The organism is Niabella sp. CPT15-335-S11 (assembly GCF_058792415.1).
The window spans coordinates 57,672-114,383 of record NZ_JBYTEI010000008.1 but is presented as its reverse complement, the minus strand read 5'-3'; the positions used below and the strand labels follow the sequence as shown (position 1 = coordinate 114,383).

The 56,712-nt window shown below is 46.0% G+C and carries 63 protein-coding genes and 1 tRNA gene (2 of these 64 running past the window's edge); 42 read left to right on the top strand and 22 right to left on the bottom strand.

Annotated features, from left to right (window positions below; translation table 11 throughout):
* The 4 genes from AC3WS5_RS15795 to AC3WS5_RS15780 form a co-directional block, all read left to right on the top strand.
* On the top strand, window positions 1–866 hold the 3' portion of the coding sequence (locus AC3WS5_RS15795; protein WP_492468380.1) for an ATP-binding protein. It extends 586 nt beyond the left edge of the window; the window shows 866 of its 1,452 coding nt (coding positions 587–1,452); the start codon falls outside the window, past its left edge; the stop codon is at window positions 864–866.
* Window positions 867–874: 8 nt separating this feature from the next.
* Window positions 875–1,204, top strand: a complete 330-nt coding sequence (locus tag AC3WS5_RS15790) for a virulence RhuM family protein (protein WP_492468379.1) — start codon at window positions 875–877, stop codon at window positions 1,202–1,204.
* Between the two features lie 394 nt (window positions 1,205–1,598).
* Window positions 1,599–4,643: a SusC/RagA family TonB-linked outer membrane protein gene (locus AC3WS5_RS15785; RefSeq protein ID WP_492468378.1), complete on the top strand. Its 3,045-nt coding sequence runs from the start codon at window positions 1,599–1,601 to the stop codon at window positions 4,641–4,643.
* A 41-nt stretch (window positions 4,644–4,684) separates the two neighbouring features.
* A complete protein-coding gene (locus AC3WS5_RS15780) occupies window positions 4,685–6,430 on the top strand; it encodes a RagB/SusD family nutrient uptake outer membrane protein (protein ID WP_492468377.1) in 1,746 nt (581 codons plus the stop codon).
* A gap of 113 nt (window positions 6,431–6,543) precedes the next feature.
* Here AC3WS5_RS15780 and AC3WS5_RS15775 read toward each other — a convergent pair whose 3' ends face one another.
* The 8 genes from AC3WS5_RS15775 to AC3WS5_RS15740 all read right to left on the bottom strand — a co-directional run bounded on the left by AC3WS5_RS15775 (window position 6,544) and on the right by AC3WS5_RS15740 (window position 18,560).
* Window positions 6,544–7,812, bottom strand: a complete 1,269-nt coding sequence (locus AC3WS5_RS15775) for a zinc-binding dehydrogenase (protein ID WP_492468376.1) — start codon at window positions 7,810–7,812, stop codon at window positions 6,544–6,546.
* A 124-nt stretch (window positions 7,813–7,936) separates the two neighbouring features.
* Entirely contained in the window at window positions 7,937–9,901 is a 1,965-nt protein-coding gene (locus AC3WS5_RS15770) for an SDR family NAD(P)-dependent oxidoreductase (RefSeq protein WP_492468374.1), read from the bottom strand.
* On the bottom strand, window positions 9,898–11,061 hold the full coding sequence (locus AC3WS5_RS15765) for a hypothetical protein (protein WP_492468373.1): 1,164 nt from the start codon (window positions 11,059–11,061) through the stop codon (window positions 9,898–9,900). Before AC3WS5_RS15765 ends, AC3WS5_RS15770 begins: the two co-directional genes overlap by 4 nt.
* Window positions 11,062–11,078: 17 nt before the next feature.
* The gene (locus AC3WS5_RS15760) at window positions 11,079–11,744 is read right to left on the bottom strand and encodes a transaldolase family protein (RefSeq protein WP_492468372.1); all 666 of its coding nucleotides are present in this window, start codon (window positions 11,742–11,744) and stop codon (window positions 11,079–11,081) included.
* Between the two features lie 47 nt (window positions 11,745–11,791).
* The gene (locus AC3WS5_RS15755; protein ID WP_492468370.1) at window positions 11,792–14,251 is read right to left on the bottom strand and encodes an alpha-ketoacid dehydrogenase subunit alpha/beta; all 2,460 of its coding nucleotides are present in this window, start codon (window positions 14,249–14,251) and stop codon (window positions 11,792–11,794) included.
* Window positions 14,252–14,370: 119 nt separating this feature from the next.
* Complete coding sequence (lpdA, locus tag AC3WS5_RS15750; protein WP_492468368.1) at window positions 14,371–15,765, bottom strand: dihydrolipoyl dehydrogenase; 1,395 nt, start codon at window positions 15,763–15,765, stop codon at window positions 14,371–14,373.
* Complete coding sequence (locus tag AC3WS5_RS15745; RefSeq protein ID WP_492468366.1) at window positions 15,731–17,083, bottom strand: dihydrolipoamide acetyltransferase family protein; 1,353 nt, start codon at window positions 17,081–17,083, stop codon at window positions 15,731–15,733. Before AC3WS5_RS15745 ends, lpdA begins: the two co-directional genes overlap by 35 nt.
* 424 nt (window positions 17,084–17,507) lie before the next feature.
* Complete coding sequence (locus tag AC3WS5_RS15740; RefSeq protein ID WP_492468364.1) at window positions 17,508–18,560, bottom strand: DUF6807 domain-containing protein; 1,053 nt, start codon at window positions 18,558–18,560, stop codon at window positions 17,508–17,510.
* Window positions 18,561–18,610: 50 nt separating this feature from the next.
* Between AC3WS5_RS15740 and AC3WS5_RS15735 the strand changes: the two genes are divergently transcribed.
* The 25 genes from AC3WS5_RS15735 to AC3WS5_RS15615 all read left to right on the top strand — a co-directional run bounded on the left by AC3WS5_RS15735 (window position 18,611) and on the right by AC3WS5_RS15615 (window position 33,553).
* Window positions 18,611–19,003: a family 43 glycosylhydrolase gene (locus tag AC3WS5_RS15735; RefSeq protein WP_492468383.1), complete on the top strand. Its 393-nt coding sequence runs from the start codon at window positions 18,611–18,613 to the stop codon at window positions 19,001–19,003.
* A 133-nt stretch (window positions 19,004–19,136) separates the two neighbouring features.
* Window positions 19,137–19,442, top strand: coding sequence for a 30S ribosomal protein S10 (gene rpsJ / locus AC3WS5_RS15730; RefSeq protein ID WP_008584585.1), 306 nt, complete (start codon window positions 19,137–19,139; stop codon window positions 19,440–19,442).
* Between the two features lie 295 nt (window positions 19,443–19,737).
* Window positions 19,738–20,355, top strand: coding sequence for a 50S ribosomal protein L3 (gene rplC, locus AC3WS5_RS15725; RefSeq protein ID WP_492468361.1), 618 nt, complete (start codon window positions 19,738–19,740; stop codon window positions 20,353–20,355).
* A gap of 36 nt (window positions 20,356–20,391) precedes the next feature.
* Complete coding sequence (rplD, locus tag AC3WS5_RS15720) at window positions 20,392–21,030, top strand: 50S ribosomal protein L4 (protein ID WP_492468359.1); 639 nt, start codon at window positions 20,392–20,394, stop codon at window positions 21,028–21,030.
* A 41-nt stretch (window positions 21,031–21,071) separates the two neighbouring features.
* Window positions 21,072–21,371 (top strand): 50S ribosomal protein L23, encoded by a 300-nt coding sequence (gene rplW / locus AC3WS5_RS15715; RefSeq protein ID WP_492468357.1) that lies wholly within the window; start codon window positions 21,072–21,074, stop codon window positions 21,369–21,371.
* Between the two features lie 72 nt (window positions 21,372–21,443).
* Window positions 21,444–22,283 (top strand): 50S ribosomal protein L2, encoded by an 840-nt coding sequence (gene rplB, locus AC3WS5_RS15710; protein WP_492468355.1) that lies wholly within the window; start codon window positions 21,444–21,446, stop codon window positions 22,281–22,283.
* 42 nt (window positions 22,284–22,325) lie between these two features.
* Entirely contained in the window at window positions 22,326–22,592 is a 267-nt protein-coding gene (rpsS, locus tag AC3WS5_RS15705; RefSeq protein ID WP_492468353.1) for a 30S ribosomal protein S19, read from the top strand.
* Between the two features lie 42 nt (window positions 22,593–22,634).
* The gene (gene rplV, locus AC3WS5_RS15700; RefSeq protein ID WP_492468351.1) at window positions 22,635–22,970 is read left to right on the top strand and encodes a 50S ribosomal protein L22; all 336 of its coding nucleotides are present in this window, start codon (window positions 22,635–22,637) and stop codon (window positions 22,968–22,970) included.
* A gap of 105 nt (window positions 22,971–23,075) precedes the next feature.
* Window positions 23,076–23,831 (top strand): 30S ribosomal protein S3, encoded by a 756-nt coding sequence (rpsC, locus tag AC3WS5_RS15695; protein ID WP_492468350.1) that lies wholly within the window; start codon window positions 23,076–23,078, stop codon window positions 23,829–23,831.
* A gap of 90 nt (window positions 23,832–23,921) precedes the next feature.
* Complete coding sequence (gene rplP, locus AC3WS5_RS15690; protein WP_492468349.1) at window positions 23,922–24,344, top strand: 50S ribosomal protein L16; 423 nt, start codon at window positions 23,922–23,924, stop codon at window positions 24,342–24,344.
* A gap of 11 nt (window positions 24,345–24,355) precedes the next feature.
* Window positions 24,356–24,571: a 50S ribosomal protein L29 gene (gene rpmC, locus AC3WS5_RS15685; RefSeq protein ID WP_492468348.1), complete on the top strand. Its 216-nt coding sequence runs from the start codon at window positions 24,356–24,358 to the stop codon at window positions 24,569–24,571.
* A 30-nt stretch (window positions 24,572–24,601) separates the two neighbouring features.
* Window positions 24,602–24,859, top strand: coding sequence for a 30S ribosomal protein S17 (gene rpsQ / locus AC3WS5_RS15680; RefSeq protein ID WP_492468347.1), 258 nt, complete (start codon window positions 24,602–24,604; stop codon window positions 24,857–24,859).
* Window positions 24,860–24,930: 71 nt separating this feature from the next.
* Window positions 24,931–25,299: a 50S ribosomal protein L14 gene (gene rplN, locus AC3WS5_RS15675; protein WP_492468346.1), complete on the top strand. Its 369-nt coding sequence runs from the start codon at window positions 24,931–24,933 to the stop codon at window positions 25,297–25,299.
* Between the two features lie 105 nt (window positions 25,300–25,404).
* Entirely contained in the window at window positions 25,405–25,740 is a 336-nt protein-coding gene (gene rplX, locus AC3WS5_RS15670; protein WP_492468345.1) for a 50S ribosomal protein L24, read from the top strand.
* 27 nt (window positions 25,741–25,767) lie between these two features.
* A complete protein-coding gene (gene rplE, locus AC3WS5_RS15665) occupies window positions 25,768–26,334 on the top strand; it encodes a 50S ribosomal protein L5 (RefSeq protein WP_492468344.1) in 567 nt (188 codons plus the stop codon).
* 35 nt (window positions 26,335–26,369) lie between these two features.
* Entirely contained in the window at window positions 26,370–26,639 is a 270-nt protein-coding gene (rpsN, locus tag AC3WS5_RS15660) for a 30S ribosomal protein S14 (RefSeq protein WP_492468343.1), read from the top strand.
* An 87-nt stretch (window positions 26,640–26,726) separates the two neighbouring features.
* Window positions 26,727–27,125, top strand: a complete 399-nt coding sequence (rpsH, locus tag AC3WS5_RS15655) for a 30S ribosomal protein S8 (protein WP_492468342.1) — start codon at window positions 26,727–26,729, stop codon at window positions 27,123–27,125.
* Window positions 27,126–27,286: 161 nt separating this feature from the next.
* The gene (gene rplF / locus AC3WS5_RS15650; RefSeq protein WP_492468341.1) at window positions 27,287–27,841 is read left to right on the top strand and encodes a 50S ribosomal protein L6; all 555 of its coding nucleotides are present in this window, start codon (window positions 27,287–27,289) and stop codon (window positions 27,839–27,841) included.
* Window positions 27,842–27,942: 101 nt separating this feature from the next.
* Window positions 27,943–28,299: a 50S ribosomal protein L18 gene (gene rplR, locus AC3WS5_RS15645; RefSeq protein WP_492468340.1), complete on the top strand. Its 357-nt coding sequence runs from the start codon at window positions 27,943–27,945 to the stop codon at window positions 28,297–28,299.
* A gap of 25 nt (window positions 28,300–28,324) precedes the next feature.
* On the top strand, window positions 28,325–28,843 hold the full coding sequence (gene rpsE, locus AC3WS5_RS15640) for a 30S ribosomal protein S5 (RefSeq protein ID WP_492468339.1): 519 nt from the start codon (window positions 28,325–28,327) through the stop codon (window positions 28,841–28,843).
* Between the two features lie 208 nt (window positions 28,844–29,051).
* Complete coding sequence (rpmD, locus tag AC3WS5_RS15635) at window positions 29,052–29,231, top strand: 50S ribosomal protein L30 (RefSeq protein ID WP_492468338.1); 180 nt, start codon at window positions 29,052–29,054, stop codon at window positions 29,229–29,231.
* Between the two features lie 126 nt (window positions 29,232–29,357).
* Window positions 29,358–29,807: a 50S ribosomal protein L15 gene (gene rplO / locus AC3WS5_RS15630; RefSeq protein ID WP_492468337.1), complete on the top strand. Its 450-nt coding sequence runs from the start codon at window positions 29,358–29,360 to the stop codon at window positions 29,805–29,807.
* A gap of 65 nt (window positions 29,808–29,872) precedes the next feature.
* Complete coding sequence (secY, locus tag AC3WS5_RS15625; RefSeq protein ID WP_492468336.1) at window positions 29,873–31,213, top strand: preprotein translocase subunit SecY; 1,341 nt, start codon at window positions 29,873–29,875, stop codon at window positions 31,211–31,213.
* A 69-nt stretch (window positions 31,214–31,282) separates the two neighbouring features.
* Complete coding sequence (gene map / locus AC3WS5_RS15620) at window positions 31,283–32,095, top strand: type I methionyl aminopeptidase (protein WP_492468335.1); 813 nt, start codon at window positions 31,283–31,285, stop codon at window positions 32,093–32,095.
* 189 nt (window positions 32,096–32,284) lie between these two features.
* The gene (locus AC3WS5_RS15615; protein WP_492468334.1) at window positions 32,285–33,553 is read left to right on the top strand and encodes a BaiN/RdsA family NAD(P)/FAD-dependent oxidoreductase; all 1,269 of its coding nucleotides are present in this window, start codon (window positions 32,285–32,287) and stop codon (window positions 33,551–33,553) included.
* Window positions 33,554–33,649: 96 nt separating this feature from the next.
* Here the strand turns inward: AC3WS5_RS15615 and AC3WS5_RS15610 are convergent, their stop codons facing one another.
* From AC3WS5_RS15610 to AC3WS5_RS15600, 3 genes are read right to left on the bottom strand one after another with little or no spacing between them, the layout of a single operon-like run.
* Complete coding sequence (locus AC3WS5_RS15610) at window positions 33,650–34,096, bottom strand: NUDIX hydrolase (protein WP_492468333.1); 447 nt, start codon at window positions 34,094–34,096, stop codon at window positions 33,650–33,652.
* A gap of 1 nt (window position 34,097) precedes the next feature.
* A complete protein-coding gene (gene dapF / locus AC3WS5_RS15605) occupies window positions 34,098–34,880 on the bottom strand; it encodes a diaminopimelate epimerase (protein ID WP_492468332.1) in 783 nt (260 codons plus the stop codon).
* A 12-nt stretch (window positions 34,881–34,892) separates the two neighbouring features.
* A complete protein-coding gene (locus AC3WS5_RS15600; RefSeq protein ID WP_492468330.1) occupies window positions 34,893–35,771 on the bottom strand; it encodes a nucleoside phosphorylase in 879 nt (292 codons plus the stop codon).
* A 164-nt stretch (window positions 35,772–35,935) separates the two neighbouring features.
* Between AC3WS5_RS15600 and AC3WS5_RS15595 the strand changes: the two genes are divergently transcribed.
* From AC3WS5_RS15595 to AC3WS5_RS15575, 5 genes are all read left to right on the top strand, one after another.
* Window positions 35,936–36,006, top strand: a tRNA-Cys gene (locus tag AC3WS5_RS15595).
* Window positions 36,007–36,088: 82 nt separating this feature from the next.
* Window positions 36,089–36,544 (top strand): FKBP-type peptidyl-prolyl cis-trans isomerase, encoded by a 456-nt coding sequence (locus tag AC3WS5_RS15590; protein WP_492468329.1) that lies wholly within the window; start codon window positions 36,089–36,091, stop codon window positions 36,542–36,544.
* Between the two features lie 258 nt (window positions 36,545–36,802).
* Window positions 36,803–37,180: a hypothetical protein gene (locus tag AC3WS5_RS15585; protein ID WP_492468328.1), complete on the top strand. Its 378-nt coding sequence runs from the start codon at window positions 36,803–36,805 to the stop codon at window positions 37,178–37,180.
* A 111-nt stretch (window positions 37,181–37,291) separates the two neighbouring features.
* On the top strand, window positions 37,292–38,542 hold the full coding sequence (gene pepT / locus AC3WS5_RS15580) for a peptidase T (protein WP_492468327.1): 1,251 nt from the start codon (window positions 37,292–37,294) through the stop codon (window positions 38,540–38,542).
* 87 nt (window positions 38,543–38,629) lie between these two features.
* A complete protein-coding gene (locus AC3WS5_RS15575; RefSeq protein WP_492468326.1) occupies window positions 38,630–39,562 on the top strand; it encodes an SPFH domain-containing protein in 933 nt (310 codons plus the stop codon).
* 19 nt (window positions 39,563–39,581) lie between these two features.
* Here the strand turns inward: AC3WS5_RS15575 and prmC are convergent, their stop codons facing one another.
* Entirely contained in the window at window positions 39,582–40,439 is an 858-nt protein-coding gene (gene prmC, locus AC3WS5_RS15570; RefSeq protein ID WP_492468325.1) for a peptide chain release factor N(5)-glutamine methyltransferase, read from the bottom strand.
* Window positions 40,440–40,513: 74 nt separating this feature from the next.
* On the opposite strand from prmC, the gene ribD reads away from it, so the two are divergent.
* Together ribD and AC3WS5_RS15560 are read left to right on the top strand one after the other, a co-directional pair.
* Window positions 40,514–41,575 carry a bifunctional diaminohydroxyphosphoribosylaminopyrimidine deaminase/5-amino-6-(5-phosphoribosylamino)uracil reductase RibD gene (gene ribD, locus AC3WS5_RS15565; protein WP_492468324.1) on the top strand — a complete coding sequence of 354 codons (1,062 nt, stop codon included), beginning with the start codon at window positions 40,514–40,516 and terminating at the stop codon, window positions 41,573–41,575.
* Window positions 41,576–41,581: 6 nt separating this feature from the next.
* The gene (locus AC3WS5_RS15560) at window positions 41,582–42,199 is read left to right on the top strand and encodes an IMPACT family protein (RefSeq protein WP_492468323.1); all 618 of its coding nucleotides are present in this window, start codon (window positions 41,582–41,584) and stop codon (window positions 42,197–42,199) included.
* 41 nt (window positions 42,200–42,240) lie between these two features.
* Here the strand turns inward: AC3WS5_RS15560 and AC3WS5_RS15555 are convergent, their stop codons facing one another.
* The 10 genes from AC3WS5_RS15555 to purU form a co-directional block, all read right to left on the bottom strand.
* Complete coding sequence (locus AC3WS5_RS15555) at window positions 42,241–42,651, bottom strand: group III truncated hemoglobin (protein ID WP_492468322.1); 411 nt, start codon at window positions 42,649–42,651, stop codon at window positions 42,241–42,243.
* Between the two features lie 57 nt (window positions 42,652–42,708).
* Window positions 42,709–43,476 (bottom strand): ABC transporter permease, encoded by a 768-nt coding sequence (locus AC3WS5_RS15550; RefSeq protein ID WP_492468321.1) that lies wholly within the window; start codon window positions 43,474–43,476, stop codon window positions 42,709–42,711.
* Window positions 43,473–44,183, bottom strand: coding sequence for an ABC transporter ATP-binding protein (locus AC3WS5_RS15545; protein ID WP_492468320.1), 711 nt, complete (start codon window positions 44,181–44,183; stop codon window positions 43,473–43,475). The genes AC3WS5_RS15550 and AC3WS5_RS15545 overlap by 4 nt, the downstream gene beginning before the upstream one ends.
* Complete coding sequence (locus AC3WS5_RS15540) at window positions 44,180–45,412, bottom strand: nitrous oxide reductase family maturation protein NosD (protein WP_492468319.1); 1,233 nt, start codon at window positions 45,410–45,412, stop codon at window positions 44,180–44,182. Before AC3WS5_RS15540 ends, AC3WS5_RS15545 begins: the two co-directional genes overlap by 4 nt.
* An 8-nt stretch (window positions 45,413–45,420) precedes the next feature.
* Window positions 45,421–45,852, bottom strand: coding sequence for a nitrous oxide reductase accessory protein NosL (locus AC3WS5_RS15535; RefSeq protein WP_492468318.1), 432 nt, complete (start codon window positions 45,850–45,852; stop codon window positions 45,421–45,423).
* Window positions 45,849–46,445 carry a hypothetical protein gene (locus tag AC3WS5_RS15530; RefSeq protein WP_492468317.1) on the bottom strand — a complete coding sequence of 199 codons (597 nt, stop codon included), beginning with the start codon at window positions 46,443–46,445 and terminating at the stop codon, window positions 45,849–45,851. The genes AC3WS5_RS15535 and AC3WS5_RS15530 overlap by 4 nt, the downstream gene beginning before the upstream one ends.
* 252 nt (window positions 46,446–46,697) lie before the next feature.
* Window positions 46,698–48,728: a Sec-dependent nitrous-oxide reductase gene (nosZ, locus tag AC3WS5_RS15525; RefSeq protein WP_492468316.1), complete on the bottom strand. Its 2,031-nt coding sequence runs from the start codon at window positions 48,726–48,728 to the stop codon at window positions 46,698–46,700.
* 24 nt (window positions 48,729–48,752) lie between these two features.
* Window positions 48,753–49,247 (bottom strand): c-type cytochrome, encoded by a 495-nt coding sequence (locus AC3WS5_RS15520; RefSeq protein ID WP_492468315.1) that lies wholly within the window; start codon window positions 49,245–49,247, stop codon window positions 48,753–48,755.
* A 229-nt stretch (window positions 49,248–49,476) separates the two neighbouring features.
* Window positions 49,477–49,950 carry a c-type cytochrome gene (locus AC3WS5_RS15515; protein ID WP_492468314.1) on the bottom strand — a complete coding sequence of 158 codons (474 nt, stop codon included), beginning with the start codon at window positions 49,948–49,950 and terminating at the stop codon, window positions 49,477–49,479.
* Window positions 49,951–50,015: 65 nt separating this feature from the next.
* Window positions 50,016–50,846 (bottom strand): formyltetrahydrofolate deformylase, encoded by an 831-nt coding sequence (gene purU, locus AC3WS5_RS15510; protein WP_492468313.1) that lies wholly within the window; start codon window positions 50,844–50,846, stop codon window positions 50,016–50,018.
* 150 nt (window positions 50,847–50,996) lie between these two features.
* Here purU and rpmI point away from each other — a divergent pair, with 150 nt between their 5' ends.
* The 6 genes from rpmI to AC3WS5_RS15480 all read left to right on the top strand — a co-directional run.
* Complete coding sequence (gene rpmI / locus AC3WS5_RS15505) at window positions 50,997–51,194, top strand: 50S ribosomal protein L35 (RefSeq protein ID WP_492468312.1); 198 nt, start codon at window positions 50,997–50,999, stop codon at window positions 51,192–51,194.
* Between the two features lie 46 nt (window positions 51,195–51,240).
* Window positions 51,241–51,585 (top strand): 50S ribosomal protein L20, encoded by a 345-nt coding sequence (gene rplT, locus AC3WS5_RS15500; protein ID WP_492468311.1) that lies wholly within the window; start codon window positions 51,241–51,243, stop codon window positions 51,583–51,585.
* A gap of 130 nt (window positions 51,586–51,715) precedes the next feature.
* Window positions 51,716–53,188, top strand: a complete 1,473-nt coding sequence (locus AC3WS5_RS15495) for a type III PLP-dependent enzyme domain-containing protein (protein ID WP_492468310.1) — start codon at window positions 51,716–51,718, stop codon at window positions 53,186–53,188.
* A 187-nt stretch (window positions 53,189–53,375) separates the two neighbouring features.
* A complete protein-coding gene (gene fusA / locus AC3WS5_RS15490; protein WP_492468309.1) occupies window positions 53,376–55,523 on the top strand; it encodes an elongation factor G in 2,148 nt (715 codons plus the stop codon).
* Between the two features lie 163 nt (window positions 55,524–55,686).
* Window positions 55,687–56,286 carry an OmpH/Skp family outer membrane protein gene (locus AC3WS5_RS15485; protein ID WP_492468308.1) on the top strand — a complete coding sequence of 200 codons (600 nt, stop codon included), beginning with the start codon at window positions 55,687–55,689 and terminating at the stop codon, window positions 56,284–56,286.
* A gap of 95 nt (window positions 56,287–56,381) precedes the next feature.
* Window positions 56,382–56,712, top strand: partial view of an APC family permease gene (locus AC3WS5_RS15480; RefSeq protein ID WP_492468307.1) — the beginning only. Its footprint extends 1,175 nt past the window's final position; the window shows 331 of its 1,506 coding nt (coding positions 1–331); its start codon is at window positions 56,382–56,384; the stop codon falls past the right edge of the window.

Below are 56,712 nucleotides of genomic sequence, written 5' to 3'. Positions count from 1 at the left end.
TGCAGCATAGTGAAATTGAATATGCCGGCAGAAAGATTCCGTACTGCATTACCCATAATATTGATGAGCTGAATCAGGAATTTCTGCAGTATCTGAACTTTGGAGGATATCCGGAAGTGGTACTATCCGAAAAAATCCAGAAAGATATGGGCAGATATGTGAAGAACGACATTGTAGATAAAGTGCTTTTGCGCGATTTGCCAAGTCTGTACGGCGTAAAAGATGTGCAGGAACTCAACCGTTTTTTCACGTACCTGGCTTACCATTCGGGAAATGAATTTTCCTATGAAAAAATGGCAAAGGAAAGTGGCATCAATAAAGAAACACTGAAAAAGTATCTTGAATATCTGGAAGCCGCCTTCCTGATCAAAGTGCTGAACAAAGTGGATGCAAATGCAAAGCGTTTCAAGAGAATTACGAGTTTCAAAGTGTATCTCACCAATCCATCTTTGAGGACTGCACTTTTTTCACCCATCAGAGAATGCGATCAGGAAATGGGAAATATGGTAGAAACCGCCATCTTATCTCAGTGGATGCACCGTGAACAGTTGGATCTCACATACGCCCGCTGGAAAGAAGGCAGATTTGAGGGGGAAGTGGATCTGGTGTTGTTGGACGATAAGAAGTTCAAACCGGTCTGGGGCGTTGAGATCAAATGGAGTAACAGATATTTTGAAAAGCCACAGGATTTAAAGAGTTTAATAAAATTCTGTATCTTCAATGGCCTGAAAAGCGCATTAGTGACCACCAAAAACGTTTCCGGGACGAAGAAAATTGACGATCTGAGTTTTACGTTTGTGCCCTCGTCGCTGTACGCTTATAATATTGGTGAGCTTACGTTGAGGAAGAAGACGGGTAATGATTGATCCATTGAATGAACAGCGAAATAATTATATACCAGAAGCCCGAAGGCAACATCAAAATAGATGTTCGGCTGGAAGAAGAAACCGTTTGGCTGACCCAGGAGCAAATGGCAACGTTGTTTGGCAAAGGCAGAAGTACAGTGGCGGAGCACATTGCCAATGTGTTTGAAGAGGGAGAATTGGAACAAAATCGAACCTGTCGGAAATTCCGACAAGTTCGGATGGAGGGCAATCGGGAAGTGGAGCGGGAAATAGACCACTACAATCTGGACGTTATCATTTCAGTAGGCTATCGAGTAAAATCGCTTCAAGGTACTCAGTTCCGTATCTGGGCAACCTGAGACAGCAAGAATTTCCTCGTAAGTGAAGATAGAATGATCAAGCTTGCGGTATAAAATCACCAGTCAGAGAATATTAAAAAAGATCCCGGAATTTATTCCGGGATCTTTTTAATTGAAGTCATGAATATAAACCGGCAGCGATGCTGCATCGCCCCGGGAAAAGAGAGTTTTGCTCGCTGCTTCTTCCCCAAAAAACCGTTATAAAACTTGAAGTTGAAAAAACTTCTCAGGGTAGCCTCCTTTTATCATCGAACTCCGGTTAATAGAAAGATAATATTCCCATAACCTTCTAGCCCAATTAGCCCGATAATTTCGCCACCAGTTAAAATCTGTCTTTTCAGGTTCTATTCTATTAAATGTAATTGATAACATTCTCAACCAATCAACATTCTCTATGAGTTTAAAAAAACTACTATTTGTAATTGCATGTTTCTCAACATCGTTGATCTATTCGACCGCAATGGGCGCTCCACGCCCGGATAGTGCTTTGCAAGCAAGCGCGACTGCGCTACAACAGATTGTATCTGGTACCGTAACAGATGAAACAGGAAAGCCGTTGTCTGGTGCGACAATTCTTGAAAAAGGAACAAGGAATGCCGTGACGTCGGATGCCAATGGAAAATTCCTCATTGACGTTGCACCCAATGCTATTCTTCAAATCTCGTTCACCGGATATGCAACAAGAGAAATTTCCGTGAATAGTCAATCGAAAATAGCCGTTCAATTGACTCCTGCTGTTTCACAACTGGACGATATTGTGGTAGTGGGGTACGGCACCTTGAAAAGATCAGACATTACAGGTTCCATTGCATCACTAAAGAGTGAAAATTTCAACAAAGGCGTAGTCATGAACCCTGGAGATCTTTTACAAGGTAAAATGGCAGGCGTAAATATAACCTCCAACAGCGGTGAGCCTGGTGCTTCGCAGCATGTAATTATCAGAGGTATCGGAAGTTTACGATCCGGCACGCAGCCCCTGTATGTTGTAGATGGTTTCCTGATAGACAACGCATCCATTGGAGTTGCCTCCAATCCGCTTAATTTTCTTAATCCGGATGACATTGCCAGTATCGATGTTTTAAAAGACGCGAGTGCCACAGCAGTATATGGTTCCAGGGCATCAAACGGGGTGGTGGTTATTACCACAAAAAAAGGACGGAACGGAAAAACAGAAATGAACCTTTCGCTCTCCACAGCAGTGTCGTCTATGGCGAGGAAAATAAATGTTTTTGACGCCGCTACTTTTCGCAAGCAGGTACCTGCTTCAGGAGGATCTCTTGATGATTATGGGGGGAATACCAACTGGCAGGATGAATTATCTCAAAAAGGGATTTCTAAAAACCTGAATTTTTCAATGAGCGGGGCAACAAATCAGAAGTTTTCATACTTCACATCTGCGGGCTACCAAAATCAGGAAGGCATTTTAAAAAATAGTGGATTAGAGCGGTATTCCGCTAAGTTGAATATGAACCAGAAAGCATTTAATGGCAGGGTTAACATTGACTATAATATTACAGCGTCACATCTTGAGAACCTTCGTCCGAATATCAACGCTACCATCAGTGATATGCTCGGTTTAAATCCAACAGTACCTGCGTATACAAACGGAAGTCCCACACCACTTAAAACCAACGACCTAAACCCTATTACCAGATATAATATATATAGCGACAAGGCTGTTAATAACCGGTTGCTGGCAATCATTTCTCCTTCTATTGAAATTGTAAAAGGCCTTACCTATAAATTGAATTTTGGTATAGACTATTCTGCCACCAACCGCGACCGGCAATATAAACCCTACACTAAGGTTGTAAATGAAAGCAATATCTCTAACGGCGATGTAGTAACCGATATAAGTACTAATTCGAATCAACTTACAGAGAACACCCTCACCTACAACTGGACCAAACCTGCACACAATTTAACAGCAATGATTGGTCATTCGTACCAAAAATTCACTGATATAAACCGGCAGTTTGCCTACAGAGGTTTTGCAAATAACAACATAGATCCGATATACCAGGATCAAACGAGTACAGATAAATATCCAACCTCTGCACACTCATCTGCCATTAAGAATGAACTGCAGTCTTTCTTTGCCAGGGCAAACTATTCTTTCGACGAAAGATTTCTGGTTACCGCTACCGTCCGTGCCGACGGCTCTTCTAAATTTGGTGAAAACAGGAAATATGGTTATTTCCCCTCGTTTGCTTTAGGTTGGAACATCACCAAAGAAGCGTTCATGAAAAATTCCATATTCAATAACCTGAAGCTGCGCACAGGATGGGGACAAACCGGTAACCAGGAAATTCCATCCAAGATTACGCGAGCAAGCTATTCTGAAACCCGGTTGATTTCTGGCGGGGGAAGTTCTAACACGTACCCAATCAATACCAAATCCAATTCTATCGACGGTTATCCATACGGCATTGTTTACACCCGTTTGGCAAATCCCAATTTGCAATGGGAAGTTTCAACACAAATCGACGCGGGACTCGATTTTGCATTACTTGACCATCGCCTGTCGGGTACTGTTGATTATTTCAACAAAAAATCATCTAACATATTGCTGGAGGTGGTTCCCATGGATCCTGTTCAGCCAACATCAACCTATTGGGCCAACATTGAAAACATGAAGATACAGAACAATGGTCTGGAATTGGCGCTGAATTATACTAGCGATGTCACCCGTCCCTTCTCATATGGTATCGGCGGGAACGTAACTTATATAATGAACAAGGTTAAAAATTCGCCGTATTCTGTATTAACTACAGGTGCTGCACAGGGCGCTGGCCAAACTGGTGCTACCATTAACGGATATTTGAACAATGAACCCATCGGTGCGTTCTATCTTTTTCGATTCGATGGTATTGGTGCTGATGGACTAAATAAGTTTTGGGATGCGAATGGTGATGGAGCCATATTGGATAACGACCGACGGGTGCTGGGCAGTGCGATACCCAAGCTTATTTACGGTTTTAATGTTAATCTTAAATACAATGCGTTTGACTTTGGACTGAACTTCAATGGCATTTCTGGAAATAAAATTTACAACCATACAAAGATGTCACTCTTTACCAAGGCACAGCTTTCCAGGTCGAATAATACAACCGATTTTGCAATACAATATCCAAACGAATCTATCGCCAATTCCAATACGGTATCTACCCGGTTTTTAGAGAACGGTTCATTCCTGCGATTGAACAATGCCACATTGGCTTATAGATTAAATCCCGAAAAAATAGGATTAGGTCACGCATTTCAGGATATCCGTTTTTCGCTTACCGGCCAAAACCTTTTCATTATAACAAAATATTCGGGGTTCGATCCTGAATTGAACACGGGCATTGTGTCTGGTGGTATCCAAACTTTTGGGATAGATTATTTTACATACCCCAAGGCCAGGACTTTCATGCTTGGCGTTAACCTAACCTTTTAATCAGAACCGTCTCTTAAATAAGTATCAAAATAGAAAGAAAGATGAAAAATAAAAATATATATCAGGCAATTGCCTTGGTTGCATTCATATTTACGATGATTGGTTGTACCAAATTGAACGAAGAAATACTGGATGAGTCGTTAACCGGTACCGGTCAGGCAGATGTGGTTACCGGATCAATTGCACCGGTATATGGCAACCTTCGTAACGTTTGGTTGCATACGGTAAATTTTGGATTGCAGGAAATTGCTTCGGATGAAGCCATTCTTCCCTATCGGGGTGGTAAGGATTGGTACGATGGCGGTAAATTCATTGCGGTGCATCAACATTTGATGACGCCCAGTAATAGCCTGGTGGGCGATGCCTGGAAAATGATTACCCAAACATTATCGAAAACAGTAATAGCCATTGAAAGACTGGAGCCTGAAGCCAAAAAGGGAAATGAAGAAGCCCGTAAAGCTTTGTTGGAAATGGTGGCGATGAGAGGCTATCTGAATATGCTTGCATTGGACAACTGGGGACTGGTGTTTAAAAAAGCTAATTCGTCAGAAACTTCAGAAATTTTAAGACAGCAGGAAGCCATAACTTATATTGAAAAGGATCTGTTATCGGTAGTGGATGCTATTACCAGTGATGCCTATCCCGGAAGACTGAACAAGTTTTCTGTTGAGGCGCTGCTGGCGCGTTTATATTTGAACGCTGCAGTATATCGCAATCCCTATGGTACGCCAGACTTCAAAAAAGAGGATATGGACAAGGTAATTAAATATACAAGCGATATCATCTCCGGTCCCTATAAGTTATCTGCAGAGTATTTTGATTTGTTCAGCGATAATAACTCCACAAATTCTGAATTGATTTTTGCGCTGGATCAAAGAGGTGTGCTTCAAACAGAACACCAACGGTGGGCCTACTGGTCTATTTCAGGAGACCTGGTGCCAAGACCTGAGTTTCCCAGCACACGCGGAACCGACGCTGCTGCACTTACCCCTGATTTTTACCAAACTTGGGTTGACGCATACGGCAAGGTCGATCCTGCCGACGCTGACGCCCGTTTCTTTAAGAAGAATACAATAGTGCCCGATAATCTCAAAGATCTTACAGGCATTAATCCATCCAACGATGCTAATCACTACTATTGTGTGAAAGCAGAAAATTTCGAAATAGACAGAGGCATACTTCGTGGAATTATCTGGGGCCCACGAAAAGATGGGAGCGGTAAGATCATGAAATGCGACGATGGCGGTGTGAGGATATACCCTGTAATCAATGCCAGAACCAGTGGTGCAAACCGCACGTATGTAGACCATACGCTCAATATTGATTTTACGGCAAACGGCAGTCTGCACAATACCGGATACCGCTTTTCAAAATACCAGTTTAGCCATAAAGCGCCAGATTGCTGTTCGTACAGTGCCGTTGATTTGGTGTTGATTCGGCTGGGAGAAATTTATCTTATGCGGGCAGAAGCTAAGCTGAGAAATAATAATGTTGCAGGGGCTCTCGCAGACATTAATACCTTACGTACATCCAGGAACGCCCGCCCCGCCCAAACTCCGGCTGCGTGGAGCACCATAAATCTGGATAATCTTTATCGTGAATCAGGTTTTGAATTATACTGGGAAGGATTTCGCAGAAACTACCAAATACGGTTTGGAAAATATGAAGGCGGCTGGACAGAAAAAACAAATAAAGATGTGAAAAAGAGGCTGTTTCCGATTCCACAACAAGCAGTGGATGGAGCCTCCAGCAAACCGGGTTTCTTAGTACAAAACGAAGGGTACTAAAAAATATAAAGTCACCAACCAGAGAATATTAAAAAAGATCCCGGAATTTATTCCGGGATCTTTTCATTGAAGTCATGAATATAAACGGGCAGCGATGTTTGCTGCCGTGAACGCTACTTGAAATTTTTCAGTAAATAATCTTCAGCCTCCACGCTCCACAGTCCGTTATGCCTTGCGCAGATCTTAGCTAACCCACCGAATACGGGATTGGATTCTCCGGCTTTTTCCAGCTCGGAAATGGGCGTGAGCGGGAATTCCAGGTGGGTATAAATTAGTTTTTTCCCGCCAGGTATATGAGGCAGGTTCAACGTCGCTTCGGGCACGGCATTCAGTCCGCCGATATGCGTAACCAGACCTGCCGGGTCAAGCCCCTTTGACATTAGCTCCAGGGCTTCTACCATATCCTCGTTGTTACCACCACTGGTCCCCACCACATGCGTAAACCCGTAATGGACATTATAGAAATTAAACATTGCGCTGAAATTGGGATCACTGGGGCCGGCAAAGAAATTCAGGCAACCGTCAAACGACAGGATAGCATCAGCCTGCTCAACCACGGGTTTGACAGGTGCAAATACGAATACGTCATTAAACCCTTCGCCTCCTGATATTGCCCGTAGGGTTTCTACCGGGTTTTCCAGTTCTTTGGTATTGATATATTTCAAATCGATACCAAACTTTGCTGCTTCCTCCACCGTATAAAGGCTCGCTGCGCGGTCAAGCCTGGCCTGATCCATATCCGTCACAACTAGCAAAGAGGGTCGGCGGTCCGGTCTGTGGATGGCGTAATTGATCGCTGCGAGTCCCATGGGACCTACACCCGCAAGGATAGCCATTTTGCCTTTGTCCACGATCTCCATCTGGTGGACATAACTGCCCGGACGGGTATGGTAATTCGCATGCATCGCACCGATTACGCAGGAAAGCGGCTCTGAAAGGGAAGCCGGGAAAAATCCCTCACCTTCGTAAGACAACAGGCAGTTCTGCTCCATTACCTCGTTCGGCATGATCACGTAAGTGGCATCGCCACCCACGAAACGGTAACTGTAACCGGGTGCACTCAGGATTCCAACCGGTCCGTTTTCAAAATTCAGCGCGGGCTGAATCGAAAACTTTTGGCCAACTTTGAACCTGGAGGCCCATTTAGGTCCTACCTCCACGATCTCTCCGGCAAACTCATGACCGATGATTACTGGATATTCAGCCACGTCATCGGGAATTCGCTTATGATCAGTTCCCTGGGTAGCTGCTTTGTACGACGACATACACAGGCTGTCTGTAACTACCTTTGCCAGGATTTCGTCTTCCCCGATTGGAGGCAAATCAAATTCCTCCAGCCTGAGGTCTTTTTTACCATAAAGTCTAACTGCCTTTGTGCGCATAACAGATAATTTATTTTTTAAATAGAACAGTTTTGTTGATTAAAAGTTATAAAGCGATCCGCTTGGTATTCAAGGGATCCCCATTTCCCGAAAATTAAACCACACAAACATTTGCTTGTCTGTGTCAGGATAGCATCACCTGCCCGCCTGTAACCGGCAGGGCCTGACCTGTCTCGCCCGTCTGATCCATCAGGTAGATCACACCCTTTCCGACATCTTCGGGCGTACAACCTTTGTGCATCGGCACCTGTGCCAGGTAGAAATTCTTCACGTCTTCCACTGTCTTAGCTCCCGGAACTTTTCCGGCATTCAGGTATTGTACAAAAAGCCCATTTTCCGGATCGCTCCAAAGTGGTCCCTCATAATAGTTGCCCGGGCAAACGGCGTTTACCTTGATCCGATGGGGAGCCAGTTCCAGCGCGAATGATTGCATCAGCCCAATGCCTCCGAATTTACCACCGGCGTAAGCGAAATTTGCTTTGCTGCCCCGCAGTCCCGATTTCGAATTGATCTGGATAATATCGGCGAAATAACCTGGATTCGCAAACTTCGTTTGCAGTTTCATAATACGACTGACCGCCCGGGTGCAATAGAAAAACGCGTTGTAATTGATCCGGGTCACAAAATCGAAAGTTTCGGGTGTCATTTCCTCCAACCCTCCGGCCCGAAGTACGCCGGCATTGCTGATGAAGCAATCCACGCCGCCGAACTCCAGGATGGTTCGTTGCATCAAGAGGTCGAGGCTCGCCGGATCGCTCACATCTGTTTTTACAAACAGTGATTTTGCCGCCGGATGAGCCTTGTCCAGAAGCCCGGCTGTTCGCGCGCCTGTAGCTTCATTCAGGTCGGCCACGACGATATTGGCGCCTTCCGAGATCAGGTATTTTGCAATACCTTCGCCGAAACCCTGGGCCGCACCGGTTACAATGATCACGCGGCTCCTAAGCCTGCCGTTGGCAGCCCGGGAAACAACCGTCCTCCGATAGTTCTCAACTTCCCAGGTATCGATAAAACGGATCTGTGCATCATTCAGCGGGCTGGGTCCGCCAAAAGATTCCGACAATTGCGCAATTTTAATAGCATCCTCAAAAACATCCAGGATCAGTTCACACTGGCGGGCATCATCACCAACGGCCAGGATGCCGATATTTTTTAGTGCAAGAACTTTCGGTGTATAGCCAAACTGCTCAATGAATTGGGTGATTTCCTGTTTGGCAACTTCCAAAATTTCAGCTGATTTATCCTGCGGAAAATAAAGGTAATTGGCCTTGCAATAAACGATGGCATCCGGAATAAAAGGCACCGAGACGTTGGCAAAGGATGCTGCTGAGGCGCAGTATCGGCTGATCAGCTCATTATTCCTGACTTTGACGACCTTCAGTTCATCAGAAGATAATAACATCCGCAACGCAGGCACAACAGATACGTCCGTCGGCGCTGTTTCAGTCTCATCAGGTAGCGGCTCCCTGAGGCTGGCTTCAAGAGTGCCCAGGACCTTTTCATAAATAGCCTGAATCTCTTCTACCGATTCGCCACAAACAAAAATGCCGTGATTTTGCAACCAGATCGTGTGTGGTTCCGACGTGAATTTTTCACGGTGCTCCCGCAGTGACTCAGAAACTCTTTTGAACAGGATATATCCAGGATCCGTGTAAGGGACGTAAACCCATTCTTCTTTTGCCGGGAAAAGGCGATCCAGTTCCTGTTCAGCATCCCTCGCGCACATCAGCCCGTTGACGAGGGTCGGGTGCAGGTGCACCACATAACTAAAGTTAATAATGTTATGAAGCGGGGTTTCCACAGAAGGACGTTTGCCTGGAGAAAGTAGCGCGAGTTCCAGGTCCATTTTTACTTGTCTCTCTCTTTCATCTGTGTCCTGACTGTAGAGGGCAGTGGATAGTTTTTTCAGTTTTTGCCTGTCCAATACGGCAAAGTCCTCTTGAGAGGTGTTGGCCAGTGCGCTGCCGCTGGCCTTGATCCAGATCTTTTCCTTGTTTTTGAAAGATGTATTACCCCCTCCGGCTATCACATATTCTTTCCGGTTGCCGTAGTAGTTGGATACTTCTGCTAAATTTCTTAATTCTTTCATTGAACGACAGCGTTTATAATTTGGTCTCCCAGCGCAATAAATTCAGCTTTCTTATTCCGGTCGGCCTTCCCATTTTTATCCAGATAGCCTTCCAGCCCCTTCCTGATGCGCTCCTGGTGTGCGGCGATCACACAAACCCCCTCATAACTGATCCGTTTGAGGTTTTCTGAAAGCGCCACTCCATGTCTGGCGAACGGTTCGATGGGTTCCATCGCAGGGGTGTTATGTTCGGTACCCAGGGTAACTATAAATCCTTTTTTGCTGAGGTAGTCTGCATATTTTTCAAGCAGGATGAGGTCGTTCCGGGTTGATATAAATTCTACAGATGCAAATCCCCTTTTTGAAAGTTCTTTCTCCACCTTTTCAAGATCGCCTTCAAAATCTGTGTAATGACCTTTTGCATCATCTGCAAGGAAAGGATAGGTTGGAATGCCCCCTGCGGTAACGATTAGGTCACAAACTGTTTGCATGGGCAGGAAAGCCCTGGGATCCTCGGGAACAAATGCCGCACCGCCCGCTTTGAGCAGATTGGCCCTGATTTCATTTTCAACGCCTGCAAAATCCGTGATGGCCGATTTCAATTCCTTTCCGTCAAACAACCCGTTGAATTGTTCGCGCACGCAAGTTTCATTTCCGTTGCATCTATCGTAAACCCTGATCCGGAGCGCCTTGGCCAGATGCCTCTCACGCAGCAGCCCTTTTGTGTAGGAGGAGATGATATCGTTTACGTCGAGTTGAAATCCGGCTTCTTTAAGGATCAGCCATTCGTTCAGTTTCACGCACATCTTTTTTACCTGGTCGTTGGCTTCCTTTACTACTTCACTAAGCCTGGACGCGTGAGGTTCAGGCAAATGAAACGGAAAGGAAAGCCCTTTGCCGCTGATATAGATACGGCCGGGATTACCGGGGTCGTTGATCCTGATTCCGGCTTTCTGGTCGTCCTGGTTCAAACCAATAAATTCGATATTGAACAAGGGGTATAATGACCTTTTTTTACAGCCTGCGTCCCAGTCGGAATAACCTTCTGTAGTAAAGAAATCATTGATGCCCACGACGGACACGTTTTCAGCAGCAGCCATATCCAGCGCCTGATCAATGCTGTCAAAAGCACTGAAAGAATAGGGGCTGTGCATGTGTGCGTTTACAATTTTTACAGTCATATAAGTTTTACTTTCCTTTAAAAAGGTATATCGTAAAGGTGGGCGCCGTCTTTTTCAAAATCCATAACGCCGCGATCCGTCATCGGGTGCATCGTGAGTGCTTTCAGCACTTCATAGGAAGCGGTAACGGAATGACAGCCCACCATACTCACCCGGTAAATCTGGTCCACATTTTTGAAGCTGGCACCAAGCACCTTGCAGGACAGGCTGAATAGAGAAAAAGATTTCACAATATCGGCCACCACATCAATCCCATGCGAGGATATATTATCCAGGCGGTTTACGTAGGGTGCCACAAAATCGGCTCCCGCTTTGGCAGCGAGGATGGCCTGCTGTTGGGTAAAGATGGCTGTTGCCGTTACTTTCATACCGGCTTCCTTCACCATCCGGATAGCCCGGAACCCTTCTGTGGTTACAGGGATCTTGACGTAATAGTTATCACCCAATTGAAAATGTTCCTTATATTTTTTCCCCTCCCGGAGAATATCTTCTGCTTTCTCGCTGATTGTCTGCATATGCATCATCGTGTCACCGATGCTTTCAAGAATTTCAGGAATGATCACCGATAATGGTTTGTTTGCATGAGACAGGATGGTCGGGTTGGTTGTCACGCCTTCCATGGGAAGGAAATGAAACAGGTCCCTGATTTCTTCGATGTTAGCGGTGTCAGCTAAATATATCATGGATTTTAATTGATTTTATATTGATAAATTCTCAGATATTAAGATTATTAAATACCCAATCCCGACCGCCTCATGAATTCAGCATCTGTAAAATTCTCACCGGAAGTATGACCTTTCAGAGGCTGTATTCTTTCATGTATAAGGTCCAGGAACCAACCTGGTTGCGGGAAAAAGGCCTTTTCAAGTTCATGCGCGGGGGTAATCCAGTTCCTCGAACCCAGCACGCTTACCGGCGCATCCAGGTAATCGAAGCAGAGGCTGCTGATATTGGTTGCCAGGTCATTCAGGTAGGATCCGCGCGCGCAGGCATCGCTGGCAACGATGATCTTACCGGTCTTCTTCACCGATTCCACCACTTTTGCATAGTTGAAAGGCACCAGGGTGCGCGCATCGATCACTTCCGCGCTCATGCCGTATTTTTCTTCCAGTATCTTCGCTGCTTCCAGAGCCGGGTACAATGTATATCCGATGGTCAGGAAAGTAATATCCTTTCCTTCTTTTTTCACATCCGGAACACCCAGCGGCACTTCATAATAACCCGTAGGCACGCCTTCTTTATGAAACTGTTCGCCGATATCATAGATCCGCTGGCTCTCAAAATAGACAACCGGGTCGGTACCCTGAAGGGCACTATTCATTAGGCCTTTGGCGTCATAAGGGGTTGCAGGAAAACACACTTTAATTCCCGGAACATGTGCCACCAGGGAAGTCCAGTCCTGCGAGTGCTGCGCGCCATATTTTGATCCTACCGACACGCGTACCACGACCGGCATTTTTATCACATTACCACTCATGGCCTGCCATTTGGGCAATTGGTTAAAAATTTCATCTCCACAGCGCCCCAGGAAGTCGGCATACATAATCTCGGGGATTACACGTCCGCCACACATGCCGTAACCGATAGCTGTGCCAATGATAGCGCCCTCAGAAATAGGAGAATTAAATAATCTGTGATAGGGCAGGGCCTCGGTTAGTCCGTTGTAAACCGCGAAGGCGCCACCCCAGTCCCGGTTTTCCTCACCATAAGCCACCAGGCTGGCATCTTTATAAAAACGGTCGATAATCGCTTCGAAAATACCGTCGCGTAATTGGAACTGTTTCATCTTGCTGAATGGTTTTCCATCAGCATCAAAAGCGAAACGCTCTTTAGCGGCAATTTTTTTCACCCTCGGGTTTTCTTCAATGGGTATCAGTACATCCGGTTTTGCATCCGAGAATGAATCCACAGACCCATTGGAGAACATCATATCTCCAATAACATCGGGATTTTTCATCCGGGGCGACACGGTTTCATCAATTGCTTTCAGGAACATATCAAATATTACTTTATCGATATCCTTCCTGATCGCATCCAGGTCTTCCTGTTTGACCACACCTGCTTCAATCATTTGTCCGCCAAACTCACTGATGCAGTCAACGGATTCCCAGGCTTCAATTTCTTCGCGCGTCCGGTAGGAAGAAGCGTCTGAGGGGCTATGGCCGCTGTAACGGTAGGTGAGCACATCGAGCAGCACCGGTCCTTTTTTTTCCTCGATGATCTTTCTTTTTCTTTTGTAGGCATCAATAACGGCCAGGGGGTTATAACCGTCAACCCGCTCGGCATGCATCTGGTCGGCATTTACACCCGCCCCAATGCGCGCTGCCATACCGTAACCCATGGTCTCGCCGGCCGTCTGTCCGCCCATCCCATACATATTGTTCATAATATTGACAATAAAAGGCAATCCGCCCTGCATGTCGCCTTCCCAGAGGTTATTGAACTGATCCATCGTGGCAAAGGAAATACCTTCCCACACCGGGCCGCAGGCCATCGATGCATCGCCAATATTTGCCACCACAATTCCTTTCTTACGATTGACCTTTTTGTATAAAGCTGCACCGGCAGCGATATCGCAGGAGCCGCCTACAATCGCGTTGTTGGGATACACGCCGAAGGGTGTAAAGAATGCGTGCATCGAACCGCCAAGTCCTTTGTTGAAGCCTGTTTCACGGGCAAAAATCTCAGCCAGGGTACCATAAACCAGGAACCGCCTTGCCAGGTCCTTTACGCTGCCTTCAAATCCTTCTTTCACAATTTTCAGGGTGGCGCCGTCAAAATAACTTTCCATAACGCCGATCAGGTAGGCATCTTCGGACTGGTGGATAGCGCTCATTCCTTTGGCCAGGATTTCTCCATGGCTGCGATGACTTCCGAAGATGAAATCGTCCACCGTCAATGTGAAGGCCATGCCCACGGCTGCTGATTCCTGTCCGATCGAAAGATGCGCAGGGCCGGGGTGGTTGTAGGCAACGCCTTTGTATTCGCCTTTTGTTTTGATCAGGTTGAGCATCGTTTCAAATTCACGAATCAGTGCCATATCGTGATAAATCGCCCTGAATTGCTCCACTGAATAATTTTTCTTTTCGTCTTTTACCCTTTTCTGGTAGACATTCACAGGAATCGGACTGAACGTTATTTCTCCTGCTTTCCTCGCCGTTGCCGGATCAATAAACTGACTTTTGGGCATAATTAAATTTGTTAATATTTAAATGTTTTTGTATCTTTATAAATCGTCCGCTTTAATCACGCTTTCATCAGAAAGCTGCTCATATATTAAAGTTACTGCCGTCCGTATCCATCGGGCTGTCAAATGCTGAACAGCGCTTCCTTAAAAATTTCACTGACCGTGGGGTGGGGGAATACGACTTCCTTTAATTCCTTCAGGGTCATCTCCTGTTCCATTGCGATGCAGGCGCCATAAATAATTTCGCTGGATGGGTTACCCAGCATATGGACACCCAGTACTTCGCCGTATTTTTTTCCGATCAACACCTTGCACAGTCCGTTCTCTCCTTCATTCTCCGCCATAAACCGACCGGAATAGGTCATGGGCAGACTAGCTATTTGGTATTCAACACCTTTGGCTTTGGCCATTTCCTCGGTTAGCCCCACACCCGCTACTTCGGGATTTGTGTAAACAACCCCCGGGATGGCTTCGTAACGCATCCGGTCTTTCCCGCCTGATAGATTATTTACAACTACTTCGCCCTCGCGGCTTGCAGTATGCGCCAGTAAAGAGAAACCCGTGACGTCACCGGCAGCAAAAACACCAGGAACGTTGGTACGCATGTATTCATCTACTTTGATTCCCTGGCGGGTAGTTTCCACGCCAAGATTTTCCAGGCCGAAACCTTCCGTTACTGCACGCCGGCCCACACTGACCAGGATCTTTTCTCCTGAAATGGACTGCGTTTTTCCTGCGTTCTCAAAGTACACGGTATTGCCTTCAATTTTTACCACCTTCGATTCCAGGTAAAAGCTAACTCCTCGTTTCGCGTAGATGCTTCGTAGCATGGCGCTGAGCTCTTTGTCTGTGGTCCCCAGGATCTCAGGCAGCATTTCTATCACCGTCACTGTGGACCCCAGGCTGTTGTAAATGCTGGCAAACTCCATCCCGATGACACCACCGCCAATAATGGCCAGGGATCCGGGTTGTTTTTTCAGGTTCAGCAGTTCACGGTTGGTAACAATAATATCGCCGGCTTCTTTCAACCCTGGGATCGGCGGTACGGCTGCTTCCGAACCCGTACAGATCAGCAGGTTTTTCCCGAGGTAATTCTCACCATTGCAGGTGAGGCTGATACCTGATTCACTTCGGCCTTCTATAAAAGCCTGACCATTTACGACGGTCACGTGGTGCAGTTTCATTTTTGCCGACACACCGGCAACGAGCTTCTTTACAATTTTCTCCTTCCTGGTGAAAATTTTACCGTAATCGGCCCGGATATTTTCACTGGTTATGCCATATTTCTCGCCATGACGTGCGTGATCATACAGTTTTGCACTGTATAGCATGGTCTTGGTAGGAATGCAGCCTTCATTCAGGCAGACACCGCCAATATGTTTTTTTTCAAACAAGGCCACTCCGAGTCCGTTCTGCCCGGCCCTTTCCGCGGCAACATAACCTGCCGGACCACCTCCGATAATCAGTAAATCGTACATATTATCAAATAATATCCGTTGAGAAGTTTTCAATTTCATCAGCCACCTGCTTTAAGAACCGGGTTGCTTCTCCACCGTCGAGTGCACGGTGGTCATAAGTGAGGCTCAGCCCCACATGGGGGACAAATGCATAAATACCGTCTTCCAGTTCTTTCGGCCTCGGGAGAATTGTATTTACGCCCAGGATGGCCGACTGCGGCAGGTTGATAACCGGCGTGAACATTTCAACCCCGTAATTTCCCAGGTTGGAGACCGTGAATGTCGCTGCCTCGGGTGAAAGCAGGTCGGGAGAAATATTCCCTTTCCGGCAAGCGACTGCTACTCTTTTAAGTTGGTTTGTCAGACCTTTCAGCGAAAGATCATCGGCATCCCTCACCACGGGGACCATCAGTCCGCGGTCGGTATCCACCGCCAGGCCCAGGTGCACTTTCTTGAAGACCCGCATAGAATCGCCGAGAAAATGAGCATTGACATTTGGGTAGGTTTTCAGCGCCCGGATGACTGCGAAGCAGATCATATCGTTCAGCGTAATATTGGTATCGATTGTGCCGGCTTCGACGGCGGCCTTGACTTTTTTGCGCAGTGCAAGGATTGCCCGGGCGTCGGCGCCAAGGTGATGGGTGAGCTGTGCCGAATTCTGGAGGGACGCGTGCATCGATTTGGCGATCAGCTTACGCATATTGGACAGTTTGGTGTCCACGTACTCGGTATCCATAGGGGTTGATAGGGAAGGTTTGAGGTCGGCGGATCGAATGGCGCCTGCCAGCCCGCTGCCTTCTGTTTCAGGCGTCATCCCTTCCGATTGGATCATCTTCTTTGCAAGTTCTGTTTTCTTCGGATATTTTTCTATTTCCGTCCGGACATCTTTTTCTATCACCCTGCCTCGCGGGCCGCTGCCAGACAACCTATCGGTGTCGATGGCTTCTTTTTCGGCAAGTTTCCTTGCCCTGGGGGATGTAAAAGTTTTTGCTTTAGGTGTTGATTCCGCAAGGGAGGCGGTGGGTTCGGTCGTTTCTTCTTGAGTCTGGGTTGCTAGGGACTCTTCCCCCACTTCGGGCTCTGTGGTAACCTTCGCTGCTTCGGCGGATGACTCGCCCAGCAAGGATGCATAGTCTTCACCTGGTTGGCCGATGATCATCATATTACTCAGGACGGGTACCTCATCACCTTCTTTGAAAAAGGATTCGAGTACCACGCCATCAGCGGGCGATTCCTCTTCAAAACTGGCTTTGTCTGTTTCATAAATGAATAAAGTTTCGCCTTTTTTTACCGTTTCGCCTTTTTTCTTTGTGATTTCACTGATGATGCAACTTTCTACCGACTGGCCCTGCTTGGGCATGATCACAACTATTGCCATATTAAAATCTATTTATATTAAAAACGCCCCCGTTTCGGTTGCTGGGCTGAAATTCTCCTGCGTCTGATTCCCGATTTATTTCGGTGTATCTTTCTGTTTTGGCGGGCTTCATGTTCAACACCGCGTTTTTCTGAAAAACAATCAATACGCCCCGAAAGTAGATGTAATTATTTACAAAACTGTCATGTACTGTGATGCATATGAGCTTTCCGGATTGGGAAAGCGGGGGATAAAATACGGATGGGTCGCGTATATTTTTAGGTTTCCGAAAGTGTTTGATAGGAGGTCTGGCCGTCAGAATTCCCATCCCTCGGGCGTCAGGTCCCGCATAGACGGGTATGGGTCTAATTTTGACAACGCGATGCGCTACTAATCTGCTGCGCCGATTATCCTGGTGCTGCAGCGTGAAACTGATCCTTACGCATTATTTTACTTCTTTAGCAAAGGCATCGGCCAGCCGGTTGAGGTCGCCATCTGAAACGCCCTTGCCGGAATGTACCAGGACCCTGTATCGGAAAGTAACGGAGGCGCCTGGATCCAGCGTAAGGTTGAGTTCCTCTTTACCGTTGCTGAACACTTTCCTGCCCAGGGGATTCAGGGCAAAAAGTCCGTAGCCCCGGGCATGCCAGTAAGTGGGGTAGCCCGGATTGGCGGGGTGGTCGAACATGGCGATCGTGATGGTGCTGCCGTCTTTTACGCCTTTAAGTTGTGCCCAGCGCGACTGGCTGCTCCAGACTGCATCGCCTTTAACGCCGTCACTATTATAGTACATTCCGTTAGAAACCTGGTCGGTTGATGGCGTGACTTTGGTCTGGTTACCGTGCGCGTCTATGAAAACCGCTGGTTCCCTGGATGGCATTTCCAGCTCTCTGGCCACCCTGATGGCAAAGAACCCATCTTTTACGTCTTTAAACACCACTTTTTCTTTTTGGGCGGTCAGTTTCGATGTGCGTGTGATCAGGAATTTGTCACCCTGCACAGAAAAATCGTAGGTCGTTAATTCTTTCATCAGCAGCTTCCCGTCCTGTGTAAACCAGTCGGCACCTGCCGTTAGTGAAGCCTTGTTCCCGGAAGCTTTTCGTCCCAGGAATTTTGTATGGAGGATATGCCCGTATAAAGGTTTCCGCGCTGCCGGAATAGCGGTCGAATTATTCCAGAAATCCAGACCGTTCACGGATTCATAATTCATCCAGATACCAACATGGTGTGGATGATCGGTTCTTTCGCCGGCTACAGGCGCCAGGGGATAGCCGCGGGTAATGGTGATGCCATCCAACGTGTTTACCGGCCATAACACGGGTTTGAATACAGAATCGTAATAGCAGTAGGCGGTGAGTTTTTTTCCGTTAAAAACCAGATCAACCTGTTTTTTCGCCGGTTGGTCAACAAACCGGAATCCCCCGGATTTATTTTGTGCCTGGGCATACATTATGGACGAACAAATCAGGGCGGTGGCAATCAATTTCGGGTATGACATCAGCGTAGTTTTTTGGCTAAGGTAAACATTAAAAGGCTGATGGTGCGCAGATTTTTAAGGAAATTACCCCCGATAAGTACGTCGAAGGCCCGTTGATGTTTATCCGGAACGGGAAGTATTATTTCATGTGGTCGGAAGGTAGCTGGACGGGCCCCGATTACAGTGTGGCCTACGTGGTGGCGGATTCCCCTTTGCGGCCTTTCAAGCGGGTAGGAAAAATCATGCAGCAGGATCCTGCGATCGGAAAGGGTGCCGGTCATCACTCTTTGATCCGGATCCCGGGAACGGACGAATGTTATATTATATATTACCGCAGGCCTTTGGGTGAGAAGGACGGGAATGCACGGGTTACCTGTATTGAACGGATGTATTTTGATGATGCGGGAATGATCCGGCCTGTGACGCTTACGAATGAAGGAGTGCCCACCCGTGTCATAAAATAATAAAATTGTTGTGGCGTGTGGCTTTGCCCGATTTTATTTGCGATTTTTTTGGGAATATTTTTAGCTTAAAATTAGATATTTACATTTCTTCCCCTTACCTTTGCACTCCCAAATAAAATTGGGTCTTTAAGCAATGTCACAACGAATCAGAATAAAATTGCAGTCTTACGATCACAATCTGGTGGATAAATCCGCCGAAAAGATCGTTAAGACAGTGCGCAGCACAGGCGCTGTGGTTACAGGCCCAATTCCTTTGCCGACCCATCGCAAGATTTTTACTGTTCTACGCTCGCCGCACGTAAATAAGAAGAGCCGCGAACAGTTTCAGCTCGCAACGCATAAGAGATTACTGGACATTTACACCTCTTCTTCCCGTACGGTAGATGCCCTGTCCAAGCTGGATCTGCCCAGTGGTGTGGAAGTGGAGATTAAGGCCTGACGGCCGGAAGTTCCCGACCAGATGCCGGGAATTTGTAGTTCTTATCATATTTGAATGTTCATCTCTCAAATCCGCCGGGGGCGGACCAAAAGAGCACTGAAGATAGACAGGCTTCCAGAGAATTTTCGGCACTGACGCTGAGATTTGGGGGAAGCTTCAACATAAAACAAGCCGTTCAGGGTTTGTTTACTGCCGGTACTTCTTAAAAACAGAAAAGGTCGGTGGCAAACTGGGATCGATTCCGGGCAGGAGCCTGAAAGTCCCCATAATCCTGTAAGGCATAAAATTGAAAAAAATGAAAGGTATTATTGGGAAAAAACTCGGAATGACCAGTATCTACGATCCGGAAGGAAAGCAAACTGCGTGTACGATCATTGAGGCGGGTCCTTGTATCGTCACCCAGGTTAAGACCCTTGAGACGGATGGATATGATGCGCTTCAACTTTCTTTCGGTGATAAAAAAGAACACCGTACTACGCTGCCTGAAAAAAACCATTTTGCTAAAGCCAACACTTCAGCTAAGAAGATTTCCAGAGAATTCCGTGATTTTTCCATTGAAAAAAATATTGGTGAAGCCATCACTGTTGACATTTTCGCCGAAGGTGAAAAAGTAAGCGTGGTGGGTACTTCAAAGGGTAAAGGCTTCCAGGGGGTTGTAAAACGTCATGGGTTTCATGGTGTGGGTGAGCAATCGCACGGTCAGCACGACCGCCAGCGCGCTCCAGGTTCACTGGGTAACTCTTCCGATGCCAGCCGGGTAATGAAAGGTATGCGGATGGCAGGACGTATGGGAAATGACCGCGTGAAGATGAAAGGATTGAAAGTGGTGAAGATCTTCCCTGAAAAAAATTATATCCTGGTTAGTGGTTCAGTGCCTGGTCATACCGGATCTATTGTGTTTATTCAAAATTAAACTCCCGGTAACCTGTAATTATAAAATTTTAAGAAAATGCAAGTAGAAGTTTTAAATATTGAAGGTAAAGGTACAGGCCGTTCGGTAGAATTGCCCGACGATATCTTTGGTGTAGAACCCAATGACCACGTAATTTATCTTGCGGTGAAGCAGTTTCTGGCGGCTCAGCGTCAAGGTACGCATAAAGTCAAGACCCGCGCTGAAGTACAGGGCGCAAGCAGGAAACTGCATAAGCAAAAGGGTACGGGTGGAAGCCGTAAGGGCAATATCCGCAACCCGCTGTACAAAGGAGGTGGTACCATTTTCGGACCGAAACCCCGCGATTACAACTTCAAACTGAACCGGAAAGTAAAGGATCTTGCAAAGATCTCTGCCCTTTCCTATAAGACGAAGGAGAATGCGATCCTGGTGGTGGAAGATGTGAACCTGGAAACTCCTAAAACAAAGTCTTTTAATCAGATATTGAAGAATCTGCAGGTTGATAATAAGAAATCGATGTTCGTGGTGGCCGAGCCCAGCGACAATATCGAGATGTCTTTGAGAAATATTCCTTCTGTGTTGGGTGTTGCCCTGAGCGATCTGAATACCTATGATATCGTAAACTCAGATGTACTGGTGTTAACAGAAAGCGCGGCTAAGATCTTTAGTGAAGAGGAAATTCCGGCAGAAGCCTGATAACAGGTAAGAAAATTTAAAATTGTAATTCGTAATTGATCATGAAACCGAGCGAAATATTAATTAAACCCATTATAACGGAAAAGGCAAACGCCATGCAGGACAAGTTCCGCCGTTATGCTTTTAGAGTGGCCCGTAAAGCGAACAAGCTTGAAATAAAAAAGGCTATTGAAACCTTTTACGGGGTTACGGTTACAGACGTGAATACCGTGGTATCACCTGCAAAGAATAAGACCCGTTATACAAAAGCCGGTTTTATTCAGGGGCGCAAGCCTTCCTTCAAGAAAGCTTACATCACAGTAGCTGAAGGGGAGACCATCGATCTGTATGCCAATATTTAAGGCAAATAAAGAATAGCAAGCAACCGCTGCGAAGTGTTGAATTTAAAAAGTAAGAAGTAACGGAATAAAACAATGGCAGTAAAAAAATATAAGCCGGTAACAGCCGGAACCCGCTGGAGAATTGGTAATGCTTTTACCGAGGTTACGACCTCCCAGCCAGAAAAAAGCCTGGTGGAGCAGAAAAAGAGCACCGGCGGGCGTAATTCATCCGGACACCTGACCATGCGCTATCGCGGTGGTGGACACAAGAAGAAATACAGGATCGTGGATTTCAAGCGGAATAAGAAAGGTGTGGAGGCAACGGTTAAATCGATCGAATACGATCCCAACCGTACCGCTTTTATTGCCCTGGTGGAGTATTCTGATGGTGAAAAGCGTTATATTATTGCTCCGCAGGGATTGAAAGTGGGTACAAAAGTGATCAGTGGCGACAGTGTAGCGCCCGAAATCGGGAATGCACTTCAGCTGAAGTTTATGCCCCTGGGTACCAACGTTCACAATATTGAATTGCAGCCGGGCCAGGGCGGTGTATTGGCGCGTTCTGCAGGTTCTTCGGCTCAGTTGACCAACAAGGAAGAGCGATATGCGATCTTAAAAATGCCTTCTGGTGAGCTGAGAAAAGTATTGATCAATTGTGTGGCGACGGTTGGTGTGGTGAGCAATAGCGACCATTCCCTGCAGAGCATGGGAAAGGCCGGCCGCAACAGGTGGAAGGGTATTAAGCCGCGCACCCGTGGTGTAGCGATGAACCCTGTAGATCACCCGATGGGTGGTGGTGAAGGAAGGGCTTCCGGTGGACACCCGCGCAGCCGTACCGGTAAATATGCTAAAGGGGAGAAAACGAGGACCCGTGGTAAGGCCAGCGATTCCCTGATCATTCAGCGTAAGGACGGTTCCAAGCTGGCGAAATAACTGATCAATAAACTAATACAAAAAAGTAAACTATAAATAAACATGGCTCGTTCGATTAAAAAAGGACCTTATGTAGCAACTCACCTGGACAAGAAAGTGATGGCTATCAATGAGGGAAAAAGCAAGAAGGCGGTTATCAAGACCTGGAGCCGCAGATCAACCATCACGCCCGACTTTGTAGGTCACACTTTTGCTGTACATAACGGAAATAAATTCATTCCGGTTTATGTTACCGAGTTCATGGTTGGCCATAAATTGGGCGAGTTTGCACCCACCCGTCATTTCAAGGGACATGCAAACAGTAAATAAGTGTTGTAAAATCTGAAAGTAAGAGCTAAGAAACGTAATATAATGGAAGCAGTAGCAAAACTTAGAAACTATCCCACTTCACCCCGTAAAATGAGGTTACTGGCTGATCTCATCAGGGGTCAGAAGGTAGAAAAAGCCCTGGCAGAGCTGGAGCATAATCCAAAGCATCCGGCGGTTCCGCTTAGGAAGCTGGTTCTGAATGCTATCAACAACTGGAAACAGGCAAACGAGGGGGGGGATGAGAGTGCGTTGATTGTGAAGACGATATTTGTTGATGAGGGAAGAACGCTGAAGCGTATGCGCCCTGCACCGCAAGGCAGGGGTTACAGGGTCCGCAAGCGCAGTAACCATGTAACGATCATTGTAGATCAAATTTAAGTTACAGAAAAGACTTGAATACGGCTGCCCCGAGGTGTTGAGAGAAATTAAAGAGATGGCGCCGCATAAAGACAAAAGAAATAAAAAAAAGTATAACCAATAAACATGGGTCAAAAAGCAAATCCAATTGGTAACAGGTTAGGGATCATCCGCGGATGGGAGTCTAACTGGTATGGAAATAAAAAAGATTTTGCATCTAAGTTAATTGAGGATGATAAAATCAGAAATTATCTGAATGCCCGCATCAGCAAAGGTGGTATTTCGAAAATTGTGATTGAGCGCACGCTGGGTAAATTGATCATTACCATCCATACATCTAAACCAGGCATTATCATCGGTAAAGGTGGTGGAGAGGTTGACAGGATCAAAGAGGAGCTGAAAAAACTGACCGGTAATAATGATGTGCAGATCAATATTCTGGAGATCCGCCGTCCGGAGACAGATGCAATGATCGTTGGAGATACCATTGCCCGTCAGATCGAGAATCGTATCAATTTCAAACGTGCAACCAAGATGGCCATTGCTTCCGCCCTGAGGATGGGAGCTGAGGGTATCAAGGTTAAACTTAGCGGAAGGCTGGGTGGTGCAGAAATTGCGCGCAGTGAGGAGTTCAAGCAGGGAAGGGTGCCGCTGCATACTTTCCGGATGGACATTGATTATGCCAATGTATTCGCGCAGACCGTTTACGGAAAGATCGGAATCAAGGTGTGGATCTGTAAGGGTGAAGTACTGGCAAAAAGGGATCTGAACCCGAATTTCATAGCAGGTAATGAGAAATCTGTAAGCGCCGGCGACCGCAGGGATCATCGCCGCGATGACAGGCGTGGTGATCGCAGGGGAATGCGTGAGCGTAAAAATTAGTATAGTCGAGACTTTACCGGCTGGGATGTCTAACGGCAACCGGCGGGCTGGTCAGAGGATCAAATTGTCGAATAGTCAAATTAAATAAAGATGTTACAACCGAAGAGAACAAAGCACAGGAAAATGCAAAAAGGCCGGATGAAAGGCGATGCGAAAAGGGGTACCACTATCTCGTTTGGTTCCTATGCTTTGAAGGCCCAGGATTCTCAATGGATCACTGACCGGCAGATCGAGGCCGCACGTCAGGCCCTTACCCGTAGTATGAAGAGGGAAGGTAATGTATGGATCCGTATTTTTCCGGATAAGCCCATTACTAAAAAGCCCGCTGAAGTTCGTATGGGTAAAGGTAAAGGTAACCTGGAGTATTGGGCTGCCGTGGTACAGCCAGGCCGTATAATATTTGAAGTGGATGGTGTGAGCGAAGAAGTTGCCCGCAGAGCTTTGGCCCTTGCTTCCGGTAAACTGCCCATCAAAACAAAATTCACTATGCGGAGAGATTTAGTCACCAACTAATAATTCGAAACATGTCAAAGAAGAAAGAATATATAAATAGCATCAAAGGGCTTAGTGCCGACGACTTGAAGCTGCAGCTTGAGCAAACCAGGCAGAGACTTAAAAAACTGGAATTCGCTCATGCGATTACTCCGATAGAGAATCCGATGTCCATTAGGGGCCTACGCAAGGATATCGCCAGGATCGAAACGTTGTTGAAGCAGGGTGCTGCGACTGATAAAGCGTAACGAAATTTAGAATTAGCCAAAAGATATAAAATGTCTGAAAGAAATTTAAGAAAAACAAGGATTGGCGTAGTGACCAGCAATAAGATGGCCAAGACCATTACCGTTGCCGTGGAAAGAAAGGTGAAACACCCACTTTACGGTAAGTTCCTTAAGAAAACCTCCAAATTCCATGCTCATGATGAGAAGGATGAATGCAATGTGGGCGACATGGTTAGGATCATGGAGACCCGTCCGTTGAGCAAGATCAAACGCTGGAGGCTGGTGGAAGTGATGGAGAAGGTAAAATAATATTTATTCCGGATTTGGCATTTGGGAGACCGATTTCAAATTTCCAAACTCAAATTTTAAACAGAACAAAAATGATTCAGCAGGAAAGCCGTTTAAATGTGGCCGATAACAGTGGAGCCAAGGAAGTACTTTGTATCAGGGTGCTGGGCAATAGCGGTCAGCGCTATGCAAGGATTGGAGATAAGATTGTGGTAACGGTGAAGGATGCCACCCCGGCGGGCGGTATCAAGAAAGGAACAGTGGCCAAGGCGGTTATTGTAAGGACGACCAATAAGCTGCGTCGCAAGGACGGTTCTTATATCCGTTTCGATGACAACGCGGTGGTGATTTTGAATGCTACCGATGAGCCCCGCGGCACCCGTATTTTTGGGCCGGTAGCGAGGGAACTGCGCGACAAGGGGTTTATGAAAATAGTATCCCTGGCTCCGGAAGTACTGTAAACGCTGAATGCCGGCAGCAGAAAGTATTTACATACTCAATCTTTAAAAAATAAGCCGGGGCTTTTTGAAACAAGCACCAGGCATTAAGCTTTAAGCAGATAAATTATGAGCAACAGATTTAAACCCAAGTACAATATTAAAAAAGGCGACCAGGTGGTTGTAATCACGGGTGAAGACAAAGACCTGACAAAACCGCGTACGGTGCTGGAAGTATTGGTGGATGATGCCAAAGTGTTGGTGGAAGGCGTGAATATCAAAACCCGCCACACGAAACCATCAGCCAAGGATACCCGCGGCGGGCTGATCAAGAAAGCTGCTCCCATCCATATTAGTAATGTGATGCTTTGGGATGCTAAAGCCAAGGCGCCATCAAAAGTAAAACGGGAACGGGAAGCAGGGAAAACGACCCGGATCTTAAAGAAATCCGGATCCAAAGTTTAATATTTCATATTGTTTAATACATAGAACATGAGCACAACAACATATACACCCAGGCTTGCCGAAAAATACAGGAAAGAGGTAGCGCCTGCCCTGGTTAAGAAGTTCGCCTATAAATCTGTTATGCAGGCTCCGAAGCTGGAGAAGATCTGCCTGAACCGTGGTGTGAACGGGGCGGTGACCGACAAGAAACTGGTGGACATCGCTGCAGATGAACTCTCTACCATTACCGGGCAAAAAGCGGTAGTAACCAGCTCTAAAAAAGATATTTCGAACTTTAAGCTGCGCAAGAGCATGCCTATTGGCGCCCGCGTGACCCTCAGAGGCGAAAAAATGTATGAGTTCCTGGACCGCCTGGTGTCTGTAGCCCTGCCTCGCGTAAGAGATTTCAAAGGGATCAATGAAAAATCTTTTGACGGTCGTGGTAATTACACGATGGGTGTAACTGAACAGATCATCTTTCCGGAAATTGATATCGATAAAGTGAATAAGATCACCGGAATGGATATTACGTTTGTTACTTCGGCGCAAACCGACGAAGAAGCTTTTGAATTGCTGAAAGAATTGGGGCTGCCTTTCAAAAATGTAAAAAAATAATTGCCCTCGCAGAAAAAAATTGAAATTTAGAAAATATGGCAAAAACTTCAGTTGTAGCGCGTCAACGGAAAAGAGAAAAGATGGTTGACCATTTCGCCGCCAAAAGAGAAGAGCTTAAAAAAGCTGGTGATTGGGCCGCTTTGGACAAACTTCCCATTAACTCTTCCCGCGTGCGTTTAAAAAACCGTTGCCAGCTAAGTGGCCGTCCTAAAGGGTATGTCAGGTATTTCGGTATATCCAGGATTGCGCTGAGAGACATGGCACTGAATGGGAAAATCCCGGGACTTAAAAAAGCGAGCTGGTAATCTATTCAGATCAACGGTGTAAGACAGGACGATTTATCAGATGATAAACGCCCAAAAATTAAGAACTGATTTAATCTATACTTAAAAATGGTAACAGATCCAATTGCAGATTTTTTAACAAGAATTCGTAATGCACAGATGGCCGGCCATCGTGTGGTGGATATTCCAGCATCAAACCTCAAGAAAAGAATTACTGAAATTCTTTACAACCAGGGTTATATCCTCAAATACAAATTTGAGGAAGATCAGAAGCAGGGGATCATCAAGATCGCACTGAAATATGATGCAGGCACTAAGCAACCGGCTATTCAAAGCCTGGAGAGAGTGAGTCGCCCGGGATTGAGGCAGTATGCAAAACCCGCCGAGATCCGTCGTGTGAAAAACGGACTGGGTGTTGCCATCCTGTCCACATCCAAAGGTGTGATGACCGATAAAGAGGCAAGGGCCCAGAATGTGGGCGGCGAAGTTCTTTGTTACATTTACTAAGAATCGGGGTGATGCTTTTCACTTTTCTGGAAAGCGGAGTCCCGGCTAAAATAGGTCCAAATGACAATTTAAGGTCTCTATACGGAACCTGAACACATTTGGACAGTATATCGAACCCATTGGGCGCAATGCCCTTTCATTATTGATTCAAAAATAAAGTTATGTCACGTATAGGAAGACAACCGGTAAGTATCCCTGAAGGAGTAACCGTTCAGGTTGATAAGGAGAATGTGGTAACGGTTAAAGGAAAAAAAGGTCAGCTCAGTCAGGAAGTGGACCGCGATATTAAAGTTGAGGTTAAAGACGGTGAGATCGTGTTGACCAGACCGACAGACCAGATCAGGCACCGCGCCCAGCACGGCTTATACCGCGCGTTGCTGGCAAACCTGGTGAAAGGAGTATCTGAAGGATACTCTAAGAAAATGGAACTTGTAGGTGTTGGTTTTAAAGCGTCCAACCAGGGAAATTTACTGGATCTTTCTCTTGGATATTCACATAATATTATTTTTGCCGTTCCTTCAGAGTTGACTGTAGCCACTGAAACGTTGAAAGGACAAAATCCTACCATAACAATTTCAGGGAGCGACAAGCAACTGGTGGGCGCAGTGTGCGCAAAGATCCGCAGCCTGCGTAAACCAGAACCTTATAAAGGCAAAGGTGTTAGATTCGCGGGTGAGGTAGTTCGGAAGAAAGCGGGTAAATCTGCAGGTAAGTAAATAAAGTTCAGCAATTGACGGAGAGCGGTAACAATTTGGAAAAACAGTTTCGCAATTCCGGGACCGCGATGAGGCGGGTACAAATAACAAATTGAAAGAAAATGGCAAACACAAAAACGATCAGGAGAAATAAAATCCGTAACACTATTCGCCAAAAATTGAGTGGCACGGCCGAAAAGCCCAGGCTGGCTATATTTCGCAGCAATACGGATATTTATGCTCAGCTTATCGATGATACAAAAATGGTTACCATCGCTGCAGCTTCTTCAAAAGATAAAGATATCACCACGGAGGCTGGTACCAAGATCGAGAAGAGTAAATTGGTAGGTGTTGCAATAGCAAAAAAAGCTGTCGGCCTGAATGTGACGAAGGTTGTTTTTGACAGGGGGGGGTACCTGTATCATGGCCGTGTAAAAGCCCTGGCTGATGGTGCACGCGAGGCCGGGTTAGAGTTTTAATCAAGTATAATTATAAATTGAAATAATGTCAAAAGTTATTTTTAACAAAGTAAAAGCGACCGACCTCGAACTGAAAGACAAAGTCGTATCAATTAATCGTGTGGTTAAAACCACTAAAGGCGGACGCGCTTTCAGCTTTTCTGCCCTGGTTGTGGTGGGTGACGGGAATGGTATCGTAGGTCACGGACTTGGAAAGGCCAAGGAAGTACAGGAAGCTATTACGAAAGGAATTGAAGACGCAAAAAAGAACCTGATCAAAGTGCCTATTCTGAAAGGTACCGTGCCTCACGATCAATGGTGCAAGGAAGGGGCTGCCAAGGTGATGATTAAGCCGGCTACTCCCGGTACCGGCGTAATTTCCGGAGGTTCCATGAGAGCTGTTCTTGAAGCCGTAGGTATCACAGACGTACTCGCAAAGTCGCTGGGGTCCGCAAATCCGCATAATGTTGTGAAAGCCACTGTTAAAGCGCTTGCCATGATGCGTGAACCGGTAAATATAGCGAGGACCCGTAACCTGGGCCTAAAAAAAGTTTTTAACGGATAGGGGGGGGATGTAGGATCTGACCCCGGGAGGGGTTATTGATATTTCCCGTAGATCCGGTAAGAGCAGGCAGGAAGGGAGTTGAGCCCGATGAGCTCTTGATATGAACAACAGCAAATATTCAGTTAGTTATAAATTAGTCATACGTATTTGCTTCCAGGTAAACCAGATGGCAGAAAGGTAGCCAAGGAAGAAAACAAATAATATTGAAATGAAAAAGCTTAAGATTACATTAATAAAGAGTCCGATTGATCGACCCGCACGGCAAAAATTGACCTTGCAGGCGCTGGGGCTGAATAAAACCAACAGCAGCAGGGAAGTGGAAGCGACTCCTCAATTGCTGGGCATGATTCGTAAGGTTGAACACATGCTTAAAGTAGAAGAAGTTTAATCGATCTGATCTGGATGCAGGGACAGCGGTCATCCTTAAAAGGCTGCGGCGAGTTCCGGAAAACCCCGCGTTCAGGTGTTATAATTTAGAGGATAGTATTCCGGGGCGCAAGTAAAAAGAAAAAACATGAAATTACACGAATTAAAACCTGCTAAGGGTTCTGTACACAAGGAAAAAAGAATTGGCCGGGGTGAAGGCAGTGGTTACGGTGGTACTTCCACAAAAGGTAACAAAGGTGGTCAGAGCCGCGCCGGTTATAAAAGGAAAATGGGGCATGAAGGGGGCCAGATGCCTATTCAGCGTCGTATTCCCAAGAGAGGATTTAAGAATCCGCATCGCGTGGAATATAAAGTGGTGAATGTTGGCCAGTTGGATCAGTGGGCTGAAACTTACGGACTGAAAGAATTCACGCCGGAGAATATGTATGAGATTGGTTTGATCAGCCAGACAGACAAACTGAAATTGCTGGCGAAAGGCGAGCTGAAAGGAAGTTTCTCTGTGAAGGTAAACGCGGCCAGCGCCAAAGCCAAAACAATTGTGGAGGGAGCAGGCGGAACCGTAGAAATCGTAAAATAGATCCTTCAAATACCGGCGCAAGTATTAGCGTCATTCATTTGCCGAATAGATAAAAAAGAAGTCAGGTGAAAAAACTAATTCAAACACTAAAGAATATCTGGAGTATCGAAGAACTCAAGAGCAAGATTCTTTATACTTTACTGCTTGTGGCTGTTTACCGGGTGGGTGCTCATATCGTGTTGCCGGGCATCAATCCGATTATTTTAAAGGAAGTTAGTCAAAACAACGCCCGCACAGGTATCCTGGATCTGATCAATACTTTCGCAGGAGGCGCTTTTAACATGGCCTCTATTCTTGCGCTGGGGATCATGCCCTATATCACCGCTTCTATCTTTGTACAGCTCATGACCGTTCTGGTTCCATCATTCCAGAAAATGCAAAAAGAAGGGGAAAGCGGTAGAAAGAAAATCAATCAGATTACCCGATATATCACCGTAGTTGTTACCCTGGTGCAGGCGTTCGCCTATGTAACCTATTTGAGGCAAACCTCCGGTCAGGCTATCGTAGCCAGTTACCCCGCTGCTTTTTTTGTATTCACGACGGTAATCATTCTTACGGCAGGAACATTGTTTGTGATGTGGCTGGGCGAGAAGATCACGGACAAGGGACTCGGTAACGGTACATCCCTGATCATCATGGTGGGAATTTTGGCACGTTTTCCGCAGGCGATCGTGCAGGAACTGACTTTCAGATCTACCCGCACCGGTGATATTTTGATCTTTATAATTGAGATCGCACTTTTTATAGCTATCAATATGGGTTGTATCATGCTGATTCAGGGCGTTCGTAAAGTTCCCGTGAATTATGCGAAACAAATTGTGGGTAACCGTCAGTTTGGAGGCGCCCGCCAGTTTTTACCGCTGAAGGTTAACAGCGCGGGTGTAATGCCGATCATTTTTGCGCAGGCCATCATGTTCGTCCCCACACTCTTCACGATGAGCAACCCTAATACAAACCTGGGGAGGGCGTTTACCGATCATACAAGCGGATGGTATATGCTGATTTATGGCGGTGTGGTGATCGGATTTACTTTCCTGTACACGGCATTGATATTTAATCCCAAACAGATTTCGGACAACCTCAAACAAAACAACGGGTTCATTCCCGGGGTGAAGCCAGGTCAGCCTACAACAGATTACATCGGTACCATTATGGACCGTATCACCCTACCGGGATCTGTCCTGCTGGCGTTCGTGGGTATCCTGCCCGGAATCATTCAGTTGCTGTTCGGTATGACTCAGGGATTTGCCATGTTTTTCGGTGGAACTTCTCTGCTGATCAACGTGGGCGTAATTCTGGATACACTCCAGCAGATTGAAACGCAGTTGATGATGCGTCAATATGATGGCCTAATGAAGAGCGGCCGGATCCAGGGGAGACAGAGTTCATCTGCAGTGCAGTATTAAATTTCTTAAAATATTCGAGTCAAACCCGGTAGAAATTCATCGCCGGGTTTTTCGCTTAAAATCCAGCATATGATCCATATAAAATCTGATGAACAGGTTGAATTAATGCGCAAGAGCGCTTTATTGGTGAGCGATACAATTGCTGAAGCCGCCAGGATTCTGAAGCCTGGTATGACTACCGTTGAGCTGGATCAGGCAATTGATCAATTTATTCGTGATCACCATGCTATTCCTTCTTTTAAAGGCTACGGTCCCCGGGAAAACCCATTTCCAGGTGCGGCATGTATTTCGGTGAACGATGTGGTTGTTCACGGTTTTCCAAACAAGGAGCTGCTTAGAGAGGGTGATATTATTTCAGTTGATGTAGGTGTGATTCTGAATGGCTGGCATGGTGATAGCGCCTATACTTTTGCGATTGGTGAGCCCGATCCCGCTGTACAGAAAATGATCCGGGTGACCAGGGAATCTCTTTATCTGGGCATTGAAAAAGCAATTGCAGGCAACCGTGTGGGAGACATTGCCGCAGCCATTCAGGAGTACACCGAAAAAGTACATGGATACGGCGTAGTCCGGGAATTAGTCGGGCACGGTCTGGGAAGAAATCTGCATGAAGATCCTCAGGTACCCAATTACGGCAGGCGGGGTACGGGTACGATGCTGAAGAAGGGGATGGTGCTAGCCATTGAACCCATGATCAACCTGGGAAAGAAGGACGTGTTTACGGATGACGATGGCTGGACGATCAGAACCCGTGACGGGAAGGCTTCTGCGCATTTTGAACATGACGTTTGCGTCAAGAGAGGTAAGGCTGATATTCTCTCTGACTATTCCGGCATCGAGGAGGCGGAAAGAAAGAACCCCGAACTGTTTGTAGCTTATTAAATGAATCGTATTCTACGGTAAATCGAACTGTTCATCTCCATCGGCCACATTCAGGTTTTGACGGCGTTTCCAAAAGAGTTGTCGCTGACTATCAAGAGAAGTACCAGGTATATCTTTTTTATTTGTTATAGAATCCGGCCATCCAGCGTGGTGTTATTAAAAAGTTTTTAAATTTATTGCGGATTAACCATGCAAGTCGGTCATCAAAATACGAGCACGGACAAGCAACCCGTGGCTGTTATAGTGGGTGGCGGCGCTGCCGGTTTTTTCTGCGCGATCAACGCAGCCCGGCTGAATCCTTCTTTGAAAGTGATCATTCTGGAAAAGACAGGCAAGCTCTTGTCCAAGGTAAAAATAAGTGGTGGTGGCCGTTGTAATTTCACCCATGCCTGTTTTGAAAGGGAGGTGATGGCCAGACAGTATCCACGCGGTGAACATTTTGTCAGGAAGATCTTCCATCAATTTTTTACAAACGACATTATCGAATGGTTCGCAAAACGGGGTGTAGCGCACAAGACCGAGGCTGATGGCAGAATATTCCCGATCAGCGATTCGTCTCAATCAATTATTGATTGCCTGTTGCATGAAGCCTCCGATTATCGGGTGGAAGTCCGGACGCATGTTCAAATTGAACGAATATCACTTGTAGGTGATAAATTTCTGTTAACTCATTCCGATGGTCAGCAAATTGAGGCTCATTATGTTTGTGTAGCAACAGGCGGAAACTTTTTTGGGGCAGACTCCCGCTGGCTGAAAGAACTGGGTCATACCTTTATTCCGCCGGTACCGTCGCTTTTTACCTTCAATCTGCCAGGCAACCCAATCAGAAGTTTGATGGGAGTCAGTCTGCCCGACGTCCGAATTAAAATAGCCGGATCGGGGAGGCAGGAGCGTGGCCCTTTATTAATAACACATTGGGGGCTGAGCGGGCCATGCGTATTGCGCCTGAGCGCTTTTGCCGCCAGGGATCTGGCAGATGTCCATTGGCAATTTGACCTGCGTGTTAATTGGTTACCACATCTGAATGAGCAAATACTCAGGGAACAACTTAGCCAGTTGCGGGCAACTCATGCATCGCAAAGAATATTTCATAGAAATAATTTTGGGCTTCCTGCGCGACTTTGGGAGTTTCTTTTGCAGGAGTCTGATATCCCCGAAAGTTTACGGTGGGCCGATCTTTCTGCCAAACAATTTCAAAAGCTGGCTGGGAACCTACAGGATTGGCACTGCGGTGTGAAGGGTAAATCGGTATTCAAGGAAGAATTTGTTACCGCGGGCGGCATCAATCTCCGCGAGATAGATCACCGGACAATGATGAGCAAGATCGTACCCAATTTGTATTTCGCGGGCGAGATCATTGATGTGGATGGAGTTACAGGAGGATTCAATTTTCAGAATGCGTGGAGTACGGGATTTGTCGCCGCAAAGGCCATTACAACGCGGGTTTCCGGGAATTAGCCGATCTCTTCATGGACTGCGATTTGCACAAGCTAATGGCCGTTAGATTTGATTAGAACGGGCTTGTAAGCCTCGTTGGCATTCGAAAAACTTTGGTTAAAACTTCTCTTTCAGGATTCTTGCTGCGATCTTATCAACCGGTAGTGTCATAAGATCCTCATTAAAATAAGACCAGTCTACAAATCTGAAGATTTCTGAGACCTTGTCGGGATATACAGCGCGCCCGTTATTAACCGGATAGTTTAGCGGCTGAAGCGATTTAATCACATAGTAAATGGAAATCAGCTGGTGCGCATCATTAAAAGCTGACTGCTGGAAATAATCCGTGGTATACAGGTGATCTAATACTTCGATCCTGATATTCATTTCTTCCATACACTCCCGCTTGATACAGTCGATAGTACCTTCTCCAAATTCCAGGCCGCCGCCGGGGAATTTTGTAACCTCGAGGTTGTGGTTCAAAATCCGTTCGTCGCTAACAAGTACTTGCCGGGCATCATTGATCAATACGCCGTAAACCCTAATATTAAATGCAGTTATCATATTAAATATTCAGATCGATTGTTCCTTCAAAAACCTTTGTTGCAGGGCCTTTCAGCCAGATCCTTTCGTAAGTGCCATCGGTGTTCCGTCTGAATCTGACGGTCAGTTGACCACCGGGTGTGTCAATATACACTTCATTGAATCCATTTTCATTATGAAAATAAACCAGGGCTGAAGCGGTAACTCCCGTACCGCAGGAAAACGTTTCATCTTCCACACCCCGCTCATAGGTTCTTACAACAAGGTTGTTGTCATCTTTTACTTCCACGAAGTTTACATTGATTCCTTCTTCATTGAAGTCGTTATTGTAACGGATCTTTCTCCCTTCTTTGATGACATCCACTTTTGATACATCTTCAACGTTTTTTACCAGATGAGGAGAACCTGTGTTTACGGTACTATCGCCGTGATACTTACTGATTTCGTTCACGTCTCTCATCTTTAGCGATACGATTCCCGGATCGTAGATGGCAGATTCATGCGGTCCATCCACGGCCAGGAAATTAAAATTTGTCTTGACCATTCCGGTATCGTAGGCAAACTGCGTGATGCATCGGCCTCCATTTCCGCACATGCTTCCTTCTTTGCCATCGGCATTATAATATACCATCTCAAAATCATATTCGGTGCTGCTGTTCAGCATCATAAACCCATCTGCTCCGATTCCAAAGCGCCGGTCACAACATCGTTTAATAACTTCTTCCGTCAGTCCGTCGTATTTGTGGTTGCGGTTATCCACCAGGATAAAATCATTTCCGGTTCCCTGGTATTTATAAAATTTCATAGTCATGTTATATCAGAATTGGGATGTAAATGCTTCAAGGAATTTGATGATCAGGTTTTCGATGGCTGCCTTGCTGTCTTTGCTAAATTCCCCTCTGATCCTGTTGTCTACAATAACATTTAGCGCCAGGCATTGATGCCCCAGTAATCTACCGAGGCCATAAATCGCGGAAGTTTCCATCTCGAAATTGGTGATCCTGTGTTGCCCGAATCTGAAGTCGGTCAACCGGTCAAGCAGCTGAGGATACTGAACGCCGAGGCGAAGTATTCGGCCCTGAGGTCCATAAAATCCGGGGCAGGTTACGGTAATTCCCTGGTGAAAGCCCTGCGCAAAGTGTTTCAGCAGGCCGACTGCCGCGCCGGTGATATAAGGATCGGTGCCCCTTCCCTGCATTTGAACGTGGGTAATGAATGACTGCAGGATGAGTGATTCCTCATCGGTCGGCTCATACCGGTAAAAGCTGAGGAGGTTATCGATTCCAAGGCCATGGGTTGATGCCACCAGGCTGTCGACCGCGATATCTTCCTGTAAAGCTCCGGAAGTCCCCACTCTAATGATTTTCAGGCTTTCGGTTTTGTCTTTAATCTCCCGGGTCTCAAAATTGATGTTTACGAGTGCATCGAGTTCATTCATTACGATATCGATATTATCCGGTCCGATCCCTGAGGACAGGACAGTCAGTCTCTTCCCGCCTACAATGCCAGTATGGGTTACAAACTCGCGGTGCTGCCGTTTTACTTCAATGCTGTCAAAATATTTGCTGAATTCCCGGACTCTATCCGGGTCGCCGACAGTGACAACCGTGCCGGCTAGTTCCCCGGGTTTCAGGTCCAGGTGATAGACTGCGCCGCGGTCATTCAGGATTAGTTCAGATTCCGCTATGGCCCCCATAATTTTCTGTTTAACCTCGTCAAATATTCAGCAAAATTACCCTATTTTTGCAAGCCTTCAAAGAACAATTGAAGTAAGGGTTGGGTGTGTGGCACGGAAAAGGTCTGGTGCCTACCTGCGGCAGGTAAATTCGCCTCTGGCGGATAGGCAGAGAAAATAGAAATGGTCTCGTGGCCGAGTGGCTAGGCAGAGCTCTGCAAAAGCTCGTACAGCGGTTCGAATCCGCTCGAGACCTCAAAAAGGAGATATTTCGGAATGAATATCTCCTTTTTTTTAAGACCAATATTTAATAAAAATTAATTATTTAATTTCAGCAGATGCAACAAGTAAAAAAAGGTGACAAGGTTAAAGTTCATTATCACGGGCGGCTGACCAACGGCGAGACTTTCGACAAAAGCGAAGGACGGGATCCGCTGGCATTTGAAGTGGGCAGCGGAATGGTCATCAAAGGATTCGATGACGGTGTGACAGGAATGACCGTTGGTGAAAAGAAAACGATCACCATCCCGGTTGATGAAGCTTACGGGCCACGAAATCCCGAAATGATGATCAACATGCCCAAAGACAGATTTCCGGAAGATATGACCCTGGAAGTTGGTTTGCCGGTACTGATGAGCGACAACCAGGGGCAACAGTTTCAGGTAGTCGTTTCAGAAATTCTCGACAACGAAGTGGTCCTGGATGCCAATCACCCACTGGCCGGTCAGGAACTGATTTTCGATTTGGAACTCGTTGAGATTGAAGGTGGTAGCCCGCTGATCATATTGCCCTAGACTGCCGGTAGAACCAAGGTGGGATATTTACATAGTGATTTTGGCGACGGAATTTGCTGGTTCCGGCACAAACCTGATTTTTATCACAAAATTTTATGATATATTCGATTTGTGCCGAAGGGATTAATTACGTATCTTTAAGGAACATTACAAAGTACGGTTAAGCCTTGGAGCGATTCACAACATATCGGTTCCCCTTCTCACTCACAACTGTGTACTTTTCGCCATTTTATTATCTCACCTTTAAATTTTACAGACATGGTACTGGAAGAAATCTCACACCTTATTGAGGACTGCAATTCCAAAAGAGAGGAATTAAGCAAATTCCGTGAGGCTATTAACGATTCCCAGAAGACGCTGCTCGGGGTTGCATCCAAACGATTGAACAAAGATGATCTTGAAGACCTGGAACATTACCAAAACCAGTTTCATATTCAGTTGATTAACATTCACGACATGCGGCATGAGCTAAAGGTCTGTCAGCATCGTTTAAAGGTGGAAGGCCATCTGGAAAATGGTACGTCCGAAGAAACGATGGAGCAGTATAATCAGCTTTCTACGGAATATGAATCTCTCGAAAGCGCGCTGACCCAGTTGCGCGTTGATTTTGATGATTTTCTTTCCAGGACAAAGTGATCAAACCTACCGGTCCAAAGTTTTATCGCCGGTTAATTTTTTTTTGCACCATCACTTTGAAGAGAGGTGATGGTGCAATGTTTTTGTGGGAAGAACATATTAAGAATTTATATGCAGTCTGAAAAACAATATACTGTAACCGACCGTTTTTTGCGTTATGTAACGATCGATACCCAAAGTGATCCTTTTTCCGCTACACAGCCTTCTACAGCCAAACAAAAAGATCTGAGTGATCTGCTCGTTAGAGAATTGAACGGGATGGGTATTACAGATGCTCACCTTGATGAATTTGGTTACGTGTACGCGACAATCCCTTCCAATAGTGAAAAACAAGTCCCGGTCATTTGTTTTTGCAGTCATGTAGACACATCCCCTGACTGTTCGGGCAAGGGTGTGAAACCCATTATTCACCGGAATTACGACGGCGGAACTATAAATCTGCCCGATGATAAAGCACAGGTGATCTCATCAGATCAGCACCCCTATTTAAAAGAGAAAAAAGGGGAAGATATTATTACCGCTTCAGGTACAACCCTGCTGGGTGCTGACGACAAAGCTGGCGTGGCCATCATCATGGACCTGGCACACTTCCTGGTTTCGCACCCGGAAATAAAACATGGTGATATCCGGATCCTCTTTACACCCGATGAAGAAATTGGCCGGGGCGTTGACAAAGTGGATCTCGAGAAACTCGGGGCGCAATTTGCCTATACCCTCGATGGTGGAATGAGAGGTAGTTATACCGATGAAACTTTTAGCGCGGACATGGCTGTATTTACTTTCTACGGTATCAGCGCACATCCCGGATACGCCAAGGGCAAGCTGGTCAATGCGATCAAGGTAGCAGGATCCTTCCTGGATCTTTTGCCGAAAGACCGGTTCAGCCCCGAAACCACTTCGGATCGCGAGGGATTTGTGCATCCAACGCATATTTCGGGTAATCCTGAAAAGGCGACTGTGGGTTTCATAGTCAGGGATTTTAAGACATTGGCACTTGCCGCTCACGAAAACGAGTTGAAAATGCTGGCGCAGAAAGCTGTGGATCAGCATGAAGGAGCTGCCTTTGAATATGAAGTGGCGGAACAGTACCGGAACATGAAAGAAATACTGCAGGACCATCCTCAGATGGCGGACTACGCAGAACTAGCGATGTTGCGCAGCGGGGTGAAATTCCAGCGGGAAAGTGCCCGGGGAGGCACCGACGGTTCCAGACTGTCGTTCATGGGATTGCCCTGTCCCGATATTTTTACCGGCGAAATGGCTTTTCACGGAAAACATGAATATGTGAGTATCCAGGATATGCAGAAATCAGTGGACGTATTGGTGGAATTGGTCCAGGTTTGGGAGCAGAATACCAAATAAGCTATACGTGCCGGGTGAGAACCTTAGAAACCTGTTTTAAATCTCTTTATAATTTTCTTAACCTTATCTTGCATTAAAATTTAAACAATGAATTTCTTACTAAACTATTGGTGGCTGATAATACTTTTCTTTATCTTCCTGAGTGGTTTTTTCACGGTCAACCAGGGATATATCGGTGTGATCACCATGTTTGGAAAGTACCAGCGTATCGCCCCCCCGGGTTTGAGACTAAAAATTCCTTTCCTGGAACAATTGTATAAAAAAATATCCATACAGAACCGTTCAGTGGAACTGGAGTTTCAGGCGGTAACACAGGATCAGGCAAATGTATACTTTAAAAGCATGCTCTTGTATGCGGTGCAAAATGCGAACGAGGATACGATAAAAAAAGTGGCCTTTAAATTTATCAGTGACCGCGATCTGATGCAGGCGCTTATCAAAACAATCGAGGGTAATGTGCGTTCCTTCGTAGCTACAAAAAAACAGGCTGAAGTATTGGGCCTGCGCCGCGAAATTGTTCAGTATGTGAAAGATGAAGTGGATGCCTCCCTGGAAGATTGGGGATATCACCTGCAAGACCTGCAGATCAATGATATTACGTTCGATAAAATGATCCTGGATTCCATGAGTAAGGTTGTTGCCAGTAATAACCTGAAAGCTGCTGCAGAAAATGAAGGGCAGGCTTTATTGATTACCAAGACAAAATCTGCTGAAGCGGAAGGTAATGCAATCAAGATCAGTGCTGAAGCTGAAAGGGAAGCCGCGAAACTCAGAGGCCAGGGAATTGCATTATTCCGGGAAGAAGTAGCAAAAGGATTGTCGTCCGCAGCCGAAGAGTTGAGGCAGGCTAACCTGGATACAAATTTCATTCTTTTCAGTATGTGGACGGAAGCGATTAAGAATTTTGCTGAATACGGCAAAGGCAATGTGATCTTCCTGGATGGAAGTATAGAAGGAATGGATAAGTCGATGAAACAATTCCAAGCGCTGATGCTACGTCAGGCTGGAACGGATTTGTGAGATGACAGATATTACCTCTTCAACTTCCCAGGAAAGTGGCTTTAACCATCCTGTCTTTCCCCTGCATATCCTGTTTCAGGATCGTATTGTATTGTTTTGACTGGAGAAGTGTCATCACTTCAGATCCCAGTTCCTCATGGATTTCCACATAGATCCTGCCGCCGGGTTTCAAGGTCTTCAGTCCCAGTTCGGCGATCTTTTCGTAAAACAGGAGTGGATTTCGATCAGCTACAAACAGGGCGATCCCAGGTTCAAAATCGAGGACATTCGGTCTCAGGCTTTCTTTGTTGTTTTCAGGTACATAGGGTGGGTTGCTGACAAGAATATCCACCTGCGGAATTTTATCCCACTCACTGGTATTTAGGATATCCAGCAGAAAAAAGTCGATCTCAGCCTGATGGCGCGACGCATTTTTCCGGGCTACAGCAAGAGCTTCCGGGCTGATATCGCATGCGTAGACTTTCGCCTGCGGAAGTTTCCTTTTCAACACAATCGGGATACACCCGCTGCCCGTTCCCAGATCAAGGATAGAAAGGTTCTGGCTCTGCTGGTTCTCTTTGATGATCCAGTCGACCAGCTCCGCTGTCTCCGGGCGGGGTATCAACACGTTTGAATCCACATACAAAGGGATATCGTAGAACCAGGCTTCCTGAAGAATGTACTGAACCGGCTCATTGTTTAGCAGTCGCTTTTGAATTTCTTCAAGCCGCTTTATCTGTTCTATGGTCAGCCCGGCAGCGTAAGCACCGGATCTGTGAGGTGTCTGACCGGTGATATTTTCAAATACCAGGGATGCTATATTTCCGGCTTCGTCTCCCGGATAAATTTGCCCGATAGCCGATTTGAACGCTTCAAGTAAGTCGTTTTGATTCTTCATAACACATTATAAACTAGCTACAGGGTAATATCAGCTTCCCGGTACACCCTGAATTCAATTAAATTTGTAAAATTATGAACAAAACGATTCACAACCAGTTTATGCGGCGTTGCCTGAATCTGGCCAGTAACGGCGGCAGGATGGTTGCGCCCAACCCGATGGTAGGTGCCGTACTCGTTCATGAAGGGAAAATAATCGGGGAGGGTTTTCATCAAAAATATGGCGAAGCGCATGCTGAAGTGAATTGTATCCGGGATGCGCAGCGTGAACATGCCGGACTGATCAGTCAGTCTGTGATGTATGTTTCCCTGGAACCCTGTGCCCATTTTGGAAAGACGCCGCCTTGTGCCGACCTGATCATCCGGCACAGGATACCAAAGGTGGTGATCGGGTGCCGGGATCCTTTTGAAGCGGTGAACGGGCGGGGCATAGAGCGGCTCCGTGCTGCCGGCGTGGACGTTGAGGTGGGTGTTATGGAGGACAATACCATCAACCTGAATAAGCGATTTTTTTGCTTTTATGAGAAGAAACGACCATATATATTTCTAAAATGGGCGCAAACCCCGGGCGGTATTATGGGCAGCACTACGGACCAGAGACTTAAAATAAGCAATGAGATTACCAACCGGGTGGTGCATAAATGGCGCAGCCGGGAATCGGCAATACTGATTGGTGCAAACACAGCCATTCTGGACGACCCGTTACTGGATAACCGTTACTGGTATGGCGAAGCACCTTTGAAAATTATCCTGGACCCGGACCTGCGTGTTTCCACTGACCTTCGTTTATTCAGGCAGGGCAGTGGCGCGATCTTATATAATATCCGCAGCAACCGGACAGGAGAAGGTCTGAACCTTGTAACGCTGGATGGCAATGATTTTTTAACTGAACTGATGCACAACTTGTATGAAAGGAAAATACAAAGTGTACTGGTTGAAGGTGGACGATTCACCCTGCAATCACTGATAGATAAGGGTTTCTGGGATGAAGCGATGGTTATAACCGGCAATTCCACGCTAACCGGGGACGGCGTGCAGTCGCCCCAGCTCCGGGATTATTTGAACATCGGGACGCGACAGGTTTCAGGGGACCGGATTGATTACTTTAAGAGTGTTCATAATGTTTATTGTAGATAGTACGGCATGAGTAGAAAAGAATTTTTCCAGACCATTGAAACTTCGGGAACGGCATCATTTAAAGACCGGGGGAGCCGCTTCCTTGCCTATGCCTTTCCCCTGACGGACCTTGCAGATTTTAAGGAAAAGATAGCCGCGCTTAAGAAAGAACATCCTAAAGCGAATCACATTTGTTTTGCGTATCGATTGGGTACAGACGAAAACCAGTTCAGGGTAAGCGACGCGGGCGAGCCATCAGGTACGGCTGGTCGGCCAATTCTGGGGCAGATCGACAGCCGCGAACTTACGGATATTCTGGTCGTGGTAGTACGTTATTTCGGTGGTACGCTGCTTGGCGTCCCCGGCCTGATAAACGCATATAAATCGGCGGCTTCGCTTGTTCTGCAGGTGATACCCATTGTGCGAAAACCAGTATTGGTATTTTACCAGGTGCAGTTTGATTATACGAAAATGAATGAGGTCATGTTGATCGTGCGTCAGACAGGCTGTGTGATCCGTAGGCAGGATCTCCAACTTTTTTGCCTGCTTGATCTGGGAATTCCTCTGTCAAAACTCACTGAGGTACTTTACAGGTTTGCTGACCTTCGCGATGTTACTTTACAGGCCGTACAGGATCGTTCCTGAATCAAACACCCGGAGGCAAACGGGGTCTTCATCCATCGCGTTTAATTAGGATCTTTCGGATCAGGTATCGCTTTTTGGCTTTCCTGATCCAGAATCTTGATCTGCATCACCTCAGCGATACTCCTGGCTCTGATTAAGATCAGGCTTGCTTTTTCGCCTTCAAACAATTCTTCCACTGTACTGTTGAACAATTCAAGCCACCGGCTGAACATCGGTTTATTCATGGGCATTTGATGATGAAGTTTTCTGTGAACGATCATCGGGTTTCCTTCGTATTTACCAGTATAGAAAAGCACATTGACCCAGAAGTTTACAAATGTCGAATTAAATTCTTCCGCTTTTGCCTGATTGAAATTGAAATAGGGACCCAGTAAAGGATCCATACAGAGCTTTCCGTAAAATCTCTGCACGAGTTTTTCAATGTCAAAAGGGTCCAGGATATCCGGGTTCATCTTGTCAGGTTTGGATTAGGTACATAATAGCATCCTCATCATGTCGAATTCGGCCGATTATAGATCTTTTTTCTTGAATCTGACCAGGGAAATCCAGAACGGAACAACAATCCACAAAATCAGCAGGCAAAGTGCAATGAGCAAACCCGCAGTATTTCCAAAGAAATTCTTGAAGATGGCGCCGGTATATCCCATCATAGCGGATACATCCATATGCAACTGCATCATGATCCGGCTAAGATCAATGGGGCTGAGTGCAGAAAGGACCACCATCGGCTTTTCAATGGGGTAATCGGCAAACTGGAATAGCAGGAATAGCAGCAGTCCATCAAACAAAAGGGCAAAGAAAAGCCACACCATGATGGCAATACCAATACCCTTGGCCTTGTCTCTGGTTAAAATGGCGCATAGACATGCAAGCGCTACGAAAATGACGGTCACTAAAGTGCCGATCAGGATCATGATTAGTCCCAGGTCCCAGGGTGCGTACAAAACGAGGGGAATGCCTGCACTCAGTAAGAACGCAACTACCAAAGAAACGGAAAGCCCGGTAAAAAGACTGATCCAGATTTTCCGGCGCTGGACCGGCTGGCTGAGCAGTAGCTCTATGAATTCATTACTGTTGTACAGGTAAATCGTTGAGAATATAATACTCACCAGCGGCACCGTCAGCAGGATGATACTCTGAACGGTCAGAACACCTTTCGTGGGGTTGTCTTCAATATTAAAGGCGCTGAAACACAAAATGGCCAGTAGTAGCGTGTAGGCAATGACCATTTTGTTTTTAATGATATCCAATATCACATATTTGATGATCCTGCTCACTTTGCCTCCTTTTTTAATACGTTTGCGATCGCTTTTGCCAATTTCTGTTCACCTGTATTTTCCTGTAGTTGTGACATTGTCTGGTGAAACCGAACCCTGCCGTCCTGCATGTAGATGATTTCAGTTACCAGGTCGTCCAGTTCGCTCAACAGGTGTGATGTAATTAAGATAAGTTTTCCCTCTTCTTTTTCGCGAATGATCTTTTCCTTTAGTATATCTGATGCCAGCGGGTCCAGTCCTGCGGTAGGTTCATCAAGGATCAGCACATCCGGATGAAACAAAAACGCGAGGGTAGCACTTACTTTCTGCGTGGTCCCACCTGATAGCGTACGCATTCTTTTGTCAAACAGGGACGGGAGTTCAAAGGCGTCCACCAAGTCTGTATCGTGTCTGGTTGCTGTATGCCGGATCCTCTTGATCATTTCGATAATATGTCCTATCGTCATATTATCCGGGTAACGTCCTATCTGCGGCATATATCCGATCTGGTTGCGATATAAATAATCGTTGGCGATATTCTTGCCATTAAAAAGGATCTCGCCCGAGCTAGAGACCACCATCCCGAGTATCGACTTGATAAGCGTCGTCTTACCGCATCCGTTGGGCCCGATAAGCGCGATGCACTGACCTTTGCGGCAGGTTAGCGAAACATCATCCAGTGCTTTTAATCGTCCGAATGATTTTGATATATTTTTAATTTCGATCATAATTTCAGAGGTTTCATGAGTGGTTTTTCATCCACGAAAGCATCGGGGGTGAGGCTGGGTATCAGCTTTTCGCTTCTATCCAGCAGGGTTACCATAAAACTCCGGAAGAGGATCATGGCCGGGGGGTATTTTTCGATGATCATCGAGAATACGCTCAGGGGATGGAAATGCACATCGCCGATCCCATCGCGGTTCAGATCGTAGCCCTCATATTTGTCCCAATAGTTTTCTTCAAACTTGTTTGCCACCAGAGTGCCGTTTGTACTGGCATCAAAAGTGTTGGAGTAAAAATTATTTCGGGTGATGTAGTTGTCGAGGCAGCTCGCCTGAATCTTCATGCCCCACCCGTTATGGGCGAAAATATTTTTTTCAATCTGCATTCTGGTTGCCCCTTCCATGAAGATGCCCGATGTATTGTTGGTAAACTTGTTCCCGCTGATAATGCCGTCTGAAATTTCCTTTAACAACAGACCGTAAGCAGCGTCTCCCCAGTTTTCAATAAAGTAATTGTTAAACATGGAGACCCTTTTGGAAAACATCACAGCTACACCCGCACCATTGTTCTTAAACGTATTAGCCAGGTACATATCGTCATTGGAAAACATGAAATGAAGGCCGTATCGGATATTCCGGGTGGAGGTGTTGCCCCAGATCACTGAGTGGCTGACAAACTCGAAATAGATCCCGTCCCGGCATCCGCTAATCTGGTTTCCCAGGATTTGCAGGGTGTCACTACGCCAGCAGTGGATCCCATTTCCCGATTCCTGTTCGCCTTTCCCATAGGCGGTGATGATATTGTTTTTGACAATACAGTGTGTGCTTTTCTGGAGGTAAATACCAAAAAAGTTATCATCCAGTTGATTCTCCAGGATTTCAACATATTTGGTATTGTACACTTTAATTCCACACGGATCTTCCAGTGAGGCCACATTTGATCGGATTACCCTGAACCCTTTAATCGTTGTGTAAGGTGCTTTAACCGAAACGACTTCCGTCTTTTTTTCCCCATCCAATACCGGGTAATTCAGTCCTATCAGGGTAAGCGGTTTAGAGATAACAATATTACCTTCCCTATACAGCCCTTCGTGCACGTATACGGTGTCTCCCGACGACGCTTTCTCAAGCGCATCTTTTATTTTTTGATAGGGCTGATTGCGACCAACATGAATGACACCGGCCTGCACGCAGGAAAAACTGGTGCAAAAAGCAAAAAGCAGAAAATACTTCATTTGCGAATTTAAGGCTTAACGACTTGCCAGGAGGCTGTTTCGGCCTGTAGCCTGGCCGCATTGGACGAGGCATCTTCCTGATTGCTGAATGCAGCTGTATTACCACCCATCGGACTTCTCAATTCGCCATTCCTGATATAATATGCTTTTGTTGCATCTATAAACTTCTCGGGGCTCACAAAATCAGCCACAAAAAGCCTGGCGCCGGAAGTGGTTTCCTTGTTCGCTTTCACATATCCTACCAGACAATGCAGGTCATCAAATTTGTAAACCCTGCCTTTTACAGTAATCAGTTCTGTAGCAAATTTCGGGTCTGCGATAGTCATTTTGCAGAAATCGCAGTGGTCGCTATTCAGTTTCACGGGTTCCGGACCTTTTTCTGAGCAGGCTGCCAGTGTTAAAGCCAGAAACACGGTCAATGTCAGCGTTTTTATGTTCATGATTTATTTTTTTTCTTTTTATACCACCCAGTCGCTACCACGAGCACCATTAACAGGCCGGCACCTACAAACATCCATCCGCCCGTATCGGGGACTGAAAAAGCGCCAAAGTTCAGTAATTGTTTAAATCCGATCAAAGGCGGCTGATAAGCCATACCCGGGACCTGAATGGCGGCGTTGGGGTTCAGGTTGTGCCCGTAATCGTATTCCCATCTCCAGAAATCCACCATCGCCACAATACCAAAAAGGATAAAGGCGATCAGGACAACATTCAAAAGCTTTTTACTGCCTATGATGGCAACCAGCAGGGTGCCAAGCGCAAATACGGCGATGATGTAGGGCAGGACAGTAAATTCAACAAAATCATTGGCGTGAAGTGTTTTCATGCCAATGTAGTGATTCAGACCATTGATGATCTCTACATCTCCGGCAAGTTTATCGGAATAGATTTTCAATTTAAGCCCTTCAGGATACTGAGGGGCATCGAGGTCAATTTGCCATATCGGCAAAAAGATTGAAGCAATCAGCAGGCCGGTGGCCAGTAGCATAAGTACTCTGGAAGCAGCACTTAATTTGTTATTTTTCGTTTTCATCTTTAACAGTTGTACCCGTTTCCGGGTTTGTTTACCAGGTCTACGATCAGGATGAATAACATGTTATAACGGAATTGTATCGGTTAATCAGAACCAGATCCTGTTTTTGTTCACCGTGCAATTTGTCCGCTAACATATCTGTGATTAAAACACGTATTGATTGATAAGATTGGGAGACGTCGAAAAACAAAGGGGACAGTGATTGGTTTACTGCCCCCTTTTTAAAAATGTATTCAGGCTATTATCCTAACCCTATTTCTTTGAGGAGTCAGTTTTTGCGGCATCCGAAGTGCCCGTAGCGTTGTCACCACCAGGTGCGGTCTTACCTGTACCAAATTTGAGTGGGACATTGGAACCTGCGGGTGATATTCTTATATACCCCTGCATTTCCTGGTGCAATGCACTACAGAAATCTGTGCAATAGAATGGGAAAATACCTACGCGATCGGGGATCCACTTCAGTGTACAGGTCTCTCCGGGCATCACCAGAAGTTCGCCATTGTCGGCGCCTTTCACACCAAAACCGTGCGGGATATCCCAATCCTGTTCCAGGTTGGTCATATGGAAATACACCTCATCACCCATTTTCACCCCTTCAATATTATCCGGTACAAAGTGGGATCTGATTGCAGTGAGGTATATGTGCACTTCTTTTCCGTTTCTAACGACTTTCGCTTCGCTTTCACCTTTTGTTACATAAGGATGCATGTTGTCTTCGATCTTGAAGATCTTCACCGAGTTATTCCTGATCAGATCTGCCGGGGCTGCCTGTGCATAGTGTGGTTCTCCGATAGTGGGGAAGTCCAGAATCAGTTGCATCTTATCGCCGGATATATCATATAACTGGGCGCTTTGAGCGAGCTCTGGTCCTGTGGGCAGGTAACGGTCTTTAGTGATCTTATTATAGGCAATTACATATTTGCCGTAAGGTTTACGCGTATCGCCGCCGGGTACGGAAAGGTGACCTACTGAATAGTAAGTGGGAACCCTGTCAAGGATTTTCAGGTCTTTCACGTTCCATTTTACGATTTCTGAGGAAACAAAGAAAGAAGTGTATGCGTTTCCTTTATTGTCGAACTCTGTGTGGAGAGGCCCCAGACCGGGTTTTTGCACCTCACCGTACAGTGCAGCTTCGTACTTAATAACCGGGATACCATCATATTCTCCATCAAAAGTTTTATTTGCGATGGCTTTTTGAATTTTATCGAAGCTGAAAACCGGAAGCAGCGCGGCTAGTTTACCGCTTCCCACAATATATTCTCCGGTTGGGTCTACGTCACAGCCGTGCGGTGATTTGGGACATGGGATCATATAAACGATGTCCTTCAGTTCTTTGGTATCCAGTACTATAACTTCGGTCCTGATTTCTGACTTGGCTGTATGCGTTTTTTCATCCCAGGTGTTATGGGCATATTTAACAGCCGTTTTCTTTCCTTTTCCAGCTTTCAGATATTCTTCTGCCTTTTTCCAGTTAACAGCCATAATGAAGTCTTTATCCTTCTGTGAGGCATTTACTTCCAGCAGGGTGTTTGCCTGTTCAGAGTTATAGCAGGAGAAAAAGAACCATCCATGTGATTTGCCTTTTCCGGCGTGGCTAAGGTCAAAGTTCACACCCGGGCATCTCAATTGAAAGGCTATATCCATTTTGCCATCATCCTTATTCACGCTGATGAAACTGATATATCCTTTAAAGTTCTGTTTATAAGATGCGATAGGTACATCACCGTTTACGTCATCAGGAGGTACGCTGAAACGTGTACCTGCTACAACGTATTCGCTATTCTCCGTTGTGAAAGGCGAGCTGTGGTTTCCTGCGCTGTTTGGCAACTCAATAATTTCTACGGTCCGGAAGGTTTTCAGGTCTACTCTGGCAACGCGGGGGGTATTATTCGCGTTCCCGAACACCCATTTTCCGTCCAGTTCGCCATTGGTCTGGCTCATTTCTACGTGGTGGTAATCGTCCCAGGGCACAAAACCATGTGATGTGTTGAGCATGGGTTTGGTCTCTTCACTGTAACCCCATCCTTTTTCAGGATCAACGGAAAATACGGGGATTACTCTGAGCAGTCTTCCGCTGGGCAGCCCATAAACGCTGAGCTGGCCGCTAAAGCCACCACTGACAAAATCGTAGAACTCATCGTATTTTCCCGGGGGTACGTAAGTTTTCTGAGCGGCATCGGCACTAACGGCACTACCTGCGTTTTTGGGTTTGCAGGAAGTAAAACCATATGGCAATGCAATGATTATTGCAGCCGCAATAAAATGGTTGACAAACTTTCTCATATATAGGATTTTAATAAATTTCTGCTATTTCACGCCGTCGTTTTTCCGCATGAATTCCAGAATCTCACGTGCGTCATTGTCGCTGAGGCTCTGATTCGGCATACGCACAAGGCAGATTTCAAGCTGAGCCTGCATTTTTGGATCTTTATCGATCATTGGATCTGGATTAGTGATAAAGTTCATGATCCATTCGGGTTTATGCCTGCTTGTCACACCTTTCCAACCTGGTCCTACTAGTTTTTCATCGGTTAATTTATGGCAGGAGGCGCATTTAACTTCCTGGATCTTGTGTCCGGCTTCGGCCATAGCTGCATCCAGGTGTTCGCCTACTTTTACATTATCTGCGTTCCATTTTCCTTCTCCACGGTTTGGATCATATTTTTCTGTGCTGGCTACCATGCTCTTTGGGGCCTCGCCGCCTGCGGCTGGTGTTTGTTCAGATGATTTGTTTTCGCTACCGCCGCAAGCGATTAGCAGTCCGAGGGCTAATACCGAAAACAGGGTTGTGACTTTTTTCATTATTCTTAAGTTTTGTTAATGAGCAAAGGTGAAAAATAAATACGTAGTGGTTTATGATCCGAGTCATAAAATTCGTATGATTTTAGTCACGAACTACCTGCCACAACAGGTGTCTATGCAATTATTAACCTTTTAAGAACAGTACTCAGATCGTCCGGCTACCACTTCACACAATCATAAACTATACCGACTTCACTGAACCTATGAATTTAGAATTGAAAATATCAAATTAATTCTGCATTGCATCATTTTTTCGCAGGAATTCGAGGAGTTTCCTGGCTTCTGCGTCGGTCAGGTTAAGATTTGGCATTCGAACGGCACATTTCTCGAAATGCGCTCTCAATCCGGGGTCTTTGTCGATCATGCCTTCCGGCCTTCTGATATAATTCATGATCCAGGCTGCTGTCCGGCGTTTTGTAACACCTTTCCAGCCGGGACCGACCAGGGTCTCACTGCCTGTGGAGTGGCATTGTGCACATTTTTTTTCCTGGATCTTTGCCCCTTCGGCAGCCATCGGTTCATTGATCTTTTCACTGAGTATGAGGCTCTCGTTCGTCCATTTACCTTCTCCTATCGACGGATCGTATTTTTCTTCATGGGCTTCTTCCCCGGCTTCATTTTCCCGGGCATGTTCCCTGTCTGACAAGTGATGGCATGCTGTAAGAACCAGGGTAAGGAACAAGCTGATCAACACAGTTTTCATATTCGCTTCCTATGATTTGGTATCTATAAAATTAGGGAATATTCACGAACAAATGATTTTTCTTTCTAATTGTCAAAAACGATCGTCTTATTCCGGAATACCATCACACGGTCCTCAAATACAAGTTGTAAGGCCCTGGCGAGTACAGCCTTTTCAATTTCTTTACCCTGGACAACCATATCATTCACGGTGTGTGTGTGGTTAACGGGTATGATCTGCTGCGCGATAATCGGGCCTTCATCAAGGTCATTGGTCACAAAATGAGCCGTAGCGCCTATCAGTTTCACGCCTCTTTCATGTGCCTGCCGGTAAGGTCTGGCACCTGCAAACGCCGGTAGAAAAGAGTGGTGGATATTTACGATTTTCATAGGGAAGCCGGATACAAAATCCGGACTAAGGACACGCATAAATTTTGCGAGGACCAGGTAATCGGTCTCATATTTCGTTATCAGATCCAGCACTTCCTGTTCAAAAACAGCCCTGGATTTGTTTTCATGGGACACAAAATGAAAGGGTACGCCGAACTTCCCGGTAATGGGTCGCAGATTTTCGTGGTTGCCGATAACACACTGGATCCTGGCGCCAAGCGTGTCAAAATAATTCCTGAGCAAGAGATCCCCGAGGCAATGATATTCCCGGGTTACCAGAATGATCACTTTTTTCCTGAGGTCTGTATTTAACTGAATTTCAGTGCCGGGGGGCAGGGCCGCCAACAATTTCCGGCGGATCAGGGCGGCATCCGGATTCCCTTCTATTTCCAGCCTGATGTAAAATTGGTCGACGGCCTGGTCTACATATTCCCTCATAGACAGAATATTCAGTCGGGCTTCAGCCATGATTCTCGAAATATCTGCAACCAGTCCCACCCGGTCGCTACACTGTAATAAAATAACCATGATATGATGTATTGAATAAGGTGGTGCAATATATTCATATATTTTCACTACCTTTGCAAACCGTTCAAAACGGATACATTACTGAAGAGGCCCGAAAAGGGTGGTGCCAGTGTGCCAACGCCTCCAAGGTGTAATTATAAAATAGGTACAATGCCTAAAGTTAAAACAAACTCAAGTGCGAAAAAGCGCTTCAAAGTAACCGCCAGCGGAAAGATCACACATCAAAAAAGTTTCAGACGCCACATTCTTACCAAAAAATCCACCAAACGGAAACGTGCTATGCGTATTGATGGTGAGGTGGCGAAAGCTAACCTGGGATTTGTAAAACGCCTGTTGAGGCTTAAGTAAATAACCCGGGTCCGAATCTATTTAATCATCTAAAACTTATTTTGATATGCCACGTTCAGTAAATTCAGCCGCTTCAAAAGCACGCAGAAAAAAAGTATTAAAACAGGCCAAAGGGTTTTATGGCAAGCGTAAGAATGTATTTACAGTAGCCAAAAACGTTGTGGAAAAAGGAATGACCTACATGTATGTGGGTCGTAAAAACAAAAAACGCGATTACCGCGCGTTGTGGATAGCCCGTATTAATGCGGCAGTTCGCGAAGAGGGACTGACCTACTCCACATTTATTAACAAACTGAGGGCCAACGGCATTGAGCTTGACCGCAAAGTGCTGGCCGATCTGGCGATGAATCATCCTGATTCATTCAAGTCGCTGATCGCAACCCTTAAATAATACTTAACTCCTATTCGGAGTGCAGGATCTGCCGCCCAATATATACGGGCGGTTTTTTTATAGAAATACCTAATTTTGCACCCACATTTTAAAACCAAGCAAAATTCCGGTAATTCCGGCTTTATATGAAATGAATAATTCATATCTGGGACTGGTGGAACAAACCTTTAATTTCCCGCAACAGGGCATTGAAGTAAAAGATGGATATTTGTATTTTAACGGCATTGATCTGAAGTCTCTGATCAAGAAGCACGGAACCCCGCTGAAACTGACCTATCTTCCAAAAATCGGGATGAACATAAACCGGGCAAAGCAATATTTCGCTAATGCCATGAAGCGGCATAAATATGATGGCAAGTATTATTATTGTTATTGCACAAAAAGTTCCCATTTTTCATTTGTGGTGGAAGAAGCGCTGAAGCACAATATCCATATTGAGACTTCCTATGCTTATGATATTGATATCATCAACCGCCTTCATCAACGCAGGAAGATCACAAAAGATATCAACATCGTCTGTAACGGCTTTAAGCAAAAAAACTATACTTCCCGCATTATCAAGCTGGTCAATGAAGGATTTAAAAATGTTATTCCGGTGCTGGATAACAAGGATGAGCTGGCGATGTACAAGGGGAAAATAAAAACGACCGAGCCGCTGAAACTGGGTATCCGGATCGCTGCAGAGGAAGAACCCAGTTTCCCTTTTTATACGTCGAGGCTGGGCATCCGGGCAAGGGACGTGCTGGAATTTTACGTTGATGAGATTGAAGGGAATGAGGATAAATTCCAATTGAAGATGCTCCATATCTTTTTAAATAAGGGTATTAAAGATGATATCTATTATTGGAGTGAACTTCGAAAAAGCATCAACCTTTATTGCCAGCTTAAGAAGATATGTCCCGAGCTGGACTCCCTGAATATTGGCGGCGGGTTCCCTATCAAACACAGCCTGGCTTTTGATTACGATTACCAGTTCATGATCAATGAGATCATCCTGAATATCAAATCCGCATGTAAGAAAGCAAAGGTTCCAGTACCTAATATCTACACAGAATTTGGGAGTTATACCGTAGGGGAGAGTATGGCACATATCTACAGCGTGATCGGCGAAAAGATCCAGAACGACCGCGAAACCTGGTATATGATTAATTCGTCATTTATTACCACGCTTCCCGACACCTGGGGGATTGGGGAGAAATTCCTGATGCTACCGATCAATAAATGGGATAACGAGTATCAACGCGTGGTGCTGGGTGGTATAACCTGCGATGGGCATGATTACTATGATTCAGAGGAGCACGTTAACGAAGTATTCCTGCCTAAGATCAAAAATGATAACGGCATCGGCGTATCCGGGATCCGACCGGTTGATGCCCTGGAACGTAAAAACCCAAAGGGCGATTCAGATCCTCTGTACATAGGATTCTTCAATACCGGCGCTTATCAGGACCAGATCAGCGGTTATGGGGGGATCAAACATTGCCTGATACCCTCACCGAAACACGTCATCCTGGAGTATGAGAAAGGAAAACTCATCGACTGGGTCTACGCGAGGGAACAAACCGCGCAAAGTATGCTTAAAATCCTCGGATACCTCCGGTGAGCCGCGGCCCGGTTAAGGAGTTTTATAATGATCATGAAAATTTAAGATCCCGAACAAAACATTCGAACGGGAAATTTATTACCTTTGCAACCTTAAAAAAAGTAGCCGTAAACCGGCATTGTGGCTGAAATAATACATTTGTTTGATAATCAGCCACCTATGGCCAGGTTTGCCCAACATTAAGAAAATGGCAGATTTAAAATTTCAAAGAAACTTTGGTATAGCCGCCCATATTGATGCCGGCAAGACTACCACCACCGAACGAATTTTGCGATATACTGGTATGATTCACCGCATCGGTGAAGTACATGATGGCGCTGCAACGACTGACTGGATGGATCAGGAGAAAGAGCGTGGTATTACCATTACGTCTTCTGCCGTTAGCTGCCATTGGAACTTTCCTACTGACGCAGGGAAAGCAACACCCGCCACGCAGAAATATTCATTCAATATCGTAGATACTCCCGGCCACGTTGACTTCACCGTTGAAGTAGAGCGCAACCTGCGGGTGCTTGACGGACTGATCGCATTGTTTAGCGCTGTAGATGGCGTGGAGCCGCAAAGTGAGACTGTTTGGCGGCAGGCAAACCGTTATAAAGTTCCCCGTATAGGTTTTGTGAACAAGATGGACCGCAGCGGTGCCGATTTTCTGAACGTTGTAAAACAGGTTCGCGAGATGCTGGGTACGAAGGCTGTCCCGCTGCAGCTTCCCATCGGCGCTGAAGATAATTTCAACGGAGTGGTAGACCTGGTGAAAATGAAAGGAATCATCTGGCATGTAGAGACGGAAGGGATGACTTATGATGAGATCGATATACCTGCCGACATGCTGGAGGAAGCGAAAGAATGGAGGTCACATTTGGTTGAAGCGGCTGCGGAATATGATGATCTGCTTATGGAGAAATTCTTTGATGATCCTGATTCTATCACTGAAGACGAAATTCACGCTGCACTTCGTAAAGCTACGATCGATCTGAGCATAGTGCCCATGATGTGCGGATCTTCCTTCAAGAATAAAGGCGTGCAGTCCGCGCTGGATGCGGTTTGCCGTTACCTGCCATCACCGTTGGATATTGGCGCTATAGAAGGTACCGATCCCAATGATCCCGAAAAGAAGTTGACACGGAAGCCTGACGCCAAAGAACCGTTCTCGGCGCTGGCATTCAAGATCATGACGGATCCTTTCGTGGGTCGCCTGGCCTTTTTCCGTTGTTACAGCGGACACCTCGATGCCGGTTCTTATGTGCTGAATGTTAGAAGTGGTAAAAAAGAACGTATCAGCCGGATCATGAAGATGTTCGCCAACAAACAAAATCCGATTGATTTTATTGAAGCCGGAGATATTGGTGCCGCTGTTGGATTTAAGGAAATCAAGACCGGGGATACGCTTTGCGACGAAGCACACCCGATTGTACTGGAGAACATGTTTATACCCGAGCCGGTGATCTCAATAGCCGTTGAGCCTAAAACGCAGGCCGATGTCGATAAAATGGGTATGGCCATCGCGAAATTGGTTGAAGAAGATCCTACCCTACGCGTGAAGACAGATGAAGATACGGGACAAACGATTCTGAGTGGTATGGGTGAACTGCACCTGGAAATTATCGTAGACCGGATGCGCAGGGAGTTCAAGGTAGAAGTGAACCAGGGTGCACCACAGGTAGCTTATAAAGAAGCTTTCCAGGCCACGATTGAGCACAGGGAAGTACTGAAAAAACAAACGGGTGGCCGTGGTAAATTTGCGGATATCCAGTTTAGCCTGGGACCAGTAGATGAAGATTGGAAAAAAGAAAATCCTGATAAGAGCTTCCAGTTTGTAAATGATATTTTTGGTGGATCCATTCCGCGCGAGTTTGTACCGGCCATTCAAAAAGGATTTGAAACCAGTATGACCACAGGTGTTCTGGCAAACTATCCGGTGGATAACATGAAGATCCGCGTATTTGACGGTAGCTTCCACGCGGTTGACTCTGATTCGATGTCCTTTGAAATGTGCGCCAAACAAGGCTTCCGCGAGGCTGCCCGTAAAGCTAAACCCGTTCTGCTGGAACCCATCATGAAGGTGGAGGTGAACACACCTGAACAATACATGGGCGATGTGACCGGCGACCTTAACCGGCGCAGGGGTATGATGGAGGGATTGGATACACGTGCCGGTGCGCAGGTTATTAAAGCGAAAGTGCCCCTGAGTGAGATGTTCGGATACGTAACGCAATTGCGCTCACTTACTTCCGGGCGTGCTTCAAGTACCATGGAATTTTCGCACTACAGCCCGGCGCCCAATGGTATCTCAGAGGAAGTAATTGCCAAAGCGAAAGGGAAGATTACAGCCTGACGAACAAGTAACAGTTATAAATTTTTCAGACCCGGTTTTTATACCGGGTTTTTTTATCTTGATCTTTTCGCAAACCTGTTAACGCTTTCACAACAAAAAAATATTTAACGGGTTTGTTTTCAGGAGATTGCTATATTGCAGCGACTATTAAATTTTTCATAGAATGACGAAGGTGCTGATTGTAGTTAATGCCGTCCTGCTCTTTGCCGTGGGATTCTTGTTTTATGCGCATTACTCAGAAAAAAAACAAGTAACTGCGAGAGTGGCTGTTCCACCCGGAAGAGATTCCATCCTGAACAAGAAAGTTCTTTTCGCTTATATTGATCTGGATTCCATTCAGGAAAAGTATGAACTGGCGAAAACAGTGCAGCGGGAAATAAAAAGTAAAGAAGCTTCCATTAGTACTGAACTGGATCGGATGGGGAAGGGTTACCAGTCTAAATTATCGGAGTATCAGCAAAAAGCGGCCTCCATGACGGAGGAGCAGGCAAACGCTGCCAGAAGAGATCTGGAGAATGCGCAAAACCAGATGATTGAAAAACGACAGTTGCTTACGGATGAATACAATCAGTTTGCACTGAATAAAAATATGGTGCTCAAAAAAAAGATTGAGAATTTTTTGAAAGAGTTCAATGCCGATCAAACATATTCATTTATATTCTCCTATGAGCCGGGGCTGTTTTATTATAAAGACACTTCCTATGACATCACCCGCCAGGTGCTGAAGGGTTTAAACGAACAGCTTAAAAAGGACAGTAAGTAGAAAGATCTTTCAATATTTACCCCGGACTGGTTCCGGGTTTTTTTTTCTTCAATCCTGAAATATTATTTATCTTCCTTTATTTTTAAATATTGTCTATGGCTGAACAACCATCCTTTAAACAATCTTTGAGTCTTTTTGATGGAACGATGGTCGTAGCCGGATCGATGATTGGATCCGGGATTTTTATTGTCAGTGCCGATATGAGTCGCCTGGTTGGTTCCGCAGGATGGTTGATTGCTCTTTGGTTGCTTACGGGATTGATGACCATCTTTGCAGCTATTTCTTATGGCGAATTGTCTGCCATGTTCCCCAGGGCAGGGGGGCAGTATGTATACCTGAAGGAAGCTTATAATCCCCTGACCGGATTTTTATATGGCTGGAGTTTTTTCTCGGTTATACAGACCGGCACCATCGCCGCAGTGGGCG

Coding starts and splice junctions, on each gene's coding strand:
- AC3WS5_RS15540 (WP_492468319.1), bottom strand. CDS start 45,412: ATGAAGTATTTTCTGCTTTTTGCTTTTTGCACCAGTTTTTCCTGCGTG.
- AC3WS5_RS15590 (WP_492468329.1), top strand. CDS start 36,089: ATGCAACAAGTAAAAAAAGGTGACAAGGTTAAAGTTCATTATCACGGG.
- map (WP_492468335.1), top strand. CDS start 31,283: ATGATCCATATAAAATCTGATGAACAGGTTGAATTAATGCGCAAGAGC.
- AC3WS5_RS15770 (WP_492468374.1), bottom strand. CDS start 9,901: ATGAAAGAATTAAGAAATTTAGCAGAAGTATCCAACTACTACGGCAAC.
- rpsQ (WP_492468347.1), top strand. CDS start 24,602: ATGTCTGAAAGAAATTTAAGAAAAACAAGGATTGGCGTAGTGACCAGC.
- AC3WS5_RS15585 (WP_492468328.1), top strand. CDS start 36,803: ATGGTACTGGAAGAAATCTCACACCTTATTGAGGACTGCAATTCCAAA.
- AC3WS5_RS15535 (WP_492468318.1), bottom strand. CDS start 45,852: ATGAACATAAAAACGCTGACATTGACCGTGTTTCTGGCTTTAACACTG.
- rplW (WP_492468357.1), top strand. CDS start 21,072: ATGAAACCGAGCGAAATATTAATTAAACCCATTATAACGGAAAAGGCA.
- rplR (WP_492468340.1), top strand. CDS start 27,943: ATGGCAAACACAAAAACGATCAGGAGAAATAAAATCCGTAACACTATT.
- AC3WS5_RS15780 (WP_492468377.1), top strand. CDS start 4,685: ATGAAAAATAAAAATATATATCAGGCAATTGCCTTGGTTGCATTCATA.
- rplV (WP_492468351.1), top strand. CDS start 22,635: ATGGAAGCAGTAGCAAAACTTAGAAACTATCCCACTTCACCCCGTAAA.
- rpsH (WP_492468342.1), top strand. CDS start 26,727: ATGGTAACAGATCCAATTGCAGATTTTTTAACAAGAATTCGTAATGCA.
- rplC (WP_492468361.1), top strand. CDS start 19,738: ATGAAAGGTATTATTGGGAAAAAACTCGGAATGACCAGTATCTACGAT.
- AC3WS5_RS15785 (WP_492468378.1), top strand. CDS start 1,599: ATGAGTTTAAAAAAACTACTATTTGTAATTGCATGTTTCTCAACATCG.
- AC3WS5_RS15555 (WP_492468322.1), bottom strand. CDS start 42,651: ATGAACCCGGATATCCTGGACCCTTTTGACATTGAAAAACTCGTGCAG.
- AC3WS5_RS15575 (WP_492468326.1), top strand. CDS start 38,630: ATGAATTTCTTACTAAACTATTGGTGGCTGATAATACTTTTCTTTATC.
- dapF (WP_492468332.1), bottom strand. CDS start 34,880: ATGAAATTTTATAAATACCAGGGAACCGGAAATGATTTTATCCTGGTG.
- AC3WS5_RS15745 (WP_492468366.1), bottom strand. CDS start 17,083: ATGGCAATAGTTGTGATCATGCCCAAGCAGGGCCAGTCGGTAGAAAGT.
- AC3WS5_RS15600 (WP_492468330.1), bottom strand. CDS start 35,771: ATGGGGGCCATAGCGGAATCTGAACTAATCCTGAATGACCGCGGCGCA.
- rpmI (WP_492468312.1), top strand. CDS start 50,997: ATGCCTAAAGTTAAAACAAACTCAAGTGCGAAAAAGCGCTTCAAAGTA.
- AC3WS5_RS15760 (WP_492468372.1), bottom strand. CDS start 11,744: ATGATATATTTAGCTGACACCGCTAACATCGAAGAAATCAGGGACCTG.
- AC3WS5_RS15765 (WP_492468373.1), bottom strand. CDS start 11,061: ATGACTGTAAAAATTGTAAACGCACACATGCACAGCCCCTATTCTTTC.
- rpsJ (WP_008584585.1), top strand. CDS start 19,137: ATGTCACAACGAATCAGAATAAAATTGCAGTCTTACGATCACAATCTG.
- rpsC (WP_492468350.1), top strand. CDS start 23,076: ATGGGTCAAAAAGCAAATCCAATTGGTAACAGGTTAGGGATCATCCGC.
- rplF (WP_492468341.1), top strand. CDS start 27,287: ATGTCACGTATAGGAAGACAACCGGTAAGTATCCCTGAAGGAGTAACC.
- AC3WS5_RS15610 (WP_492468333.1), bottom strand. CDS start 34,096: ATGATAACTGCATTTAATATTAGGGTTTACGGCGTATTGATCAATGAT.
- AC3WS5_RS15790 (WP_492468379.1), top strand. CDS start 875: ATGAACAGCGAAATAATTATATACCAGAAGCCCGAAGGCAACATCAAA.
- AC3WS5_RS15545 (WP_492468320.1), bottom strand. CDS start 44,183: ATGATCGAAATTAAAAATATATCAAAATCATTCGGACGATTAAAAGCA.
- rpmC (WP_492468348.1), top strand. CDS start 24,356: ATGTCAAAGAAGAAAGAATATATAAATAGCATCAAAGGGCTTAGTGCC.
- AC3WS5_RS15515 (WP_492468314.1), bottom strand. CDS start 49,950: ATGAAAACTGTGTTGATCAGCTTGTTCCTTACCCTGGTTCTTACAGCA.
- rpsE (WP_492468339.1), top strand. CDS start 28,325: ATGTCAAAAGTTATTTTTAACAAAGTAAAAGCGACCGACCTCGAACTG.
- prmC (WP_492468325.1), bottom strand. CDS start 40,439: ATGAAGAATCAAAACGACTTACTTGAAGCGTTCAAATCGGCTATCGGG.
- AC3WS5_RS15530 (WP_492468317.1), bottom strand. CDS start 46,445: ATGAAAACGAAAAATAACAAATTAAGTGCTGCTTCCAGAGTACTTATG.
- AC3WS5_RS15520 (WP_492468315.1), bottom strand. CDS start 49,247: ATGAAAAAAGTCACAACCCTGTTTTCGGTATTAGCCCTCGGACTGCTA.
- fusA (WP_492468309.1), top strand. CDS start 53,376: ATGGCAGATTTAAAATTTCAAAGAAACTTTGGTATAGCCGCCCATATT.
- AC3WS5_RS15615 (WP_492468334.1), top strand. CDS start 32,285: ATGCAAGTCGGTCATCAAAATACGAGCACGGACAAGCAACCCGTGGCT.
- rpsN (WP_492468343.1), top strand. CDS start 26,370: ATGGCAAAAACTTCAGTTGTAGCGCGTCAACGGAAAAGAGAAAAGATG.
- rplX (WP_492468345.1), top strand. CDS start 25,405: ATGAGCAACAGATTTAAACCCAAGTACAATATTAAAAAAGGCGACCAG.
- rpmD (WP_492468338.1), top strand. CDS start 29,052: ATGAAAAAGCTTAAGATTACATTAATAAAGAGTCCGATTGATCGACCC.
- rplN (WP_492468346.1), top strand. CDS start 24,931: ATGATTCAGCAGGAAAGCCGTTTAAATGTGGCCGATAACAGTGGAGCC.
- nosZ (WP_492468316.1), bottom strand. CDS start 48,728: ATGAGAAAGTTTGTCAACCATTTTATTGCGGCTGCAATAATCATTGCA.
- pepT (WP_492468327.1), top strand. CDS start 37,292: ATGCAGTCTGAAAAACAATATACTGTAACCGACCGTTTTTTGCGTTAT.
- purU (WP_492468313.1), bottom strand. CDS start 50,846: ATGGTTATTTTATTACAGTGTAGCGACCGGGTGGGACTGGTTGCAGAT.
- rplD (WP_492468359.1), top strand. CDS start 20,392: ATGCAAGTAGAAGTTTTAAATATTGAAGGTAAAGGTACAGGCCGTTCG.
- AC3WS5_RS15560 (WP_492468323.1), top strand. CDS start 41,582: ATGAGTAGAAAAGAATTTTTCCAGACCATTGAAACTTCGGGAACGGCA.
- rplE (WP_492468344.1), top strand. CDS start 25,768: ATGAGCACAACAACATATACACCCAGGCTTGCCGAAAAATACAGGAAA.
- AC3WS5_RS15495 (WP_492468310.1), top strand. CDS start 51,716: ATGAATAATTCATATCTGGGACTGGTGGAACAAACCTTTAATTTCCCG.
- AC3WS5_RS15485 (WP_492468308.1), top strand. CDS start 55,687: ATGACGAAGGTGCTGATTGTAGTTAATGCCGTCCTGCTCTTTGCCGTG.
- rplT (WP_492468311.1), top strand. CDS start 51,241: ATGCCACGTTCAGTAAATTCAGCCGCTTCAAAAGCACGCAGAAAAAAA.
- rplB (WP_492468355.1), top strand. CDS start 21,444: ATGGCAGTAAAAAAATATAAGCCGGTAACAGCCGGAACCCGCTGGAGA.
- rplO (WP_492468337.1), top strand. CDS start 29,358: ATGAAATTACACGAATTAAAACCTGCTAAGGGTTCTGTACACAAGGAA.
- lpdA (WP_492468368.1), bottom strand. CDS start 15,765: ATGAAATTGAAAACTTCTCAACGGATATTATTTGATAATATGTACGAT.
- AC3WS5_RS15775 (WP_492468376.1), bottom strand. CDS start 7,812: ATGCGCACAAAGGCAGTTAGACTTTATGGTAAAAAAGACCTCAGGCTG.
- rplP (WP_492468349.1), top strand. CDS start 23,922: ATGTTACAACCGAAGAGAACAAAGCACAGGAAAATGCAAAAAGGCCGG.
- rpsS (WP_492468353.1), top strand. CDS start 22,326: ATGGCTCGTTCGATTAAAAAAGGACCTTATGTAGCAACTCACCTGGAC.
- ribD (WP_492468324.1), top strand. CDS start 40,514: ATGAACAAAACGATTCACAACCAGTTTATGCGGCGTTGCCTGAATCTG.
- AC3WS5_RS15740 (WP_492468364.1), bottom strand. CDS start 18,560: ATGTCATACCCGAAATTGATTGCCACCGCCCTGATTTGTTCGTCCATA.
- AC3WS5_RS15755 (WP_492468370.1), bottom strand. CDS start 14,251: ATGCCCAAAAGTCAGTTTATTGATCCGGCAACGGCGAGGAAAGCAGGA.